Here is a 56,167-nt window from a genome sequence, read left to right as displayed (position 1 = left end):
GGTGGCGATGAACTGCAGGCCATCGACTTCGGTGCCCTGCCACCAATCCAGTTGACGCACTTTGCCGGGGTCGATGCCCCACTTGATCAGGGTGTCGCCTACGCCCAGGGGCGTCAGGAAGTAGTTGGCCTTGTCCGCCAGTTTGAGTACCGCCTGATAATCGAGGTGGTCGTAGTGATCGTGGGACAGGATCACCGCTTCAATCGGCGGCAATTCTTCCAGGCTGATCGGCGGCTGATGGAAACGCTTGGGGCCGGCCCATTGCACCGGTGAGGCGCGTTCGGCGAAGACCGGGTCGGTGATCCAGAATTTGTCGCGCAGCTTCAGCAGTACCGTGGAATGACCGAGGCGGTAGACGCTGTGATTGGGCGCGGCAATCAATGCGGCTTGCGTGAGGTTTTGTACCGGAACAGGTGCCGTCGGGCGGGTGTTGCTTGGTTTATGGAAGATTACGTTCCACAGGATGCGCAGGGTTTTACGAAAACCTTCGCGCTGCACCGGGGCATGGTTTCGGTACTGCCCTTGAGTCTGTCGAGACGCTTCAGGTGTGGAGGCGTTGTCCGCCGGGGGAATTGAAGTGGCCATGGCTGAGGACTCCAGGAAAACCGCCTGCTTCGCGGCTCTCTGCTTTGAAACGATAAATGGCCAAGCACGCACGCATTAGCCGAACAGTCTATTTTTACTGCACAGGATTAACAGAACATTACACTGCACAGTGTAGTTTCTAGGTTGCATCAATGCCGATCATAAGTAAACTGCTCAGTGTAATCTTTACTTCTACCTGACGAAGCGTTGCCATGACCGCCCCAGAGCGCCTTACCGATCGAAAACGTGCAGCCATCATTCAGGCGGCGATTGCCGAATTCCGTGCCAACGGCTTCGACATCACCAGCATGGACAAGATCGCCGCCACCGCCGGGGTGTCGAAGCGCACGGTGTACAACCACTTCCCCAGCAAGGAAGAGTTGTTCGCCGAAATCCTCAATCAGTTGTGGGCGCGGCTGACCGCAGAACCGGAAACGTCCTACCGCCCTGACCTGCCCCTACGCGACCAGATGCGCCGGATGCTGATGGCAAAATTGCAGATGATGAGCGATGACAATTTTCTTGACCTGGCCCGGGTCGCCATCGCCGCCACCATCCACTCTCCGGAGCGTGCGCAGAACATGGTCGCGCGAATGGGTGAACGCGAAGAAAGCCTGACCCTGTGGATCCGTGCCGCCCAGGCCGATGGCCGGTTAAAACCGGTCGAGCCGGAATTTGCCGCGCAGCAGATTCAGGGGATGCTCAAATCCTTTGCCTTCTGGCCGCAGATTTCCATGGGATTGCCAAGCTTGTCAGCCGAGCGGCAGAGCACGGTCGTGGAGTCGGCGCTGGATATGTTTCTGGCCTGCCATCAGGTCTAGATCAAGCTGTGGTTGCGCCCCGGCGCTATAGTGAGCCTCAGTCCCAGCGCCAGGCAGAGAGCCCCATGACCACCGAAACCAAAACCACCACTGCCGTCGATCACCTGCGTTTCCACCGGGCTCACGCTCACCTGGCGCCAACCTTCGGCACCGACAAGTTTGCCTTGCGCGCCGAGGCCTTTGCGCGATTCTTCGGCACGCCGACCTTTCTCGGTGCACAAACGCTGATCGTGGTGGTGTGGGTGTGCCTCAATCTGTTTGGCGTGGCCCACTTTGACCTGTACCCGTTCATCCTGCTCAATCTGGCGTTCAGCCTGCAATCGGCTTACGCCGCACCGCTGATTCTGCTGGCCCAGACCCGCCAGGCCGCCCGCGACAAAGCCCAGTCCGACGCCGATGCGCAACACCGCGAAGCCCTGGCCGTGGCCAACGCCGAACGTCAGGCACAGGCAGCGCAGAACACCGCGCAACTGTTGGAACTGCTGGAGCAGAATACTCGGCTGACCGAAATGACCAAGGCCCTGACCGAACGAATCGAAAGCCTGACCTCGGAAATGCATCAGCACTTTGTGTGCAAGGATCAGCCGAAGGGCTGACCTGGTTCACGGTAGTTTCAGTACACGTCCCAACTCATCGAACAACGTGACCACCGAGCGCAAGGTGCGACAGTCGGGGCGAGTCAGCAACCAGAGCGCCATGTCGTAACCGTGCAACGGCTCGCTCAACGATTGCAGCCCATCACCGATCAGGAGATCCGGCAATGCCGCGACACCAGCCCAGCCCGCACCAACTCGGTCACTGACAACATGCTGTTGCAGCGATAACTCGGAGTCACGCTAGGCAACTGTTGTCGGCGCCACGCAACGGTGGGATGATCGGGGAGGAAGTCGTCCGGGGCGATCCAGGTTAGCGAGGCCAGCTAGGCTAGGTCTTGGGTACCGGCCGATTTCAGATACGCCGCGCGGCACACACTTGATACGAGACTTGTGCCAGACGCCGTCCAACCAAATGTTCGGGTGGAGTGCGGTACTCAACTCGAGGGATCGCGCCAGCGCGGCGCGCCGCTTCAGGGCCTGTTCGGCTCGCTCCGCCTGCTCATTATTATCGGGCTGGTAACCAAGAACGCCATTCTGATCAGGGAGCTTGCCACATCGCTGCAAGCCGAGAGTGAAAGCTTGGTTCGGGCTGCCAAGTTCTTTCGCCCAATTGTCATAGCCTCGTTGGTGTTTATTATTGGGGCGAAGCCGTATGCATGACGCATGACGCATGACGCCATTCTCCTTGACGCACCTCCTTAACGATAGAAAGTCGCTGAAGAAATGGTTGAGCCTCGTGGTATACATCAGAACAGTCGGACGTCCCCTTAAACGAGTGTGTTATAGCACAGCTGTATATATTACTAAGTGGGTGGTTCCTAAAACGCTTCAAGCCCTTGACTGACCTGCCCCGCTCGAGAAATCGAGCGCCCAATCATATATTTAAATGATTATTTTGAGTTATTTCACGCAATGAAATGAATGTTTTTATTTTTCGAATGCTCGGTATGTCGCGCAATGTTTTGTCGATAAAAAAACTATAGTCATCAATGTTTTTGCAGATCAACTGAATGATAAAATCGCAATCCCCCGTCACATTGTGAAATGAAAAAACCCCAGAGTGCGACTTGATTTTTTCTTCGAGTTCGCGAGTGGCCTCCACTGTATGAGCGTCCACGGATAACTGCACGAAGGCCTTGATACCATATCCCAGCGCTTCCTTATTAAGAACCGCTTCGTATCGAGAGATGAAACCATTTTCTTCGAGTCGTTTCAGCCTTCTCCAACAAGGCGTCTCACTCATAGAGAGCAACCTAGCCAAGTCTGAGGTAGTGGTTTTTGCATCCGCCTGCATGGCTTTTAGTATGGCTATATCGACAGCATCGAGCATGTCGGAAGATTTTTTCAACTTCTACGCTTCCACAAGAAAATTCTTTCGAAAACCTATCAACGAAGCCCGCAGAAAGCAATAATTATTTTCACCTACTCATCTATAATTGATGGCGTCGCAGAAGAATGTTTCAAGTCAAGACAGATAGCTTGGAAAGCGACTGTGATTGGCGAGCCGAAATCTCCCTGGGACTAACCAGTTGATGTCGCAGATGTGAAATACACCCCCTGATCAGCACGGCAGTTTTTCTAACTAATAGGGATGCTATTTTGACAACGCACTCAATGCTTAAAGTCACCGACTGCACTTTACGCGACGGTGGCTACGTTAATAATCATGACTTCAGTAAGTCCCAGGTTACACATACGGTCTCCCGCCTGTTGGCTGCAGGGGTTGATCTTGTGGAACTCGGTTATTTTCGGCGCGATACTCAAGCCCTCGGGTTAACGGCCTATTGCCCACCTTCATTGCTTGAGTCGCTGCCTCGGACGGGAGCCAGTCGGTTGGCGCTGATGCTGCGGCCCGACCATGTACAACCTGGTCATCTGGCGGCGTTGCGAGGGTATGGCATCAGTCATGTGAGAATTCCTGCACGTCAGGATAACCTTACCGCCAGTATCGCCTTGGCTCGTGCGGCCCGCGAGGAAGGCTATGTGGTCTGCCTGAACATCATCCGCGCTAGTGAACTGTCGGCTGACCAGCTCACTGATATCGTGCGCCAGGTCAGTCTCCTGATACCGGATGTGCTCTATTTCGCCGACTCCAACGGTTCGATGTTTCCAGCTCAGGTCGAAGCCCTTATTCGCTTCGTCAACTGTCGCTGCGACTTCCCCCTGGGCTTTCATGCCCACGACAATCTGAATCTGGCCGTTGCGAATTCGATCGCGGCCATCTCCGGTGGAGCCTGTTGGATCGATTCGACATTGGGCGGGTTGGGCAAGGGAGGAGGTAACGCCGCCACGGAAGTCATGTTGACGCTTGTTGCACGTCTAACCGGGCGAAAAGTCAGTCTTGCATCATTGCTCGACATTATCGCGCAGCACCCTGGCGGGTTGTTTCCTCCTCGCATGAGAGATCGGCTCCAAAGCATAATTTATGGTTTGCAGGACTTTAATATTGACGCGATATCCACTCTCAAGGGAAATGCCCCGGCGTGCCATGAAGACATTGATGAATGGGTAAAAATGATTGCAGCTTATCCCAGCCGTCAGTTGGCTACGATGTTCTCCTCCACACCGTTCAAATAAACGCCGAGACAGATTCGGCATTGTAAAAACCTAGCATAAACTAATTGAATGAAAGGTAGTAAAAGATGAGCTTTATTGCAGAGCTGCACGCTATGATCGGTGCTCGCAAGAAAATGACCAGCCCACTTTATCAGGTGATACTGGCCGGTGATGCTTCTCAGCATCTGTTACGCAACTTTGTTATTCATCGTTACCCCATCAAAAACTTCTGGACTCGTAATATTATGGGGATTGCTTCCCGGGTAGAGGACTATGAGCTGCGCGCCTCCCTAGTGGAAAATATCTATGAGGAAGAAACTGGCGGCTTAACAAACTCACAGCGCCACCTAAACTCTTTTGCGGCGTTTGGCAAGTCGGTAGGCGTGCGGCCGCAAGAGTTTACCGACGCGCCGTTGTTGCCCGAGACCCGACAAGTCATTGAGCATAATGTTTCTGTATGTAATGGTAGCGAGCACTTCACCTACGGCGTCGCTTCGGTGCTGTTGTTAATGGAAGGGCAGCCACCGATTCTTTCAAGCCGCAAAGAGAGCATGCTCTCAGTGATGCAGGAGAAGTATAAGCTCCCGGAATACGGGTATGAGTACTTTGTTCATCATGCCAGTGCCCTGGCTGGTGATGAACATGTCAGTGAATTGGAAGATGAACACGCCAAAGTCGCCGAGGAACTGTTGGTTCGCTATTGCAATACCCACGAAATGCAAGAGCGTGCCAAGTTTTTTCTGACCCGTGCCATTGAGCATCGCCATGCACATTTCGATGCGATCTACCGAAACTTCTATAACCCCGAAGACAAGCCTTTTCGTTTCTGCCAATAAAGCGGTCCCAGGATAAGGAAGTTACCCCACTATGAGTCAGGTTCCCGTAACACCGACAGTCTTTCACTTGGGCGAGTATGTCCGCGCCGATCAAGCCATGGTCAATGTCAGCGCCTTGGCGATGCGGTATGGCTTGTCCGTGTTTGAAGGCGTGCGTGGCTACAAGCAGCAGGATGGACGTGTCCTGCCCTTCATGCTGGACGCACACTTGCTGCGCCTGCAGAGATCGCTGAAGTTGATGTGTTTGCCCGATCCCGGGGTGAGCCAGATCCCGGACATCATTCAGCAGTTGTTGGTGCGCAATGCCCTGACCGAAGACGTTTACGTGCGGCCCAGTGTCCACGCTGTCAATGCCGGTGACCTGCACGTCGTGCCGGTATGCGGCATGACCGTGAATATCGGGGCCATGGGGCGCAAAAAGTGGTTCAACAGCGCAAAGGGTATGCGTGCGACCGTGTCGTCCATTCGCAAGTTATCCCACGACGCGTTCCCCTCAAGCGCCAAATGTGTCGCGGCATACGCCAATACGTTTATCGCCAGCACGCTGGCCAAGGCCTCGGGTTTTGACGTGCCGCTGCTATTGAATCAGTCGGGTTACCTGACGGAAGCGCCGACGGCGGCGCTGTTTGTAGTCAAGGGCGGTCGCCTGTACACGCCCCTTCAGTCCGATGGGGTATTGCCCAGTGTCACGGCCCATGTCATCGCCCAACTGGCCAAGGGCTTGGGGCTCGATGTGCAGCAACGTCACCTGCGAGCCGAAGACCTAGTCAATGCGAGCGAAGCGTTCTTGTGTGGTACGGGCCTTGAGATCGCGGCCATAGAGTCACTTGAGCAACACCGTATTGGCGATTTTGCCCACCGACCGGTGACGGCGCAGTTGTCCGAGGCCTATTACACATTGGTGCGCGGCGAAACCACCTACCAAGGGGCTCCTTATGATATTTGACTTGCCACTCTATTATTCCCAACTGGGCGAAGAGCTCGACTGGCAGCAGCAAGACAAGTGTGCCCAGGCTGCACAGATGGAGGCACGGTCGCCGGTGTTTCGCAATATCGACTATCCCTTGGCATTGACGCCACTGGTGGTAAAACGCGAATGGGATCAGCAGCATCAAAAAAACGTCATGAAGTACCTTCAGGTGCTGGAGAAGACCATTGGCTTGTGTGTGCAACATCCGGCAATGTCTGCATATCTCGAGCATTCAGAGATGGACCGGGCGTTTATCCGCACGCCCTTGAAGCAGGAGCGCTACATCACAATCTGTCGGTTCGACGGCTATGTCGATCGGTGCAGCGGCGCGTTGAAACTGCTGGAGCACAACACCGACTCACCCGCTGGAATCCTCTTTACGCCTCGCTTGAATGCCCTGGTACGCAGTGCATGGAAAGCCTTGGGCAGCGGTGCGCTGGAGGAAAGAATCGCGTCCCGACAATTTGATCAGCCCAGCCAGACCCAGGCGTTGTTCGCGTCATTTGCCTCACGCGGTGCCGAGGCCGAAATGGTTATCTTGCAAGAGCAGGACAAGTCCAATGTCGAAAGCCGTGAAATGGCTCTGGCCTTCAGCGAAGCCGGCTTGCCTACCCGGGTCTTCGACCCTCGGCAGATCGACTTTGATGGGACCCACGTCAGAGCGGCGGGGAGGCGAATCGACGTGATATGGAACAAGATCAACACGGTCTATTGGCAAAATTACCTCAAGCACTTTCCCGAGCAGGCGCAAAAGTGGCAGCAGATTTTTGCCCAGGCCGATGTCTGTCACCTTAATCATTTCGGTGCTCGCCTGGTCACGGAGAACAAGCGCTGTTTGTCATTGCTTCAGGAGCGTCAGTTTGCCCACCTGTTCAGTGACGAGGAACACCAGCTCATTCGCCAGATGCTGCCTTGGGCGAGCAAGTTCGAGCCCGGTAAGACCGTGCAGTGGCAAGGGCGCGACCTGGATATCGGCACTTTGGCGCTTGAACAGCGGCACAATTTTGTCATCAAGGAGCCTTATGACGTCCGTGGCGAGGGCGTCACCGTAGGCCTCGATTGCACGGCTACGCAGTGGGCGCAAAAGGTCGAGGGAGCCCTGGGCAAGGGGTTCATTCTTCAAGAGTACATTGCTCCGCTGCAATTACCGGTGTTCAACGATCAGCACTGGAGTCTCGTGCGCCAATGTAACTTGAGCCTGGATACGTTTGTCTTCGACGGCCAAGTAGTGGGCTACGGCGCCAAGGCCAGCACCAAGCACCGCGTAAACCTGTTCAAAGGCGGACAAAAAATCTCGGTGTTGACGTCAGCCCTATGAACCAAGGGAAAGCGATGACCAGTCCGCTGGGTAAAAGCGTCAAGATCAGGTTGTTCCTGCATTTTGTAGAGAAGTTCATCGAGGGAGCCGTCGCGCCGTTTTTTATCATCTACCTGTCCCAGCGCCTGGGTGAGTTCACGGTGGGGGCGGCGCTGGTCGGCGTGATGGTGCTGGCCGGTGCAGCCAGCTTGGTGGGAGCCCACTTTGCCGACGTTCGCGGGCGTCGGAGGGTGTTATTGCCCATGGAACTGATAAAGGCCGGCGCCTTGCTCATGCTGGTCGGGCTATTGCTGCTGGATCGCGGACAGACTCCGGTGCTGGGTTACGCACTGCTGTTCCTGTACGCATGGGTGCTGGTATGCAACGGTATCAGCGTGCCAGTCAGCGAGGCCCTGGTGCTCGATGCGGTACCCCCGGGGGATTTACGCCGGGTGTATGCCTACCTCTACTGGATTACCAATATGGCGCGTGGCGTAGGCACGGTGGCCGGGGTGTTGCTGTACGAGCTCGACTTTGCCGCTGTCGTAGCAATGACCGCGTTGCTCGCGACCGCCGGCGCCTGGGTCGTCGCCTTTCACCTGGAAGAGACCGCACGGCTGGACACCCGACGCCCCGTTCGTTTTGTCGAAATGCTCAGTGAATATCGGGCGGTCCTGCAAGACCGGCTGATGCTGACCTACGTCATTGCCACGACCCTGAACTTCGGCATCGCGGTGCAGTTGGCCTACTACGTGGCAGTCCGCTTGAGTCGTGAGTTCGGTACGCAAACGCTGTGGAGCCTGGATGATTGGCAGCCCGTGATCACCGGCGTGGTGATGTTCGGCATCCTGCGGTTGGAAACCAACGTCATTGCCGTGTGCCTTACCCATCTGGCACAGAAGCTGACCAAGGACATTCCACCATTGCTGCTCTATGTGATCGGTCCCGTCATCGCCACGGCAGGGTTTGTGGTGCTCATGGTCAGCAACGATGCCTGGACATTGATCGCCGCCATGGCGCTCTACACCCTGGGCGAACTCCTTTATGCGCCGGCCAAGATGGCCTTGATTGCTCGTATTGCTCCGCCGCAGGCCCGCAGCCGTTATGCCGCTGTGCGCGCCTTCGATTTTCGCCTGGCACTGATTCTCGGTGCCGCCAGCGTAGCCCTCGCCCCCTTTGTTCCTTCCTGGGTGATGGCAGTGCTAGTGGCGGCCATGGGTCTGGGCGTCATCGTGCTGCTGATCACGGTCGAGCGCAGGCTGCGTGTACGAGAAAGCCGGATGTCGCGGGAGGTTTTTACCGCGACGGCACTAAAACCCCAGTAACCGAAATTATCGTGAGCAGGTGAGAGTGATGAATGTAGAAAACAAAAACCTCCTGGTGGTCGTGGCTCATCCCGGGGATTTCGTCTGGCGCTCGGCCGGGGCAATCGCCGCGCACTTGGCCGCAGGGTGGAATGTCGAGGTCGTGTGTTGTTCGCTCGGTTCCAAAGGTGAAGCCGGTGCGTTGTGGAAACAGCCCGGTGCCACGCTCGAGAGCGTGGCCGCCATCCGCTTGGAGGAAGCTCACCGCGCCGCCGATGTCCTTGGCGTGCAACTGCACATGCTCGGCCTGGCCGATTACCCGCTGGTCCTCGAGACAAAGGACACCCTGGCCCTGGCACAACGGATGCGCAGCTTTCGCCCAGCTATCGTATTGACCCATCCACCGGTCGACCCGGGCAATGCCGATCACGTCAACGTCAGCGCCTGCGTCATGCAGGCTCGGGTCCTGGCGACGGCGCCCGGTTACGGCGCTGACACCATCACCCCACCCAACGTCTACTATTTCGAGCCTCATCAACCGGAACAGAGCGACTTCAAGGCGGACCTGTTTCTCGATATCACCCCTGTGTGGTCGATTAAACGACGTACATTTGAAGCCATTGCCTCGCAAAAAGGGGTCTGGGATTACTACGAGCGTGTTGCCTTGCAGCGCGGCGCCCAGGCGGGCCGGCGATCGACGCGGCCGATTCAGTACGCGGAAGCCTATTCGCGGGCGTTCCCCAGCGTAACAGAACTGTTTAGCGAATGATCATGTACTGCATTCTAGCCCATGAGTCCGTCCAGGCTTTCGTCAATACCCGCCAAGTCGGCAACCGCTCCCATGTGGTGGCCGTTGGAGAGGAGGATCCCGGCCAGATGCGCCTTTACTGCGTAAAATCTCCGGCCCTGTTTACCGCCGGCCAGGAAATCAACTTCTGTGAGCACGGCACCCTGGCCGCTCTTGACTGGATGACCCTAGCAATGATTAAAAGGACCTCAATCGATGAATAATCCCGTGTTGATCCTTTGCCGTGAGTGGACGCGCGATGTGCGTTGCCTGCATGAAGATCTCCTGCGCCGTGAGCTAGAGGTTCTGGTGTTACGCCCCGCTCAGATACAAGTGAAGGCCGAAGGCCAGGAACTGCAGCTTTGGTACGAGGGCGCACCGCTCAAGCCCGCGCTAGTGGTGGGCTGGACGTCGGGGATGGAGGGCCACTACGGCAATTTTCTGCTCAAAATGTTCAAGCAACTAGGGTACACCGTGATAAACGATGGGCCGACCCTGGAAGCGATGCAATCAAAGGCCATGAACTCGGCCTTGCTGGTCAGGCACAACTTACCCCATGTCCCGGCGCTTATTTGTGGGCGCGATACCCCGGTGCGCTGCATTGTCGAAGCGCTGGGCTTGCCCCTGGTGTTCAAGCCCGATAACGGCTCTAAAGGTGAAGGGGTGCGACCGCTCTATAGCGAAGCCGAGGTGCTTGAAGTGTTGGCCAGTGCAACTGACTCACAGGCTCCCTTGTATTTTCAGCAGTTTGTCGACAAGCCCGGACGGGATATCCGAGTGCAGTGTGCGGACTTCAAACCGGTCTTTGGCTTCTACCGGTATGCCCAGCCGGGTGCATTCCTGAGCAATATCGCAGTGGGCGCCAAGATCGTCATGTCCGAGCCGTTGCCTGATGAGGCCTATCAACTGGCCGAACGCGCTGCCCGCGCCTTCAATGCCGCAATGGCGGGCGTCGATCTGATTGAAACCGCCGAGGGACTGAAGATTCTGGAAGTGAACTCCGTCCCCGGTTTCCAGACCGTTGCCCCCAAGGCTGGGGAGTTCTCCGCGCTGCTGATGCCGCTGTGTGACAAGGCAACGGTGGTTTTTGGCGACATGATCGAGTTGCGCCTCAATACCGCTGTCATATCGGCGGGTATGACGGCCCTGCCGGCCTGATATCCCGTGTCGACCACCCCTCGGTTGCAATGCCTCGTGCAAAAGGTGACGAGCAATGGCTGTCTATGAAATCTGCGAAACCGACCCCGGACGGCGTGGCGAAGCGTATGGCTTCGCTGCCCGGGACCTAATCCGACTCTTCCTCGATGATGGCTTGGCGCAGGTCAACCGCCTCAGGCGCGTACCGTTGGCGCAGGAAGAGGTAATGGGCATCAGTCGCCAGTTTCTGGCGGTGCTTCACGACCATCTGCCCGGCCTCGGCCAAGAGGTGCTGGGGCTGGCCAGAGGCGCTGATATCACCCCAGAGCAAGCCATGCTGCTGCAAATCCGCCGAGAGCTGACAGGCTGGGGCGAAGACTGCACCACTTTGGCGTTCATTGATCCAGAAGAGGGGGGCACGATCGCGCAGACGATCGATTTGTCCGGTGATCTGCGCGACTACCTCTGCGCCCTGCGTTATCGAGGGGCAACTGAGCACGCAGGGGACATCTTGATGTGGGCCTATACCGGTTTACTGGGGTATGCAGGCATCAACAGTCACGGTTTGGCGGTGGGTATCAATATGGTGATCGGTGGAGTATGGCGAGTGGGCGTACCGCCTTACCTGTTAGTGCGCCAACTGCTGGGCAAAACCTCGATTGAGGCTTGTCTTGAAGAAATAGTACGGATACCCCGTGCCTCCTCGCGCAGCTTGACGTTGGCGCAGGGGGGGCGCTTGCTTATCGTGGAGATGACGGTACTCGGGCATCGGGTGCTCGAAGGCTCGGTGCTGACCCACTGCAACCACTTCCTCCACCCGGACTTTACCGGCGAGGAGCAGGTGTCGTCGCAGTCCACCACCTATCTGCGGACTCAGGTGCTCGACAGCGCCTTGTCCCACGATCCGCGATTGGACATCGCTCGGGCCAGGATTTTATTAGCCGACCACACCAATAGCCCGGCTTCCATCTGCGCTCACGGGCGCGAATTCAAACAGGGGAAAACCGTCTCGGCACTCGTCATGAGCCCCGCCAAAGGTGACCTGCAGATCTGTTTCGGCAAGCCATGCTCAGCACCGTTCGAGCGTTTCTCCTTGTAAGCCCAGAGCTTTTATTTCAGCAGGACTGATCAATGACTGATAAAAATAAGACGCAAGAAACACCCTCGCGCTACCAGCGGCATATATTTTTCTGCGTGAACCAGCGTGACAACAACCGCGATTGCTGTGCGCAACGCCAGGGTAAAAGCGGCTATGAGCAGTGCAAGTCGCTCGTCGCCAGTTATGGGCTGAACGGTCAGGGAAAGGTGCGGGTCAACCAGGCCGGTTGCCTGAACCGTTGTGCAGAAGGGCCTGTGGTGGTGATTTATCCCGAAGGCATCTGGTATCGCTACGTCGAGCCCGGGGATATTGAGGAAATCGTTGATTCACATCTGAAAAACGGCGACATCGTCGAGCGCCTACGGCTGCTTTAAGCCATGGTTGTTCGTTTTGCCGCCCAGGGTAGTGGTCGTCTCCGTGGAAGCTTCATCCCGAGCACAGTGCAATTCATGAGCGTGGGCGCTCGATTTGGTATTCGGCGTGTCATATGCGAGTGTGCAGGGTTGAGCGGGGGTATGCGTTCAAACAGTAGATGATGTGCTGCTCTTCGGGCCGCATTCGCGAGCTGGCTCGCACACATCTATGGATTCCGATCGGTCTTGGATTTTGCGTACCCAGAAAATCCCCTGTGGGAGCGAGCCTGCTCGCGAATAGGCCATCACCATCACCGCAAAATTCAGCCATGCACAAGACTGCGCACCGCCGAAATCTCCGGCACTTCCCGCCGATTCATATACACCCGCAACGGCTCGGTTATGTTGATCTGGTCATTGATGTTCTGATCCAGCAACAACTGAATCAACTCGCGTTTAAGCGTCATGGCCTGCTCCGGACCGGGTGCCCAGACGAACTCGCTCACCGGAATAATGCCGTCATCCGCCACGTCCATGCCGAACGCGTCTTCACTGAAGCGAACGATGTACTGGCCGGTCTTGCGATTGAGGCCGACGAAGCCTTTGAGTTGGTCGGCAGCCTGGCAGATGAACTGGGAAGTGATGCGCATGATAAACCTCACAAAGGGTCGCGAAGGACCGGTGATCGATGGTTTACACGCAGGGCAAGTGAACGGTTTTCCCTCTGCCGGGGAATCTGTCGGGGTCAAGCGTACTGCAAGGAACCGCACAAAAGCGCGGAAAAATTGGACTTTACACAGGTTTATGTCGGTCTCGCGATAGCGCGGCCAGCCCTCAGTTGTTAAAAGGGAGTTCTTTGAAAAACTGCGAAAGGACCTCGACCCATGCCTGTCACCTTCACCCAAAGCGCCCTGCTGCTCAGTGTGCTGCTCGGCCTCGGCCCGGCGCAGGCCGCCAGCGAACCAAGCCCCACCGCACTGGCGACCCGCCTGGGCATCCCGCATCCGGCGGTGATCGCGCACCGCGGCGCGTCCTTCGATGCACCGGAATCCACTGCCCCGGCCTACAAACTGGCTCGCGATCTGGGCGCCGACTACCTGGAGCTGGACTTGCAGCGCAGCAAGGACGGCGTGCTGTTCGCCTTGCACGACGACAACCTGCAACGCACCACCGACGTCGCCATCAAGTTTCCGGAGCGCAAGGACAGCCCGGCCAACGCGTTCACCCTTGCGGAGCTGAAAACCCTCGATGCCGGCAGCTGGTTCAACAGCGCTTACCCGGATCGCGCCCGTCCTGCCTATGCGGGGCTGAAAATCCTGACCCTGGACGAGATCATCGACATCGCCCAGAGCAATCCGCTGCACAAGCCGGGCCTGTACATCGAAACCAAAGAACCGAAGCAGTTTCCCGGGCTCGAACGCGACCTCAAGGAGAAACTCCAGGATCGCGGCTGGTTGAGTCCGACAGGGTCGAAACTGGCGAAAAGCGAACTGGCGGTCGGCCAGGGTAAAGGCAAGGTGGTGTTGCAAACGTTTGAAAAGGGCAGCCTCGAATTGCTGGAAAAGGAAATGCCGCAAGTGCCGAAGATCCTGCTGTTGTGGGTCGGCGAAGGCAGTATCGAGCCAAAGTCCAAGGTGACCTTTGCCGAGTCCGGCGACAAGGACAAAGCGACGTTCTATGCCAAACAGCAACCGAAGGACAAGGCCGAATACCAGCGCTGGGTCGAATACGCCAAAGCCCAGGGCGCGATCGGCACCGGCCCTTCTGCCAGGCTGACCCAGGGGGGTGATCAGAGCTATTCGGACCTGGTGCAGCCGTGGATGAACCAGTTCACCCATGATCAGGGGTTGCTGGTGCATGTCTACACTGTCGACGATGCAGTGGATTATCAGAAAGTCATGGACGCCGGGGTTGATGGCATCTTCACTAATCGCGCCAGTGAACTGCTTAAGTTCTATAAGCGGCCGGCGGCGGCTAGTGTTGCGCAGTTGTTGCAGAACAATGGGTATTGATTTGGGACCGAGGTGTCTGCTTCGCGGGCAAGCCTCGCTCCTACGGGCGGTTTTAGGAATTAAGGGTGAATTAAGTTGCCACAGTTAATCTGATCCCACTTAAACAGATCATCCAAGGAAAGAATCCCATGAACACCCTGACTGCCTTGTTCACCGCTGCTGCCCTGACCCTCACCGCGGGCCTGGCCCAGGCCGATGTTCGCGTCGACCAAATCCCTGAGCTGGTCAAGAGCGGCAAGATCAAGCCATTGGAAGAACTGAACCAGGCCGCCCTGAAATTGCACCCGGGTGCGACCATCACTGACACTGACCTGGACAACCACTTCAACGGCTACGAGTACGAAGTCGAACTGCGCACAGTTGAAGGCGTTGAATGGGACGTGGATTTCGATGCCGCCACTGGCAAAGTACTGAGCAACAAACAAGACACCTGATGCACAGATCAAAAAGCCGCACGCCTTTCGGGTCGTGCGGCTTTTTTGCATCCTGCATCAGCTGATCCCGAACGCCATGAATCAAGTGACGCCAACCTCGCGCCAGCCCGCTAGAATTCCTCGACCCCCCTCGGCATCTTGCAGCGAGAACAACGTACATGGGTCAGACAGCGGCAGCAGACATTGCCACCATCGGCCGGATCAGCGCAGTGCCCGCCATGCTTCAGGTGATCCGCGAAATGACCGGCCTGCGCTTTGCCGCAGTGGCCCGGGTCACCGAAGATTCCTGGACCGCCTGTGCGGTGCTCGATCAACTGGGTTTCGGCCTGCAGGTCGGTGGCGAGCTGGAGGTGACGACTACCCTGTGCCACGAAATTCGTCAGGCCCACCACGCCGTGGTGATCGATAAGGCCAGTGACGACCCGCTGTACCGCGACCACCATACGCCGCGCCTGTATCAATTCGAAAGCTACATTGCCGTGCCGATTTTTCGCACCGACGGGCGTTTCTTCGGCACCATCTGCGCCCTCGATCCCAACCCGGCACCGCTCACCTCCAGCACGATCCAGAGCACCATGGAATCGTTTGCGCGGATGCTGGCGCTGCAGATCGAATCCGAAGAAAACCAGCAACAGACCGAAGCGGCCCTGATGCAGGAGCAGGAAACCGGCGAACTGCGCGAGCAGTTCATCGCCGTGCTCGGGCATGACTTGCGCAACCCCTTGTTTGCCATCAGCGTCGGCGCGGAAATGCTCCTGCGTAAATGTCCCGACCCGGCCAGCGACAAGCTGGTGCGCCACATCCTCACCAGCGCCCGTCGCGCGACCAAACTGGTCAATGACGTGCTGGACTTCACTCGAGGCTCCACGGGCAAGGGCATCCCGGTGAACATCGAGCCGTGCCCGGATCTGGAAGAGGCATTACGGCATGTGATTGCTGAAATCCAGAGCGTGTACCCCGATCGCAGTATTGTGTCGTCCATCGGCGACTTGCGCGGTGTGCATTGCGATCGCGAGCGTGTCACGCAATTGGCCTCCAACCTGGTGGCCAACGCTGTCAACCATGGCGATCCCGCAAGTTCGGTAGAGGTCAGCGCGCGGATCGCTCAAGGAACCTTTGTGCTAAGCGTAAAAAATCAGGGACAGATTGCCGAGCAGGTGTTGCCGCACCTGTTCAAACCCTATTCGCGACCAACCCGCGATACACCGCAGGCCGGCCTCGGGTTGGGCTTGTACATCGCCAGCGAGATCGCAAAGTCCCATGGGGGGAAACTGGACGTGGCCTCCAACGCTGAACAGGGCACGATCTTTACCTTCAGCCTGCCCACTCGCCGTTAAGAACCGTCACAAAACCGTCAAACAGCCTTGCGATGATGCGGCTCAAGTGAACCTGTGAAACCCGCGACAGGCGCCTCCGCACAGCGAGCCTCCATGAACCACAGCATCGACCAAAGTCATCGCGACCCGGACCTGTTCGGTCTGCTGTACGGTTTCAGTTTTCGCCCCGGCGAACGGGGTCGGGAAATCGATTCGGCCAGGGCTTTGCAGTGCCTGCAACAACCGGACGACAGCGATGAATTTCTCTGGCTGCACCTCAACCTCGCCCATGCCGCGTGCGAGCGCTGGATGAAAAATCATCTGGAATTGCCCGAAGAGTTTTTTGAAGCACTGCATGAAGGTTCGCGTTCGACCCGTATCGAGCACGTCGATTCGGCGTTGCTGGCGGTGGTCAACGATGTGGTATTCAACCTCAGCAGCATGGCTTCGTCCGATGTGTCGACGCTGTGGGTCTGCGCCCGCAGCCGGCTGCTCATCAGCGCGCGCCTGCAACCGCTGCACTTGGTGGATAAATTGCGCTCGTCGGTGAAGGCCGGCGAGTGCTTTCGCTCGCCGCTGGAATTGCTGGTGCATTTACTGCGCGATCAGGGCGAAGTACTGACGCAGATCGTGCGCAGGACCAGCCTCAGTGTCGACCAGATCGAGGATGAGTTGCTGTCGTCCCGGCTGTCGACCAACCGGGCTGAGCTGGGCGCCAATCGCCGGGTGCTGGTGCGCCTGCAACGTCTGCTGGCGCTGGAACCGGGCTCGTTGCTGCGGTTGCTGAATCGGCCGCCGCAGTGGTTGCAGAAAGAGGACGTGAAGGAGTTGCGCAAGTCCACCGAGGAGTTTGCGCTGATCATCAACGACCTCACGGCACTGGGGGAGCGGATCAAGCTGTTGCAGGAAGAAATCGCCGCCAACCTCAATGAACAGAGCAACTGCACCTTGTTCACCCTGACCGTGGTCACGGTGCTGGCGCTGCCGATCAACATCATTGCCGGGTTCTTTGGCATGAACGTCGGTGGAGTACCGCTGTCCGGTGACCCTGAGGGGTTCTGGATCCTGGTGGCATTGGTCGCGACCTTTACCGTGATCGCCGGGCGTTGGGCATTTCGCAAGCGGCAGGATTATTAAGATCAAAAGATCGCCGCCTCGTTTCACTCGACAGCTCCTACAAGGAATCGGGTATATCCGCCATTGTGGTTGTTCCCGGTCGGTGTAGGCGCTGCCGCAGGTTCGGGCCGCGTTCGGACGATCTTTGCTTTTAGCCTTCGTAAGACGTGCGCATTACCAGCCGCTCACGCACCACGTCATAGGCCCAGTGATAAAGGTAGGTATACGGCAGGAAAAACAGCAATACACCAATGTCCAGCAGGAACGCCTGCCACAGGCTGATATTCAGCCACCAGGCAATCAGCGGCACGCCGACGGCGACCAGGCCACCTTCAAACAGCAGCGCATGCACGACGCGCACCCAGGCGTTACGCACAAGGGCAAAACGTTTGAGCGCGCGATCGAACAAGCCGTTGAAGACCACGTTCCAGGCGAGGGCCAGCCCTGCGATCGCCATGGTCGCCACGCCCATTTCCAGCATCGGTTTGTCCATGACCCAGGCGAGCAACGGGGTGCAGATCAGCACCGCCAGCAGTTCAAAACCAATGGCCTGGAAAATACGTTCAGTGATGGATTTATTGGCGTTCATGGCCAGACTCCCTGGGTGACTGTGGTTGCCATGGTCCGTCATCGCATCGATACTTCATAACCAATAACCATCGATCAGGGCGATAGTTCATGGCTTCTCACGAAGTGTTGCTGGCCTTCGTCCAAGCGGCGACGCAAGGCTCGTTCTCTGCGGCGGCGCGCAAGCTTGGCCGCAGTCAGTCGACCATCAGCGCGGCAGTGGCCAGCCTGGAAATCGACCTGAACCTGACCTTGTTCGATCGCAGCAGTCGCAAGCCCGGCCTGACGCCGGCCGGGCACGTGGTATTACAGCGGGCCGAGGCGATACTGGCGGCCACCAGCCGCCTGGAAATGACCGCCAGCCAATTGTCCCAAGGGGTCGAGGCGAAACTGACGGTGGCGCTGTCCGACACCTACCAGTCCGACCGATTCGAAGCGGCACTGAGTAGCTTCGAACAGCGTTATCCGGACCTGGAGCTCGAATGCCTGATTGCCGAATGCGATGACCTGGTGGCGCTGGTGCAAAGCGGTCGAGCCCATGTCGCCTTCGCCGAGCAGCAAGCCAGCTACCCACCGGACCTGGCCAGTTCGACGGTGGACGAACGCACGGCAATCGCGCTGTTTGTAGCCCCCGGACATCCGTTGGCGGCTTTGGCAAAGGTGGATCAGGACGTGCTGCGCCAGCATCGCGAACTGCGCCTGGCGACCATCGTCAATCCCTATGAAAGCCGGGCAATGGGGCGCGTCTGGTCGGCGCCGAGCTACCTGATGCTGCTGGAAATGGCCCAGGGCGGCTTCGGCTGGGCGCCGCTGCCCCGGTGGTTGGTGGAACGCTTTGGCGCGGGGTCGTTGCAGGAGCTTCAGGTGCGTGGTTGGCCGAAGACCGTGTCGGTGGATGCGCTGTGGTCGCGGTTGAATCCGCCGGGGCCGGCGGGGAGCTGGTTGATCGACAAGATGCTGGAATAGCGGCGTGGCCATTCGCGGGCAAGCCTCGCTCCTACAGGTTCGAGTCGATCATATAATCCCGATTCGACTCGAACCTGTAGGAGCGAGGCTTGCCCGCGAAGAGGCCCTCCAGATCACATCCCCCCACATTGGACCCCACTCTCCAGGCAAAACCCGGTCAAATAATGTGGGAGCGAGCTTGCTCGCGAAGAGGCCCTCAAGATCACTTCACACCCAACGCCTTGAGCCGCCCCTCGATAAACCGCCGCTCCGGCACTTGCTGCGTCAACTCCAACGCCCGCCGATAAGCCGCCCGCGCCTCATCCACCCGCCCCAACTGCCGACAAAATTCCGCCCGCGCCGAATGCGCCAAGTGGTAATCCAGCAGCTCGCCGCGCTGCAAAATCCCTTCAATCAAGGTCAATCCCGCCAACGGTCCATCCCGCTTGGCCAGTGCCGCGGCCCGGTTCAGCTCGATCACCGGTGACGGCATGGCCTGCAACAGCACGTCATACAGACCGACAATCTGTGGCCAATCCGTCTCCCCCGCCGTCGGCGCTTCGGCATGCACCGCCGCGATCGCCGCCTGCAGGCAATAAGGCCCGAAACGCCGGGTGGTCAATGCCCGCTCCACCAGCGCGCAACCTTCGGCGATCAGCTCGGCATCCCACAGCGAACGATCCTGCTCATCCAGCACAATCAGCTCGCCACTCGCCGAGGTCCTGGCCAGGCGCCGCGACTCGTGCAACAGCATCAACGCCAGCAGGCCCATCACCTCCGGTTCCGGCAGCAACTCGGCCAGCAACCGGCCGAGCCGTATCGCTTCACGGGTCAAATCCTCGCGGGTCAATTCGGCGCCGACGGACGCCGAGTAACCTTCGTTGAACACCAGGTAAATCACCCGCAGCACGCTGTCGAGGCGTTCGGGCAATTCGGTCAGGGTCGGCACTTGATAGGGAATGTTCGCGTCACGGATTTTCGCTTTGGCGCGCACGATGCGTTGGGCAATGGTGGCCGGCGCCGAAAGGAAGGCCCGGGCGATTTCTTCGGTGGTCAGGTCGCAGACTTCCCGCAGGGTCAACGGCACTTGGGCGTCCGCCGCCAGTGCCGGGTGGCAGCAGGTAAAGATCAGGCGCAGGCGATCGTCTTCCACGTCTTCGTCACTCCAGTCGGCCTGCTCCAGCGCCTCCAGTTGCGCGATCAACAGCGGCCGGGACGCGTTGAAACGCGCGCGCCGACGCAACCCGTCAATGGCCTTGAAGCGCCCGGTGGACACCAGCCAGGCCCGCGGATTGCCCGGCACACCGTCACGCTGCCAGCGCTCGACCGCGACGAAAAACGCCTCGTGCAAGGCCTCTTCGGCCAGATCGAAATCGCCAAGCAAGCGGATCAGGGTCGCCAGGATCCGCCGTGAGTCTTCACGGTAGACCTGCTCGACCCGCGCCGTAACCGCGACGTCAGGCATCAGTCCGACAGGCCTTCGGTCATCGCTGACTCGAATTCGGCAGGTTGCTTGCTACAAGGTTGCGGGCTCATGCAGATCTCCTGTTTTCGATGGTGGTTCAGGGATTCAACTGGCGAACGGGGCGCACCTCGACACAGCCCACCCGGGCCGCCGGGATGTTGCCGGCGACCTGCAGGGCTTCATTGAGGTCCTTGGCTTCGATCAGGTAAAAGCCGGCCAACTGCTCCTTGGTTTCGGCGAACGGGCCGTCGGTGATCGACATTTTCCCGTTGCGCATGCGCACGGTGGTCGCGGTCTGCACCGACTCCAGCGCTTCGGCCGCGAGCATCCGGCCACTGCCCTGGATCGACTCGGCGTAGGCCATACATTCGGCGTCTTTCGGACTGTCGGGAAGCGAATGCAACTCGAGTTCGCTGCTGTAGACCAGGCATAGATATTTCATGGACGCTCTCCATTTCTTGAGGCTCTACCCTAATCGAACGGATCAACTATGGCTGCCGATTGGCGTTTGGGCGCTGTTTGCCGATCAACCGCCCGCCGATCAGGGCTCCAGATTGAACAGTGCAGTGCCGCTCATCATGTCGAACGGGGCTGACCAGTGTTCGTGGACGATGCGCCATTGTCCGGCCTCGCGCCGGTAACAGGCGGTCACGCGCATCCAGCAGGCCTGGGTTTCACCCTTGTCATTGGTGCCACCGCAATGGGCCAGCCAATGGGCGAAGGCGATGTGCTCGTCCGCCACGATGTTCATCTGGTCGAAGTCAAACGTGTGCGCGCCCTGGCACATCTCCATGCACTCCAGCCAATGCGCGCGATAGGCCGCCTTGCCCCGGAATTGCAGGGCCTTGACCGCGTCGTAGGAGACGATGTCGTCGGCATACAGGGCCATGATTTTCTCGACATCCTTGGCGATGACCGCCTGACGGTAGGTGTCGATCAGGGTCTGGATCTCGTGGGTAGCGTTCATGGTGGTTCTCCGTGGTTTTTGTGGTGAAGACACCCTTTGTCGTCTGGCAAAACGCCAAATCGACAACCGAAATAAAAATAATCGATCAGCGCAAACTCGTTAGAATCCGAAACCTATCGGTGATGGAAAAAGGATACTCCAGTGACAGCCAGACTCGTGCCTTACGAAAGCCTCAACGCGCTCCAGCGCCGGCAGGTCGAGGCCATTGAAGTTCACAAAGAACAGATCAGGTTCTGCGGCGACATCTACGGTGCGCTGCACACCTTGCTGTCCAGGCCCGGCCCCGGCGTCAAGGGATTTGCCCTGCTGGCCGAGGATATTCCCGTCGCCTTTCTGCTGCTCAAACGCCCGCCGGTGCTGCCGGCATGGGCCGACGAACACAGCGCGACCCTGCATGCCTTGCAAGTGGATCGCCGCGCTCAGGGCAAAGGCTATGGCAAGGCCTGCCTGCACGCCCTGCCCGAGGTGGCGCGCCAGGCCTGGCCGGAAATAAAGGGACTGGAGTTGTCAGTGGATGCCGACAACGAAGCGGCCATCGCGCTATACGCCACATTCGGCTGGGTCGACAGCGGCGAAGCCTACAAGGGCCGGATCGGTTACGAACGGCGAATGGGCCTGATATTCTGATCCTTGCCGCACGTGCGCTGGATCCAGGCAACAGCAAGAGCACTGAGGCCAATCAGCGCAATGCCGATCACGCCGAAGCCAGACTCACTTAAACACTCGATACAAAATCCCTACAAAATACAGGGCTCGCCAGCTGTCAACCGCAAGCGCCTGCGTATATAAAAGCATCCCGTTGCGACAACGCGAGCAAAGAACCGAGCTTCAGCCCTGTCGAGCCTTGTCAGAACCGGATGCATTTATTCATTTTGTTTTATTTGCACAGGCTTGGGCTCAAGCGCAGCATGTCCAAACCTGTATCGACCCAACGCTCGGCTTCGGCGTGCAGTTCAAAACTGTCGGGTGCCAACAGCCACTGGTACAGGATGCCATCGATGTACGCATGCAGGCTGACGGCGGCGCGGGAGGTGTCGAGATTTTCCGGCAACTGTCCCCGATTCACTGCATTACTCAGGGCCAGGGCGATGCGCACATTGCAATCGAGACTGGCCACGCGGCGCTGCTGACGCAGGTCGCACATTTCATCGGTGAATTCGCACTTATGAAACAGAATCTCATTGAGGCGCCGGGTTTTCGGGTCCAGAGCAACTTGATGAAACAAATGAATCAGCAGCTTGCGCATGCAGCCCAGCGGGTCGGGTTCATCTGCATTTTCACTGGCCTTGGCCATTTCATCCAGCGGCTCATGCAAGGTGTCGAGCATGGCCTGCACCACGGCCGCCTTGTTGCTGAAATGCCAATAGATGGCCCCGCGCGTGACGCCGGCCAGGGTCGCGATTTCCGCCAGTGTCGTGCGCGCCACGCCCCGCTCGAAAAAGGCTTTTTCGGCCGCTTCGAGTATCTGGCTACGGGTTTCTTGAGCTTCCTCTTTGGTACGACGGACCATGGCAGTACAACCTCGATCAGGGCTTCAGCGATGTCTGAATATCAGCTGAATAAAAGGGGGGCGAACGCTCTCAGGCGTCGTCCCCGGCCTACAATTCGAACCTTCGAATAATTTTTGTAACGTCAAGGTGACACGGTTCAGCTATTTACAAACAACCATGAACGTAAGTATATTACTTAGCAAGCTACTTATCCACCCAGCGCAGAATTTTTACCCTTCCACCTTTCTAGTGCGCACTGTGCGCGCCTGACCCGAGGATTTTCATGCAATTCAAGCCAGCTGTTACCGCTCTGGTCACCGCCGTCGCCTTGGCAACACTGCTTAGCGGATGCAAAAAGGAAGAGGCCGCGCCTGTCGCACCGCCCCCTCAGGTCGGCGTCGTAACCCTGCAATCCCAAGCCTTCACCCTGACGTCCGAGCTTCCGGGCCGCACCAGCGCGTTCCGCATCGCCGAGGTTCGCCCTCAGGTCAACGGCATCATTCTCAAGCGCCTGTTCAAGGAAGGCGGCGACGTCAAGGTCGGCCAGCAGCTGTATCAGATCGATCCAGCCCTTTATGAAGCCACCCTGAAAAGTGCCCAGGCCAACCTGCAACAGACCAAGTCGATCTCGGATCGCTACCAGCAACTGGTCAAAGAGCAGGCTGTCAGCCGCCAGGAATACGACACGGCCCTGGCCAACCGGCTGCAGGCGGAAGCGACCCTGCAAAGCGCCCAGATCAATGTGCGCTACACCAAGGTGTACGCACCGATCTCTGGCCGTATCGGCCGTTCTACGGTGACCGAAGGCGCGCTGGTGACCAGCGGCCAGGTCGACGCCATGGCCGTGATTCACCAGCTCGACCCGATCTACGTCGACGTGACCCAGTCTTCCGTGGAGCTGCTTGAACTGCGCCGCGAACTGGAAAGCGGTCGCCTGCAAAAGGCTGGCGACACCGCCGCAGCGGTCAAGCTGACCCTCGAAGACGGCAGCGAGTACAAACAACCGGGCAAGCTCGAGTTCTCCGAAGTCTCGGTTGACCAGACCACCGGTTCCGTGACCTTGCGTGCGGTGTTCCCGAACCCTGATCACACCCTGTTGCCAGGCATGTTCGTTCACGCCCAACTGCAATCCGGCGTGAACAGCGCGGCGATCCTCGCGCCGCAACAAGGTGTGACCCGCGACCTCAAAGGCAGCCCGACCGCGTTGGTCGTCGGTCCGGACAACAAGGTCGAACTGCGTCAGCTCAAGGCCAGCCGCACTGTGGGCAGCCAATGGCTGATCGAAGACGGTCTGAAAGCCGGCGATCGACTGATCACCGAAGGGTTGCAATACGTCAAACCTGGCGTTGAAGTCAAAGTGAGTGAAGCGACTAACGTTGGCGCAAAGAACCCGGCTCCCGCAAAAGCAGCTGACCAGGCTTCCAGCGGCAAAGGGGAGTAAACCATGTCCAGATTTTTTATCGATCGTCCGATTTTTGCCTGGGTAATTGCCCTGGTGATCATGCTGGTCGGGGCACTCTCGATCCTCAAACTTCCGATCAACCAATACCCGAGCATTGCGCCTCCGGCCATTGCGATCCAGGTGACCTACCCGGGCGCGTCCGCACAAACCGTGCAGGACACCGTGGTGCAGGTGATCGAACAACAGCTCAACGGTATCGATAACCTGCGTTATGTCTCCTCGGAAAGTAACTCCGACGGCAGCATGACCATTACCGCGACCTTCGAGCAGGGCACCAACTCCGATACCGCGCAGGTTCAGGTGCAGAACAAACTGAACCTGGCCACCCCGCTGCTGCCGCAAGAAGTGCAGCAACAGGGGATCCGCGTGACCAAGGCAGTGAAAAACTTCCTGCTGGTGATCGGCGTGGTGTCGCGTGACGGCAGCATGACCAAGGACGACCTGTCCAACTACATCGTGTCGAACATGCAGGATCCGATCTCGCGGACCGCCGGTGTCGGTGACTTCCAGGTCTTCGGTGCCCAGTACGCGATGCGGATCTGGCTCGACCCGGCCAAGCTCAACAACTACAACCTGACCCCGGTGGACGTGAAAACCGCGATCGCGGCGCAGAACGTCCAGGTGTCGTCCGGTCAACTCGGCGGCTTGCCTGCCGTGCAAGGCCAGCAACTGAACGCGACGATCATCGGCAAGACCCGCCTGCAGACGGCCGAGCAGTTCAAGGCGATCCTGCTCAAGGTCAACAAGGACGGCTCGCAAGTGCGCGTCGGCGACGTGGCGGATGTTGGTCTGGGCGGTGAAAACTACTCGATCAGCGCCCAGTTCAACGGCAGCCCGGCCTCCGGTCTGGCGGTGAAACTGGCCAACGGTGCCAACGCCCTCGACACCGCAAAAGCCCTGCGCAAGACCATCGACACCCTCAAGCCGTTCTTCCCTGAAGGGATGGAAGTGGTGTTCCCGTACGACACCACGCCGGTGGTGACCGAATCGATCAAGGGCGTGGTTGAAACCCTGGTCGAAGCGGTCGTGCTGGTGTTCCTGGTGATGTTCCTGTTCCTGCAAAACTTCCGCGCCACCGTCATCACCACGATGACTGTCCCGGTGGTTTTGCTGGGTACCTTCGGCATCCTCGCGGCATTTGGTTTCAGCATCAACACCCTGACCATGTTCGGCATGGTGCTGGCCATCGGCTTGCTGGTGGACGACGCCATTGTCGTGGTGGAAAACGTCGAACGGGTCATGAGCGAAGAAGGCCTGTCACCCAAGGAGGCCACCAAGAAATCCATGGGGCAGATCCAGGGTGCACTGGTCGGCATCGCCCTGGTGCTGTCGGCGGTACTGCTGCCAATGGCGTTCTTCAGCGGCTCCACCGGTGTGATCTACAAGCAGTTCTCGATCACCATCGTCTCGGCCATGGCCCTGTCGGTACTGGTCGCGCTGATCTTCACCCCGGCACTGTGCGCCACCATGCTCAAGCCGATCCCGAAAGGCGAGCACGGCACGCCCAAACGCGGCTTCTTCGGCTGGTTCAACCGCAGCTTCGACCGTGGCGTGCGCAGCTACGAGCGTGGCGTGGGCAATATGCTCTCGAACAAGGCTCCGTACCTGCTGGCGTACATCATTATCGTGGTCGGCATGATCTGGCTGTTCACCCGCATTCCAACGGCGTTCCTGCCGGAAGAAGACCAGGGCGTGCTGTTTGCCCAGGTGCAGACTCCGGCCGGCTCCAGTGCCCAGCGCACGCAGGTGGTGGTGGATGAGATGCGTGAGTTCCTGCTGCGTCCGAGCAAGGACGGCGGTGAAGGCGATGCGGTGGCATCGGTGTTTACCGTGAACGGCTTCAACTTCGCCGGTCGTGGCCAGAGCTCGGGTATGGCGTTCATCATGCTTAAACCCTGGGACGAACGTAACGCCGACAACAGCGTGTTCAAGGTTGCGGCGCGGGCCCAGCAGCATTTCTTCACCTTCCGTGATGCCATGGTGTTTGCTTTCGCGCCTCCGGCGGTACTGGAACTGGGTAACGCCACCGGTTTCGACGTGTTCCTCCAGGACCGCGCCGGTATCGGTCACGACAAGCTGATGGAAGCGCGCAACCAGTTCCTCGGCCTGGCGGCGCAAAGCAAGATCCTCTCGCAAGTGCGTCCCAACGGCCTGAACGACGAGCCGCAATATCAGCTGGAAATCGACGACGAGAAGGCCAGCGCCCTGGGCGTGACCCTCACCGACATCAACAACACCCTGTCGATTGCCCTGGGCAGTAGCTATGTGAACGACTTCATCGACCGCGGTCGGGTGAAGAAGGTGTACGTGCAAGGCCAGCCAGGTGCACGCATGAGCCCTGAAGACGTGAAGAAATGGTATGTGCGCAACAGCGCCGGGACCATGGTGCCGTTCTCGGCCTTCGCCAAGGGTGAATGGATCTACGGCGCGCCGAAGCTGTCGCGTTACAACGGCGTGGAAGCGATGGAAATCCTCGGTGCTCCGGCGCCCGGTTATTCCACCGGTGAAGCCATGGCCGAAGTCGAAGCCCTGGCCAGGAAACTGCCGGCCGGTGTCGGTATTTCCTGGACCGGCCTGTCGTATGAGGAACGTCTGTCCGGCTCGCAAGCGCCAGCGCTGTATGCGTTGTCGCTGCTGATGGTGTTCCTGTGTCTGGCGGCGTTGTATGAAAGCTGGTCGATCCCGATCGCAGTGATGCTGGTGGTGCCGTTGGGCATCATCGGGGCGCTGATGGCGACCAGCCTGCGCGGCCTGTCCAACGACGTGTACTTCCAGGTGGGCCTGTTGACGACCATCGGTCTGGCGGCGAAAAACGCCATCCTGATCGTCGAATTCGCCAAGGAACTGCATGAACAAGGGCGTAGCCTGCGCGATGCGGCGATCGAAGCCTGCCGGATGCGTTTGCGACCGATTATCATGACCTCGCTCGCCTTCGTCCTCGGTGTGGTACCGCTGGCCATTTCCACGGGGGCAGGTTCGGGTAGCCAGCATGCGATCGGTACCGGGGTCATCGGCGGTATGATCACCGCCACCGTCCTGGCGATCTTCTGGGTCCCACTGTTTTTCGTTACTGTGTCGGCCATGGGGCAGCGCAAAACCGCTGACCAGGATGACGCTCTTGAACCTTCTAAAGAGGCTGGCTAATGAGCAAGTCGCTACTGTCCATCGCAATCGCGGCCCTGGTGCTGAGCGGTTGCTCACTGATACCGGATTATCAGCGGCCGCAAGCGCCGGTGGCAGGCCAGTATCCGCAGGGCCCGGCGTACTCGCCGGCCCAGGCGCCGGCCCAGGCCGCCGCCGAACAGGGCTGGAAGCAGTTTTTCCATGACCCGGCACTGCAGCAGCTGATCCAGGTCGCCCTGGAAAACAACCGCGACCTGCGGGTTGCGGCGCTGAACATCGATGCCTTCGCGGCGCAGTACCGCATCCAGCGTGCGGATCTGTTCCCGGCGGTCTCGGCCAATGGCACCGGCAGCCGGCAACGGGTCCCGGCACGGGCCTCGCAGACCGGCGAAGCGGGCATTACCAGCTCCTACTCGGCCACGGTTGGCATCAGTGCTTATGAACTCGACCTGTTCGGTCGGGTTCGCAGCCTGAGCGAAGAAGCCCTGCAGCAATACTTCGCCACTGAAGAAGGCCGCCGCAGCACGCAGATCAGCCTGGTGGCCAACGTGGCCAATGCCTACCTGACCTGGCAGGCCGACAAAGAGCTGCGCAAACTGACCCAGGACACCCTCGGAGCGTTCGAGGAGAGCCTGAAGCTCACCGCGCGCAGCAACGAAGTCGGTGTGGCCTCGGCCCTGGACCTGGCCCAGTCGCGCACCTCGGTGGAAAACGCCCGGGCGCAACTGGCCCGGTACACCCGCCAGGTCGCGCAGGATGAAAACGGCCTGGTGCTGCTGCTCGGCACCGGTATCCCGGCCAACCTGCAAACCGCCAAGCCGCTGTCCGACGACCTGTTGAGCCAGGTTCCGCCTGGCCTGCCGTCGGACTTGCTGCAACGTCGTCCGGACATCCTCCAGGCCGAATACAACCTCAAGGCGGCCAACGCCAACATCGGCGCGGCCCGGGCTGCGTTCTTCCCGAGCATCAGCCTGACGGCCAATGCCGGCTCCCTGAGCCCGGACCTGTCCGGCCTGTTCAAGGGCGGTTCGGGCACCTGGCTGTTCCAGCCGCAGATCAACTTGCCGATCTTCAACGCCGGCAGTCTGCGCGCAAGCCTGGATTACTCGAAAATCCAGAAAGACATCGGCGTGGCGAACTACGAGAAGTCCATTCAAACGGCCTTCCAGGAAGTCGCCGATGGCCTGGCCGCGCGCCAGACCTACACCGAGCAGTTGCAGGCCCAGCGTGATTTCGTCACCGCCAACCAGGACTACTACCGTCTGGCCGAGCGTCGTTATCGCATCGGTGTCGACAGCAACCTGACCTTCCTCGATGCCCAGCGCCAGCTGTTCAGTGCCCAACAGGCGCTGATCACCGACCGTTTGGCACAGTTGACCAGTGCGGTCAATCTGTACAAGGCATTGGGGGGTGGCTGGAACGAGCAGACTGCGAAAGTCGAGCCGCAGAAAGAAGAAGCGCCGAAGATGAAGTTGTTCTGATTGCGCCGTGAAAACTTGAAGCCCACCTTTTGGTGGGCTTTTTGTTGTCTGCGGGAAAAGTTGTGTTGGTCAACCTGGCCACTTCGCGGGCAAGCCTCGCTCCTACAGATTCGGTGGGCTTCACAAAGTTTGTGTGCGACACGGTCCCTGTAGGAGCGAGGCTTGCCCGCGAAGAGGCCAGCACAAACACCATATAACCCTGCCCTATCTTCCGTTCGATAATCGCCCAAAATCCGTTTTCACCAATTGAACCATCTAGTACATTCACCGCACCATTTGCCACACAAGACCAATAACAACAGGTTCGACACCATGTCCCAGCGCCCTGCCCTCTCTGGCTGATCCCGCATCGTTTGCGTATCCGAATCTTTTGTCTGCAACCCAAAGGTTGTGGCATCGCCACGCTTCATCCCCAAGAATTAGAGACCCGAGCCCATGACGCCTTCCACCGCGCAGTATTTTTTCCCCAGCCTGATCGCCATCGCGCTGACCGGTGCGGCTCTGCCCGCCGCGGCCGAGGAGTCTGGCTTCGTCGAAGGGGCCAAGGTCAACCTGAACCTGCGCAACTTCTACATCAACCGCAACTTCACCAACCCGACCCGTGCCCAGGGCAAGGCTGAAGAGTGGACGCAAAGCTTCATCCTCGACGCGAAGTCCGGGTTTACCCAGGGCACGGTCGGGTTCGGTATGGATGTGCTGGGGTTGTACTCGGTAAAACTCGACGGCGGCAAAGGCACCGGTGGCACGCAGTTGCTACCGCTGGACCATGACGGTCGTCCTGCGGACCATTTCGGTCGCACCAACGTGGCGTTCAAGGCCAAACTGTCGCAGACCGAAGTGAAGGTCGGCGAATGGATGCCGGTGCTGCCGATCCTGCGATCGGACGACGGGCGCTCCCTGCCGCAAACCTTCCGTGGCGGCCAGATCACTTCAAAAGAAATCGCGGGCCTGACCCTCTACGGCGGCCAGTTCCGCGCCAACAGCCCACGGGACGACAGCAGCATGAACGACCTGTCGATGACCGGTCAGGCTGCATTCACCTCCGACCGTTTCAACTTCCAGGGCGGCGAATACCTGTTCAACGACAAGCGCACCCAGGTCGGCCTGTGGAACGCCGAACTCAAGGACATCTACAGCCAGCAATACCTGAATTTGACCCATAGCCAGCCCATCGGCGACTGGACCCTGGGCGCCAACCTCGGCTTCTTCTACGGCAAGGATGACGGCAGTGCCCGGGCCGGCGAGCTGGACAACAAGACCTGGTCAGGCCTGTTCTCCGCCAAGTACGGCGGCCACACCTTCTACGTCGGCCTGCAAAAGTTGACCGGCGACAATGCCTGGATGCGGGTCAACGGTACCAGCGGCGGCACCCTGGCCAACGACAGCTATAACGCCAGCTATGACAACGCCAAGGAGAAATCCTGGCAGCTGCGCCACGACTACAACTTCGTCGCGCTTGGCGTGCCAGGCCTGACCCTGATGAACCGCTACATCAGTGGTGACAACGTGCATACCGGCACTATTACCGATGGCAAGGAATGGGGTCGCGAATCGGAACTGGCCTACACCGTACAAAGCGGTACGTTCAAGGACCTGAACGTCAAATGGCGCAACTCGACCATTCGCAGGGACTTCAGCAATAACGAGTTCGACGAGAATCGATTGATCGTCAGCTATCCGATCAATCTTTTGTAACAACAAGCCTTGATAAAAAAACACCGACGGGTGTAATGGCTGTTCAATTAACTGTAGGAGCGAGCTTGCTCGCGATGGTCGTTAACGATAACGCGGGTTTGCTGGTTCATCGCGGCGCTCTTGAATCCATCGCGAGCAAGCTCGCTCCTACAAGGGGCGGCGCTCTTGAGTCAATTGCGAGCTGGGTTGCTCCTACAGAATATTATTCCGGGCTATTTAACCGCGACTGTTTTTACACACACTTCCGTCCCCCTGCCTGCCCCTTGTCCATTTTTCGCATCGCGCATATAGCCGGGGAGATAATAAGATTTGTGCAGCGTGGTGGTGTACTTGCCTTCGGCATCCTGGTCATGGGTAATGGAGGCCTGGCCGATTCCGCGATCGGTCGGTGAGGCCGCGCTGTCATTGGCAAAGTACATGCCCAACTGGTTGCCCTGTGCCGCCGCCATACCGGTGTACGTAGCGCCTACGCCACCTTGGAGGTCCACCCGAAGGGTGAATGTATAGGCACCAAACCCATGGTCGAAGTGACTGGCTTCCTTGTCGAGCTTGACGTTCAAGTCACCTTTGAAATGACCATCATAGCTGTCGTAACCGGTGCATTTATAATCACCGGCTATGTGCAAGGGATCCGCCGCAGGGGTGGCTGCATGGCCGGTCAATGAAACAGACGCCAGAAAAACAAACAGACATCCTTTCTTCAGCATTCTCAATTTTCCTTCCGCCAAACCATAAAGTTAATGCAGAGGAAAGCTTTTCAAAAAAAAACGGCACCGACAACCCCTAATACCTGACAACTAGTTACAACCAATTTCATGAGTATCAAGTAGGACAGAATTGGAAATAAATAAACATCTGATTTTACACTTTCGCGCCTATTTCCTGTTTAAATCAAAGCGCGAAAGTGTAAGTTCCAGTCATGCAAATTTCCGGGTTAATCCCGCGACTCAACCCCCAACTCGTCCCACACCGATTCCGCCAGGTGGAAGGTGGCGTTGGCCGCCGGGATACCGCAGTAAATCGCACTCTGCATGATCACTTCCTTGATTTCGCCGCGGGTTACACCGTTGTTCGCGGCGGCGCGCAGGTGCAGTTTGAGTTCACCCTCGCGGTTCATGCCGATCAGCATGGCGATGGTGATCAGGCTGCGGGTGTGGCGCGGCAGGCCCGGCCGGGTCCAGATATCGCCCCAGGCATGGCGGGTAATCATCTCCTGGAACTCCGAGTTGAACTCGGTCAGGGTGGTCAAGCTACGGTCGACGTGTGCGTCGCCGAGTACCGCGCGACGGACGTTCATGCCCTCGTCGTAACGTTGTTTTTCGTCCACAACCATCCCCTCAATCAGCTGACAAGAACGCCAGTACCCGCTCGCTGAACGCAGCGCCAGCCTGGACGTTGGACAAATGCGCGGCGTAGAACTCGGCGTACTCGGCGCCCGGCACATGCTCCTGAATGAAATGCCCGCCCGACGGCGGCGTGACCGCATCTTCGGTGCCGGCTATCACCAGCAACGGCACCTTGATCGAAGACAGCTGATCACGGAAATCGGCATCGCGCACGGCGGCGCAATTGGCTGCATAACCTTCAGGCGAGGTGGCCGCGAGCATGTCCGTGATCTTCTTCGCCGCTTCGGGATTGGCTTCGGAGAAATCCGCGGTGAACCAGCGTGCAATCGACGCATCGCGCAGCGCGACCATCGCCGCCGCACCGTCACGCAGCACGGTTTCGATCCGTGGGTTCCACACCGACGGGTCGCCGATTTTCGCCGCGGTATTGCACACCACCAATTTGTGCAGGCGCTGGCCGGCGTTGATCCCCAACCACTGGCCGATCAAGCCGCCCATGGACAGGCCGCAAAAATGCGCGCGCTCGATGTGCAAGGCGTCCAGCAGTGCCAGCACGTCATGACCCAGTTGCTCGATGCTGTAGGGCCCTGGCGTGACCAGCGACTGGCCGTGCCCACGGGTATCGAAACGCAGCACCCGGAACTGTTCGGTGAACGCCGCAATCTGCGCGTCCCACATATGCAGGTCGGTGCCCAACGAGTTGGACAGCACCAGCACCGGCGCATCGGCCGGGCCATCGAGTTGGTAATTCAGTTCGCCCTCGGCGAGTTGTACGAATGCCACGGCAGTCTCCTTCAGGCAGTCAATGCAGAATGTTCAGCCACCGCTCGCTCGACCCAGATATGGGCCTGACCGAGGTAATGGGCGGGGTCCAGCAGACGATCGAGTTCAGCAGCAGACAGCTCGGCGGTCACTTGCGGTTCGTCGCCAAGTACCGCGCGCAGATGACGTTGTTCCGCCACGGCACGCTTGCAGCATTGCTCGAGCAGATGATGGGCGGTGTCGCGGCCAACCCGTTGGGCGAGGACGATGCTCACCGCTTCGGCCAGCACCAGGCCCTGGGTCAGGTCGAGGTTGCGGGCCATGCGATCGGCATCCACTTCCAGCCCATCGGCCAGCAACAGCGCCTGCTGCAACGCACCGGATACCAGGCAGCAAATCTCCGGCAGGGTTTCCCACTCGGCATGCCACAGACCCAGGCTGCGCTCGTGTTCCTGAGGCATGGCGCTGAACAGTGTCGACAGCAGACCCGGCACCCGGGTCGCGGCACCGATCAGCACCGCTGCGCCCACCGGGTTGCGTTTGTGCGGCATGGTCGAGGAACCGCCCTTGCCCGGCGCCGACGGTTCGAAGACTTCGGCGGCTTCGGTCTGCATCAACAGGCTGATGTCGCGCCCGAATTTGCCGAGGCTGCCGGCGATCAAACCCAGCACCGAGGCGAATTCCACCAGGCGATCGCGCTGGGTGTGCCAGGGTTGTTCGGGCAAGGTCAGTTGCAGTTCTGCTGCCAGCGCTTCGGCAATCGGCATCGCCTGTTCGCCGAGCGCCGCAAGCGTCCCCGAGGCGCCGCCGAATTGCAGCACCAGCAGTCGAGGCTTGAGTTGTTGCAGGCGCTGGCGGCTGCGGGTCACGGCGCCGAGCCAACCGGCGATCTTCATGCCGAGGGTGACCGGCGTGGCATGTTGCAACCAGGTGCGCCCGGCCAGCGGCGTTGCAACGTAACGCACGGCCTGGGTCGCGAGGGTTTCCCCCAATTGCGCCAGATCGCCTTCAATCAAGGTCAGCGCGCGGCGCAGTTGCAGCACCAGGCCGCAGTCCATCACGTCCTGACTGGTCGCGCCCAGATGCACATAGCGCTCGGCATCGGCATCGGTCTTCGCGATCTGCTTGCCCAGCGCCTTGACCAGCGGTATCGCCGAATTGCCCGCCGTGGCAATCGCCTCACCGAGGGCGATGAAATCGTAATGCTCCGCCCGACACGCCGCTTCGATCGGCGCGACGGCGCTCGGCGGAATCAACCCGACCCGCGCCTCGGCCCGGGCCAGTGCCGCCTCGAAATCGAGCATGGCCTGGACCCGGCCCTGATCGCAGAACACTTCACGCATATCGCGGGCAGTGAAATAGGCATCGAACAATTGATTGCCCGGTCGCTGGTTCATAAACAGTCCCTGAAGGAGTGGGCCGGTCAGGCCCACGGGTAAAGATCAAAGATCGTGTTCCAAATATTTCGGCTGCTTGGGCAGGCGCAGGCTGAACAGGAATGCAATCGCCATCATCACCGTCACGTACCAGTAAAAGGAGTTTTCCATGCCCACGGCCTTGAGGCTCAAGGCCACATACTCCGCCGAACCGCCAAAAATCGCATTCGCCACCGCATACGCCAGGCCGACACCCAATGCCCGCACTTGCGGCGGGAACATCTCGGCTTTCACCAGGCCGCTGATGGAGGTATAGAAACTGACGATCGCCAGCGCCAGGGTAATCAGCACAAAGGCCAGGAACGGACTGGTGTTGCTTTTCAGGCTCAGCAGGATCGGCACGGTGCACAAGGTACCGAGGGCGCCGAACCAGAGCATCGACTTACGACGACCGATCTTGTCCGCGAGCATGCCGAAAAACGGCTGCATGCACATATACAGGAACAGCGCGCCGGTCATGATGTAACTGGCCGTCTTGGCGTGCATACCGGCGGTATTCACCAGATATTTCTGCATATAGGTGGTGAAGGTGTAGAAAATCAGCGAGCCGCCGGCGGTGTAACCCAGCACGGTAATGAACGCGGCCTTGTGGTCGCGGAACAGTGCACGGATGCTGCCGGCGTCCTTGTTGTCGCGCATTTCCTTGCTGGTGGTTTCCTTGAGCGAGCGACGCAGGAACAGCGAAATCACTGCCGCCGCCGCACCGACCACAAACGGGATCCGCCAGCCGTAGGCGCGCAGGTCGTCTTCGGTGAGAAACTGTTGCAGGACCACCACCAGCGACACGGCCAGCAACTGCCCGCCGATCAGCGTTACGTACTGGAACGAGGCGAAAAAACCGCGCTGGCCCCTGAGGGCGACTTCGCTCATGTAGGTCGCGGTGGTGCCGTACTCGCCGCCCACGGACAAGCCCTGCAGCAAGCGGGCGAACAGCAGCATGATCGGCGCCCAGACACCGATGTCCTCATAGGTCGGCAGGCAAGCGATGAGCAACGAACCGAAGCACATCATCAGAATCGAGATCAACATCGAATTCTTGCGCCCGTGCTTGTCCGCGACCCGTCCGAAAATCCAGCCACCAATAGGCCGCATCAAGAACCCGGCGGCGAATACGCCAGCCGTGTTGACCAGCTGTACCGTGGGGTTGTCGGAAGGAAAGAACGCTGGCGCGAAATAGATTGCACAAAAGGCATAGACGTAGAAGTCGAACCATTCGACCAGATTGCCCGACGAGGCGCCGACAATCGCAAAGATCCGTTTGCTGCGCTCTTCACCGGTGTAGTGCGCTGGAATAGCGGTGGGGGTAGTCATGGGTATTCACTCTTTGGGGACTGTGAGAGTCTAGACACAATTTGCAACAGTCCCGTTCCACAGAGGCATTGGCAACCCCCTGTGGGAGCGGGCTTGCTCGCGAAGGCGGCGTGTCAGGCAACTTTGATGTCGACTGACACGCCGCTTTCGCGAGCAAGCCCGCTCCCACAGGTGTGCGGTGGTGTTTTCTCAATAATCGAAGAACACCGTCTCCGCATCAGTCCCCTGCAAAATCACATTCCACTGATAAACACCCGCAGCATCCTGCTTCGCCAGCAAGGTCTCGCGGCGCTCGGCAGGCACGCATTCCAGCAGCGGATCAGCCACATTGGCCGGCTCGCCATCAAAGTAAATCCGCGTCAGCAAGTGCTTGACCAGACCACGGGCGAACACCAGTACCACCAGGTGCGGTGCCTGGGTCGTGCCTTTGAGGCCTTGCACCGTCCCCGGCTTGATCGTGGTGAAGCGGAACCGCCCTTGCGCATCCACCGGCACCCGGCCGAAGCCTTCGAAGTTCGGGTCCAGGGGCTTGTCCTGATCGTCTTCGGGATGGTCGTACTTGCCGGCGGCGTTGGCTTGCCAGACTTCCAGCATGGCGTCGTTGACGACATCGCCGTTGCCATCGATGACCTGCCCGGTGATCGCCACGCGCTCGCCGAGGGTCTGTTCGACGGTGAGGTCTTCGCGGTTCAGCCAGGTCAGGCCAATATGGTAGTAGGGTCCGACGGTGTGGGACGTGGTCGCGTTCAGCGTCATCTTATTTCTCCATCGGCGTGGCTTCGCGGCCGCGCAGGACGATGTCCCAGCGATAACCGAGGGCGTAGGAAGGGATGGTTTTTTCCAGGTCGAAACTGGCGATCAGGCGCTCTTTGGCGCTCGTATCCGGTACGCAGTTGTAGATCGGGTCATAGGCCAGCAACGGGTCACCGGGAAAATACATCTGGGTGACCAGCCGCGTCAGGATGCTCGGCCCGAACAGCGAAAAGTGGATGTGCGCCGGACGCCAGGCATTGTGGTGGTTGCCCCACGGATAGGCGCCGGGCTTGATGGTCTGGAACTGGTACCAGCCATCGGCGTCGGTCACGGTGCGGCCGGTACCGGTGAAGTTCGGGTCCAGCGGTGCATCGTGCAGGTCGCGATCATGGTTGTAGCGACCGGCGGCGTTGGCCTGCCAGATCTCCACCAGAATCCCCGGCACCGGCAAGCCGTCTTCATCCAGCACCCGGCCGTGGATGATGATCCGCTCGCCCAGCGGTTCGCCCTGGTGCTGAGCGGTCAGGTCGTTGTCCTTCTCGTTGATGCGCTCGGCGCCCACCGTCGGACCGGTAATTTCCGACAGCGAGTGAGGCAAAAACACCAACGGCTTGGACGGCGAGCGACGGTTGGTGGATTGATAGGCCGGGTGCAGGTAGTCCGGCTGAGTGCCCGCCTGCGGGCGACGGTAACCAGGCTTGTCAGTCATGGAGCATTCCTCAGTTCTTATTAGTCCAGGCGACGTGTCAGACGCGTTCGATGGCCAACGCCAGACCCTGGCCGACGCCGACGCACATGGTTGCCAGACCTTTCTTGCCGCCGGTCTTTTCCAGCTGATGCAGCGCGGTCAGCACCAGGCGCGCACCGCTCATGCCCAATGGATGGCCCAGGGCAATGGCGCCACCGTTCGGGTTGACCTGGGCGGCGTCGTCCGCCAGCCCCAGTTCACGCAAGACGGCCAGACCCTGGCTGGCGAAGGCCTCGTTGAGTTCGATCACGTCGAAATCGCTGACAGCCAGGCCCAGGCGTTCGGTCAGTTTGCGCACCGCCGGGACCGGGCCGATGCCCATGACCCGAGGCGCGACACCGGCACTGGACATGCCCAATACCTTGGCGCGCGCCGTCAGGCCGTGTTTCTTCACCGCGTCGCCGGACGCCAGGATCAGCGCGGCCGCACCGTCGTTCACACCCGAGGCATTGCCTGCAGTAACGGTTTTGTCGGGACCGTTGACCGGTTTCAGCCTGGCCAGGGTTTCCAGGGTGGTGTCGGCGCGCGGATGCTCGTCCTGGCTGACGACTGTTTCACCCTTCTTGTGGGCAATGCGTACTTCGACGATTTCTTCGGCGAAAAACCCTACAGCTTGCGCGGCGGCGGTCTTTTGCTGACTGCGCAGTGCGAAAGCGTCCTGATCCTCGCGGGAAATTTCGTAGTCGTCGGCGACGTTGTCGGCGGTCTGCGGCATCGCATCCACGCCGTATTGGGCCTTCATCAACGGGTTGATGAAGCGCCAGCCGATGGTGGTGTCTTCCAGCTTCATGTTGCGCGAGAACGCCGCATCGGCCTTGCCCATCACGAACGGCGCACGGGACATCGACTCGACGCCACCGGCAATCGCCAGCTCCATCTCGCCACTGGCAATGGCCCGGAACGCGGTGCCAATGGCGTCCATGCCCGAGGCGCAGAGGCGGTTGAGGGTCACGCCCGGAATGCTTTCCGGCAGGCCCGCCAGCAGCAACGCCATGCGTGCCACGTTGCGGTTGTCTTCACCGGCCTGGTTGGCGCAACCGAGGAATACCTCGTCCACTGCATTCCAGTCCACCGACGGGTTGCGTTCCATCAGCGCCTTGATCGGCACGGCAGCGAGATCGTCGGCGCGAACCGCCGACAGGCCACCACCGAAACGGCCGATGGGGGTACGAATCGCGTCGCAGATATAAACGTCACGCATCACGCTTCTCCAGGTGCTTGGCCGTGGGCCGCGGCAGTGCGGGCTTCCAGATCGCGCAGTGCTTTAAGCTCGACCTCGGTCGGCTCGGCGGTGTTTTCAACCTGTTCGGCAAAACGAATCGCCCAACCCGTGGCAGCGGTCACTTGCTCGCGGGTCACGCCCGGGTGCAGTGCGGTGACCACGAACTCATGGGTACCGGCTTCCGGTTCCATGATGCACAGGTCGGTAATGATGCCGACCGGCCCGGCGCCCGGCAGACCGAGACGCTTGCGTGAATCACCGCCTTCGCCATGACCGACCGAGGTGATGAAGTCGAGCTTGTCGACAAAGGAACGCGCCGACTGCTTGAGGATGATCAACACGCTCTTGGCGGAACCGGCGATCTCCGGCGCGCCACCGGCACCCGGCAGGCGGACTTTCGGCTGATGGTAATCACCGACCACCGTAGTGTTGATGTTACCGAAGCGGTCGACTTGCGCGGCGCCGAGGAAGCCGACGTCGATGCGCCCGCCCTGCAGCCAGTAGCGAAAAATCTCACCGGTCGGGACCACGGTGTCGGCGGTTTCCGCCAGCTCACCGTCACCGATCGACAGGGGCAGTACGCTCGGCTTGGCACCGATCGGACCCGATTCGTAGATAAGGACTACATCTGGCGAGGAAGTCAGACGCGCGAGGTTGGCGGCTTTCGACGGCAGGCCGATGCCGACGAAACACACCGAACCGTTCTTCAAACGGCGGGCGGCGGCGACGGTCATCATTTCATTGGTGGTGTAAGTCATTACTTCGCCTCCGAACTAGCGGCCAGCTTGGCCTGGAACTCGCTGAAGTCAGCGCAGCCATGGATGTACTCGTTGATCCACGCGGTGAAGGTTTCACGGTCGCGGGCAATCGGGTCCCAAGCCTGGTAGAAACGGTTGTCGCGCTCGTTGTAACCGTGAGCGTAGGACGGATGCGCGCCGCCGGGGACGTGGCAGACCGCGCTCAGGGCCCAGGTCGGCAGTACACAAGAGTTCATCGGTGCATTGAGGTCGTCGACGATTTCTTCGACGGTAACGATGCAACGCTTGGCCGCCAGCGCGGCTTCTTTTTGCACGCCGAGGATGCCCCACAGCAGCACGTTGCCTTTGCGGTCGGCTTTTTGTGCGTGAATCACGGTGATGTCCGGACGTACCGACGGCACCGCCGCCAGCACTTCGCCAGTGAATGGGCAGGTGACGGTCTTGATCAGCGGGTTGACCTTCGGCAGGTCGGAGCCGGCGTAGGCACGCAGCACAGCAAAAGGTAGTCCCGAAGCGCCAGCGACGTAGGCATTGGCCAGGTCGGCGTGGCTGTGTTCTTCGATTTCCAGCGCATGGGGCCACTGTTTCTCGACGGCATCGCGCAGACGGTGCAGAGAACCGACACCCGGGTTACCGCCCCAGGAGAAGATCAGCTTGCGAGCACAACCGGCACCGATCAACTGATCGTAGATCAAGTCAGGGGTCATCCGCACCAGGGTCAGGTCTTTCTTGCCCTGGCGAATGATTTCGTGACCCGCCGCGGTAGGGATCAGGTGGGTGAAGCCTTCGAGTGCGACCGTATCGCCGTCGTTAACGAATTGCTTCACCGCGTCGTGCAGCGAAAGGATTTCAGCCATGGGGCAGGCTCCCGTTTTGTTATGAACCGACAGTGGTAGAAAAAGGCGCGATGCGCAGCGCCGGAGTGACTGAAGAGTAAGCCCGCGCAAAACGCCAAACAATCCGATAATCGACTGAGTGTTCGTTTATCGCACAGATTGTTGTCTGCCTACCTATCCCCAAAAGCTTCGTTGGAACGCCGCCCGGAGCCGGCTCGCTGCGATCAACTGTGGGAGCGAGACCGGCTTGCTCGCGAAGGCGGACTGGCATCCGGCATTGATGTCGACTGACACGCCGTCGCCGCCACTGCGGTGGAATCACCAGCACCGTCAGCCCCCGCTCGAGGTGGCTGACGCTGCCGCGACATTAGTGATCCAGGGGAAGGAGCGTCAATTCGACAAATGCACCTGTGTGCGGTTATCGAACAACTTAGGCGAAGAGCTGTGCACTGAGGTCTCGGCTGGCGCTCAGCAGACCCGGCAGGAAACGTTGTTCCAGCTCGTTGCGGCTGACCCGGCCGGCGTGAGTACTCACATTCAAGGCCGCCACGACTTGTCCGGAAGCGTCGTACACCGGAACGGCGATCGAGCGCAGGCCCTGCTCGAGTTCCTGATCGACGATGCACCAACCTTGCTGCCGCACTTCCTGCAGGCATTCGAGCAAGGCCTCCGGGGTGTGCAAGGTACGACTGGTCTTGGCTTGCAGCTCCGCATGATCGAGGTACTCGCGCAACGAAGTATCGTCCAGCGCGGCGAGCAGAATTCTGCCCATGGACGTGCAATAGGCCGGCAGGCGTCCGCCCACCGACAAATCAACGGAAATCAGCCGTTGGGTGGTGGCGGAGCGGGCGATATACAGGATGTCATCGCCCTCCAGCGTGGCCATGTTGCAAGCCTCGTGAAGTTGCTCGCTCATGCGGTCCAGGTAGGGCTGGGCGGACACCGCCAACGGTGTCGAGGACACATAAGCATGGCCGAGGGTCAACACTTTGGGCAGCAGCGAATAGGTGCGACCGTCAGTGGTGGCGTAGCCGAGCTTGATCAGGGTGTGCAGGCAACGTCGCACAGCGGCGCGAGGTATTTCCGTACGATGGCTGATCTGAGCGATGGTCAGGTGCCGTTTGCGCTCCTGGAACGCTTGCACCACGGCCAGGCCACGGGCCAGGGACGTCATGAAATCAGGGTCTCCGGTCATGGCCTGAATCCGCTTGGCCGGCGACGCAACGATCGGCGGCGCCACTGAGGCGAAGGAATTGCGCATTTGATCGTTCATATCAGGTCCTTTTCCCACACGGATCAGCGAGCATTACAAGCGGCACCCGACATTCTGCACAAGCCATGGGCGCCAACATTGGGCGATTATCGAACGCTCAACCGATAATCGCAATCCATGCTATCCAACACCCGATGTTTTTTTGCGGATTTACGCCGTCCCGCAGCAGTTCACACTTGCAGGGCACAGGCAGAAGAGAGTAAATGTAATTGTCGTTACTTGACCGACTTGATGGCGCCGCAAAGACACCGCTGTAACCTGACATAGAGGGGCGTCCTAGTTGGCCCTGAAGTTGCGAACAACAAAACAATCACACAGGGAGAACCACTTTTAACTCGTTGACGATAGTGTTCTTCGAATCGACCGCTATAATACAGTTCAGTGGTGCTCGGTTTTTTACCGAGTTCGCCATCCGGTAGCGCGATGTCCCATCGTCGCTGCTCGCAGCAAGCGCCAGATGCTCACTTCACAGGCTTCGACCAGGCGCTCGCTGAAACAGGAGTCTGATGCTACGTCAGCTATTTGTCTCTGGTGCCGTGGCCGCCTGCAACATGGAAGTATTGATTGTAAATGCCCAGAAAACGATGCCTTCGCGGGTGTTGTCCTTTCGACGAGTGTGATCAATAGGTTTGATGCAGCGCGTTTCACCAGAATTAATCTCATTTCAATCAGGTACCACTGTGACAAAAGACGAACTGCGCGCGGAACTTGAGCGTCAGGAACAACGCTACAAGGACGTTTACGGCGGAGAAGTCACCACCTACGCCGCCCAGCCCGAACCGGAACGCAAGCCTTGGCGCAAACGCGCCACCGTTCAGGATCAGGCATTCACTCAAGAACTGCAGAAAATGGAAAAGGAACTCAAAGCCGAAGAGCGGTGACCGTCTCGGCCTGAATCCTTTCGGGGCCTGGTGTCTGCACCCCTTACAAGCGGGGTGTATAGATGTTGCCTTTTCGCGCCCGTTATCCGCGGGCAGCGCCTGCCTCACCCACCGGATGAGGTAAATGGCATATGTCTGGCCCTCTTTTCAGATATTTCACACAAGCGTTGAAGTCTCTCGGTCCTACGAGAGAAACCCTTGTGCCTGGGGCTTTCCAAAGAAATTCAATGACTTGTAAAACCCGGTAAAACCCGGGGGACCAAGGTATTTTTACAAATTAATTCGTTGAAGAATGTTACCGATGAGCAGCAAGTGCATCGATTAGCGGTCTTTTCTGGCATAATCGCGCCCCCTTACGACCGGGTCAGAAAACCTTCATGATCGATTTATTCAGCGGACTGGATGCTTGGGTGCTTGTGAGCCTCTTGCTCGCCCTGGCCTTTGTCCTCGCCTTCGAGTTCATCAACGGCTTTCATGACACCGCTAACGCGGTGGCCACCGTTATCTACACCAAAGCCATGCCGCCTCATCTGGCGGTGTTCTTTTCCGGTGTGTTCAACTTTCTCGGCGTGCTGCTGGGCGGGGTTGGCGTGGCCTATGCCATCGTCCACCTGTTGCCGGTGGAGCTGTTGATCAATGTGAACACCGGTCACGGGCTGGCCATGGTGTTCTCGTTGCTTGCCGCCGCCATTACCTGGAACCTGGGTACCTGGTATTTCGGCATCCCGGCTTCCAGCTCCCACACGCTGATCGGTTCGATTCTCGGTGTCGGCCTGGCCAATGCCTTGATCAACGATATTCCGTTGGCCGACGGCGTGAACTGGCAGAAAGCGATCGACATCGGCGCCTCCCTGGTGTTCTCGCCGATGGCCGGCTTCCTGGTTGCCGCGCTGATATTGATCGGCCTTAAATGGTGGCGTCCGCTGTCGAAGATGCACAAGACGCCGGAACAGCGCCGCAAGATCGACGACAAGAAGCACCCGCCGTTCTGGAACCGCCTGGTGCTGGTGATTTCGGCGATGGCCGTCAGCTTTGTGCACGGCTCCAACGATGGCCAGAAAGGTATCGGCCTGATCATGCTGGTGCTGATCGGTATCGTCCCGGCGCAGTTTGTGCTCGACCTGGGCAGCACGACTTACCAGATCGAACGGACTCGCGACGCAACCTTGCACCTGAGCCAGTTCTACAAGCGCAATGCCGATACGCTGGGTGAATACCTGGCCCTGGGCAAAAGCGTGGAAGGCGATCTGCCAGAGAAATTCCGTTGCAACCCGCAACAGACCGAACCGACGATCACGGCCTTGCTTGATACCCTCAAGGGTGTAGCCGACTACCACTCGCTGTCGGCGGAAAGCCGCATCGAAGTGCGTCGCTACCTGCTGTGCCTTGACGACACCGCGAAGAAAGTCGGCAAGTTGCCTAGCCTCGCTGCCCGTGAAAAGGCTGACCTGGACAAGTTGCGCAAAGATCTGACCACCACCACCGAATACGCGCCGTTCTGGGTGATTCTGGCGGTCGCCCTGGCCCTCGGCCTCGGCACCATGGTTGGCTGGAAACGCGTGGTACTGACCATCGGCGAGAAGATCGGCAAGCAAGGCATGACCTACTCCCAAGGCATGTCGGCACAGATCACTACCGCGAGCCTGATCGGCCTGGCCAACATCTTCAGCCTGCCGGTATCCACCACCCACGTCCTGTCCTCGGGCGTGGCCGGCACCATGATCGCCAATAAAAGTGGCCTGCAAAGCGGTACCGTCAGAACCATCCTGCTGGCCTGGGTCCTGACCCTGCCGGCGACCGTGGCACTGTCGGCCGGCTTGTTCTGGCTGGCTTCCAAGGCACTCGGCAGCTGATACACAGCGGCACGAAAAAGGCGCGTTCCGTGAGGTTCGCGCCTTTTTTATTCCTGCTCTTCCTGACACCGCAGCACAAATGTGGGAGCGGGCTTGCTCGCGAAGAGGCCGTAACATTCAACATCTATGTTGGCTGTCATGCCGTCTTCGCGAGCAAGCCCGCTCCCACAGGGTATCTATGTACCTCGATATATTTTCGCAGACAAAAAAAAGGCGACCGAAGTCGCCCAAAATGCCTTGCGTGCTCATTACATCCACAAAAACCTATGGCTTGCGCTTATGCGAGTCCTTCCAGATAAAAAATCCAAACCCTGCAAAAAACAGAAGCATGAGGCCGACTGTCAGCACTCCGGCGATCACCACGTTGTCGAGAAACATGCTGGCTCTCCCTGCAGTTGCCTTGTTGCGATGAGGCTAAGGTAACCAATCAGGCAGAAGAGAATATTGACCGGGATCAATGTCGCCCGAGACTGGGCGTAAAGGAGGGAGAAAATTGACCTGCATCAACCGATGCAGGGGACATCAACGCTTTTTCGGTTTGTTTTTCGGCTTTTTCTTCGCTTTACCCAATGGCATGGCCTGTTCAAATGCCTGGCGCACTTCGTTCAGGCGTTTTTCGTTGAGGTCATGAACCCGCTTGGCGCGTTCGGTGTTGAGGTCGATCAGCTTGTCGTCTTGACTCATGGCGTTCAGTACATCGCTTGGCAGGTTTTCATAATAATGCAGTCTGACGGCAACCCTGAACAGCCATCGCCTCAAATCTTGATATCGACCCACAAACCCTGACGCGGCTCGCCTTCAATCAGCGGCACGACCGGCACGGTGTTGTCGGCGTTGAGCTCGGTACCGGGAATCGCCAGGTGTACTTCAACGCTGTCATCAGTTTCTCGACGACGCTTTTCCCGCTCCTGCTTGCGACGTTGTTCCTCGCGCAATTGAAAGGCCGCTTCTTCCGGATCGCGTTGCTGCAGGTCGATCGTGCTTTCGCTGGAGCTTTCCTGCACCGGCACCACAGGCGGGATATCCGGACGCGGGCGGACCGGGTCAAGTTGTGAGGTGATCGGAACCGCACTCAAGGGGAGCATCGGTGGCAGCATAATGATGGGTCTCCTGTCAGCAGGCTGTCGGCTGCGCAGATGGCGACTTGAGCCATCGGTTGCAAACTGTGACCCGGTTGGCACGAATAGATGCCCCGGCCTGCACCCCTCGCATGGGTAGTCTAAGGTAATACCGTGAGTTTTATGAGAGTCCTTTGGCCCTGAAGCCCTCATTCCGTTAAGATAGCCCGCTTTTTCAAGGTGGGAGACAGGCAGCATGGCGCAGCAGTATCAACCGGGGCAACGCTGGATCAGTGACAGCGAAGCCGAGCTGGGTTTGGGCACCGTTCTGGCACAGGACGGTCGCTTGTTGACCGTGCTCTATCCGGCCACTGGCGACACTCGCCAGTACGCGCTACGGAATGCGCCCCTCACTCGTGTGCGGTTTTCGCCGGGCGACTCGATCACTCACTTCGAAGGCTGGAAACTGACCGTACAGGAAGTCGACGACGTCGACGGCCTGCTGGTCTACCACGGCCTCAATGCACAGAACGAAGTGGTCACGCTGCCGGAAACCCAACTGTCGAACTTCATCCAGTTCCGTCTGGCCAGTGACCGCCTGTTTGCCGGCCAGATCGATCCCCTGCCCTGGTTCTCCCTGCGTTATCACACCCTGGAACACACCAGCCGCCAATTGCAGTCCGCGCTGTGGGGCCTGGGCGGCGTGCGTGCGCAACCGATCGCGCACCAGCTGCACATCGCCCGCGAAGTCGCCGACCGGATTGCGCCGCGGGTGCTGCTGGCGGATGAAGTAGGCCTGGGCAAGACCATCGAAGCCGGCCTGGTGATCCATCGCCAACTGCTCTCGGGTCGCGCCAACCGCGTGCTGATCCTGGTGCCGGAAAACCTGCAGCACCAGTGGCTGGTGGAGATGCGCCGTCGCTTCAACCTGCAAGTCGCGCTGTTCGACGAAGAACGCTTCATCGAAAGCGATGCCTCCAACCCGTTCGAAGACACCCAGCTCGCGCTGGTCGCACTCGAGTGGCTGGTGGAAGACGAAAAGGCCCAGGACGCACTGTTCGCCGCCGGCTGGGACCTGATGGTGGTCGACGAAGCCCACCACCTGGTATGGCACGAAGACAAGGCCAGCCCCGAGTACACCCTGGTCGAGCAGCTTGCTGAAACGATCCCGGGCGTCTTGCTGCTGACCGCAACCCCGGAACAACTGGGCCAGGACAGCCACTTTGCCCGTCTGCGCCTGCTCGACCCGAACCGTTTCCATGACCTGCAGGCCTTCCGCGCCGAGAGCGAAAACTATCGCCCGGTCGCAGAAGCCGTTCAGGAACTGCTGGACAAAGGGCGCCTGTCGCCTGAAGCGCACAAGACCATCCACGGCTTCCTCGGCAATGAAGGCGAAGCGCTATTGACCGCAGTCAACGATGGCGACACCGAAGCCGGCGCCCGTCTGGTTCGCGAACTGCTGGACCGCCACGGCACCGGCCGCGTGCTGTTTCGCAACACCCGCGCCGCGGTGCAGGGTTTCCCGGAACGCAATCTGCACCCGTACCCGCTGCCGTGCCCGGACGAATACCTCGAACTGCCGCTGGGCGATCACGCCGAGCTGTACCCGGAAGTCAGCTTCCAGGCCCTGCCGGACGCCAACGAAGAAGAGCGCTGGTGGAAATTCGACCCGCGCGTCGAATGGCTGATCGACACCCTGAAAATGCTCAAGCGCACCAAAGTACTGGTGATCTGCGCCCACGCCGAAACCGCCATGGACCTGGAAGACGCCCTGCGCGTGCGCTCCGGCATTCCGGCCACGGTGTTCCATGAAGGCATGAACATCCTCGAGCGTGACCGCGCCGCCGCCTACTTCGCCGACGAAGAGTTTGGCGCGCAAGTGCTGATCTGCTCGGAAATCGGCAGTGAAGGTCGCAACTTCCAGTTCTCGCACCATTTGGTGCTGTTCGACCTGCCATCGCACCCGGACTTGCTGGAACAGCGTATCGGTCGTCTGGACCGGATCGGCCAGAAGCACATCATCGAAGTGCACGTGCCGTACTTGGAAACCAGCCCGCAAGAGCGGCTGTTCCAGTGGTATCACGAAGCACTGAACGCCTTTCTGAACACCTGCCCGACCGGCAACGCCTTGCAGCACCAGTTCGGCCCGCGCCTGCTGCCGCTGCTGGAAAACGCCGACGACGGTGAGTGGCAAGCCCTGATCGACGAAGCCCGCGCCGAGCGCGAACGCCTGGAAGCCGAGTTGCACACCGGCCGTGACCGCTTGCTGGAGCTCAACTCCGGCGGCGCCGGCGAAGGTGACGCGCTGGTCGAGGACATCCTCGAGCAAGACGACCAGTTCACGCTGCCGATCTATATGGAAACCCTGTTCGACGCCTTCGGTATCGACAGCGAAGACCATTCGGAAAACGCCCTGATCCTCAAGCCGAGCGAAAAAATGCTCGACGCCAGCTTCCCGCTGGGCGACGACGAAGGCGTGACCATCACCTACGACCGCAACCAGGCGCTGTCTCGCGAAGACATGCAGTTCATCACCTGGGAACACCCGATGGTTCAGGGCGGCATGGACCTGGTGCTGTCCGGCTCCATGGGCAACACCGCCGTGGCGTTGATCAAGAACAAGGCGCTCAAACCCGGCACCGTGTTGCTGGAACTGCTCTATGTCAGCGAAGTGGTTGCCCCGCGCTCGCTGCAACTGGGCCGTTACCTGCCGCCGGCCGCCCTGCGCTGCCTGCTCGACGCCAATGGCAACGACCTGTCGGCCCGGGTCTCGTTCGAGACCCTGAACGACCAACTGGAAAGCGTGCCTCGCGCCAGCGCCAACAAGTTCATCCAGGCCCAGCGCGACCAGCTGACGCCACGGATCAACGCCGGCGAAGAGAAGATCTTCCCGCGCCACGCCGAGCGCGTTGCCGAGGCACAGCGTCGCCTGGCCGCCGATACCGACGAAGAACTGGCGCGCCTGACCGCGCTGCAAGCGGTCAACCCGACCGTGCGCGACAGCGAACTGATTGCCCTGCGCAAACAGCGCGAGCAAGGTTTGGCCATGCTGGACAAGGCGGCGCTGCGACTGGAAGCGATTCGGGTGTTGGTGGCGGGTTGATCCCGGCCCTGCCCCGTTAAAACAAAAGGCCCGCAGCGATGCGGGCCTTTTTTGTCTACTTGATAGCTGCGGTGTTGCTGATGGCCTCTTCGCGGGCAAGCCCGCTCCCACAGTGTCCGTGTCGAGCACAAAATCCATGAACGCTACTGAACCCTGTGGGAGCGGGCTTGCCCGCGAAGGCGATCAGGCAGTCGCCGCAGTAACCCCAGGCTCAACCCCCCCTACCAACCCCTCTTTCATCCGCTTGGCATCGCGCACAAAACACCGCGAAGCCAGGACCAGAAACACCATGGTGAAGAACAGCGCCACCGGAATCAGGTACATCGCGTCATGCAGGCCGACCGCCTTGAACGCCTCGGTCATCTGTTCAGCACCGGCCGACAGCATGGCGGCATGGGCAAAGTGATCGGACAGAGCGCCCACCACCACCGGACCGAGACCTCCGCCCAGCAGATACAACCCGGCAAAAAACAGTGCCATGGCCGTCGCCCGCAGGCGCGGTTCGACCACGTCCTGAATGGCGGTGTAGACGCAGGTGTAGAAGTTATAGGCAAACAACCAGCCCACACTGAATACCGCCACAAATACCCCGATCTCGATCCGCCCCGAATGCAGGGCCCAGGCCGTGCACAAGGTCGAGATGATCAGGCTGAAGGCCGCAAACAGCAGGCGACCATTGGCGATGCGCTGGTGAATCTTGTCGGCGACCCAGCCTCCCAGCGTCAGGCCGAACAACCCGGTGACGCCGACGATCACCCCGGTCGCCACTGCCGCTTCCTGCAGCGGCATCAGGAAATAGCGCTGCAGCATCGGCACCAGGAACGAGTTGCAGGCATAGGTCGCGAAGTTGAAGCACAGCCCCGCCATCACCAGCCACAGGAAGGTCGGCACTGCCAGCACGCGACGGATTGGCCGGTCCACGCGTTCCTGCGAGACCTGCACGCTTTCCGCTGCGCCGCGTTGCGGCTCCTTGATGAAGAACATGAAGACCGCCAGGATCAGCCCCGGCACCGCCGCGATGAAGAACGGCGCACGCCAGCTGTCGAACGCCTTGACCATCCAGCCAATGGTGAAGAAAGCGAGCAATAACCCCAACGGCAAGCCGAGCATGAAAATGCCCATCGCCCGCGCGCGGCGGTGGGCCGGAAACAGGTCGCCAATCAGCGAATTGGCCGCCGGCGCATAACTGGCTTCGCCGATGCCGATGCCCATGCGCACGATCAGGAAACTCCAGAAGCTGCCCACCAACCCGTTGACTGCGGTCAGCCCGCTCCATGCCGCCAGGCCCCAGCCCATCAATTTGCTGCGCGAGCCGGTATCGGCCAGTCGCCCCAATGGCAGGCCGGCGATGGCGTAGACGAGGGTAAATGCAGTGCCGATGATCCCCAGCTGAAAGTCGCTGAGGTGCCATTCCATGCGGATCGGCTCGATGATGATGGCCGGAATGGTGCGGTCGAAAAAGTTGAACAGGTTGGCCAGGAACAGCAGGAACAGAATGCGCCAGGCATTCGCCGCTTGGGTCGAGTTCTGCATGGGTCCGTCTCTTTTATTGTTATTGGGACATCACTGTCCCGGAGCCTGCAATCTAGTCAGGCCCGCTAAAGCTGTCTGTAATTATTCGTAAAGCTGATACCTGCCCATGGCAGCAGCCGTGGCCCATGCAACAATTTATTTCTCAAGGCACTCAATCAACCTGCGCAAGCACGCCCGCGCGGTCAGCCCTCCGAGTCTGGCTGGCGGTAGAGCTGCACCAACGTTGACGGGTCCTTTTCCAAAAAGCCCTGGCCCCCATGCAGGCGCATCAGTTGGGCGGCCAATCCGCTGATGGGCGTGGCCGAGCCCTGTTCACGGGAAAACTGCACCGCGGTGTCGAGGTCCTTGAGCAGCGTCCGTACGTGCCATTTCACCGGTTCGAAACGGCTCTCGGCCATTTGCGGCGCGAGTATCTGCAAGGGCCTGGAGTCGGCGAAACCACCGGCCAGGGCTTCGGCGATCAGGCGGGCATCGACACCGGAACGCTCGGCCAACGCCACCACTTCGGCGATCACCAGCGCATTGCAGGCGACAATCATCTGATTACAAGCCTTGGTCACCTGCCCTGCCCCGACGGCGCCCATGTGGGTCACGCGCTGACCGAGGCTCAGCAATACCGGCCTGACTCGTTGCAGATCCATGGCTTCGCCGCCGACCATGATCGCCAGGCTGCCGGCCTCGGCGCCGACCACCCCGCCGGACACTGGTGCGTCCAGCCAGCTCATGCCGGTCTGGCTGAATAGTGCTGTGGCCATTTCCCGCGTCGCGGCAGGTTCCAGGCTGGAAAAATCCACCAGCAGTTGGCCGCTTTTCGCACCTTGCGCCACCCCCGCCGCGCCAAAAACCACCTCGCGGACCACTGAAGTTTCCGCCAGGCATAACATCACTACCTGCGCGTGCTGGCACAGTTCAGCGGCCGTGGCGACCTGTCGCGCGCCAGCCTCGACCAGCGGCGCACATTTGGCCGGATTGCGATTCCACACGGTCAGCGGATAACCCGCGGCCAGCAGGCGTCGGCACATGGGCAAGCCCATCAGGCCGATCCCGGCAAATCCAAGCGACGGTAGCGTTGCCATCCTTTAGCCTCCTCTTGATTGCAGATCGTCAAATACCGGCCGCAAAACCCGGCGCCTTGCTCACAATCAGAAACAATTAAGCAGCCCCAAGGCAGCGCGATAAACTGTTCCCGTTACGCGCACGTCACCCTCGCCAAGACCCTTCTGTGGCCTTTCTTCACGGCAACATGCCATCACGCTACTCACCTACACACTTTTATCCGCCGAAACGACGCACCAATAATGTGCAAGCTCTCAGCTCGTCGCCCTTTCCTGGATCAGAATCCACGGCGAAACGACCACTGCCCACAACTCGGGATCACGCTCGAAAAGATCCAGCGCCCGCGTTTCAGACAGCTTGCCGAGCTGCTCGGCGGCCAGCCAGGCAGCCACTTTCTCGCCTTCATCCGTCGCCAAAGCCTCGGCTGCGGCAATCAAATCCAGGCCAGGAGCGACCCATAACAGGGCACCTTTGGCGAAGAAGGGTTCCAGCTCCTTCCAGGTGATCGATGCGGTTTCACCAAGCAGCTTGGCATAGAGGGTGCTAGGTTCTTGAGTCATGGGTCCTGTCCGGAAAAGAAATCGTCGTCATCATAACGTCGGTGGTCTGGCAGAAAAACCCGGATGCAATTGAGTGACCGATCGAAAAGAGCAGGAAAGCCAAGGATTGCTGATATTTCAGCTATAACCCCCGCCGCGATTCTGTCTTTTTCTTTCAATTAAGCGACACCCTCAGGTTTTGCCCCCTGGCGCCAGCTTCACAGGCTGACAATCGCCGCTCTACACTGTACCGGTACAGTTGCCGGGGGCATTTTCCGGAAGGTATCGAAGATATCTGACCCGGTTCTGCTGCTACGGCGCCAGGACTATAAAAACTACAACAGTAAGAGTGGAGCACTATGACTAAGGCTACTAAGCAGATTTCCAAACTGTTTGCCGCTATGGTTCTGGCCGGGGTGGCCAGCCATTCGTTCGCAGCCGACACCATCAAAATCGGCATCGCCGGCCCTAAAACCGGCCCTGTAGCCCAGTATGGCGACATGCAGTTCAGTGGCGCCAAAATGGCCATCGAACAAATCAACGCCAAAGGCGGCGTAGACGGCAAGAAACTCCAGGCCGTTGAATACGATGACGCCTGCGATCCGAAACAAGCCGTGGCTGTGGCGAACAAAGTCGTCAACGACGGCGTCAAGTTCGTCGTCGGTCACCTGTGCTCCAGCTCCACCCAACCGGCTTCGGACATTTACGAAGACGAAGGCGTGATCATGATCACCCCGGCTGCCACCAGCCCGGACATCACTTCCCGTGGTTACAAAATGGTGTTCCGCACCATCGGTCTGGACAGCGCCCAGGGCCCTGCCGCCGGTAATTACATCGCCGACTTCGTCAAACCGAAGATCGTTGCAGTTCTGCACGACAAACAGCAATACGGTGAAGGCATCGCCTCCGCCGTGAAGAAAACCCTGGAAGGCAAAAACGTCAAGGTTGCCGTGTTCGAAGGCATCAACGCCGGCGACAAGGACTTTTCGTCGATGGTCTCCAAGCTCAAGCAAGCCAATGTCGACTTCGTCTACTACGGCGGCTACCACCCGGAGCTGGGGCTGCTCCTGCGTCAAGCCCAGGAAAAAGGCCTGAAAGCCAAGTTCATGGGGCCGGAAGGCGTGGGTAACGACTCGATTTCGCAGATCGCCAAGGAAGCTTCCGAAGGCCTGCTGGTGACCCTGCCGAAATCCTTCGACCAGGATCCGGCCAACGTCGCCCTGGCTGATGCGTTCAAAGCCAAGAAAGAAGACCCGAGCGGTCCGTTCGTGTTCCCGTCCTACTCGGCTGTGACCGTGATTGCCGACGCCATCAAGACTGCCAAGTCCGAAGACACTGCCAAAGTGGCTGAAGCCATCCACAAAGGCACCTTCAAGACGCCGACCGGCGACCTGAGCTTCGATGACAAAGGCGACCTGAAAGACTTCAAATTCGTGGTCTACGAGTGGCACTTCGGCAAACCAAAAACTGAAGCCAAGCCTCAGTAAGGCGTTGCCTGACTGACTGCCAATAAAGCCCACGGCGTGCCGTGGGCTTTGTTTTACGAACGTATTGGGCCGCGCTGGCGTGATCCGCCAGTCTCCCCACCTGAAAATCTCAAAACCGTCATCAGCGGTTCGCTGGCCAATCTCGAATTCCAAGTGGGTGCAGATCCATGGGGCTCGAGAGGGAAAATGACTCCACCAGTGAAATGCGTATCAGGTTTTTAGGAGCGCTGTAATGCCTGACATCTATCACTTTTTCCAACAGCTGGTTAATGGTCTGACCATTGGCAGCACGTATGCCCTGATCGCCATCGGCTATACGATGGTTTACGGCATCATTGGAATGATCAACTTCGCCCACGGCGAGGTGTACATGATCGGCTCCTACGTGGCGTTCATCGCCATCGCCGGGCTGGCCATGCTGGGACTCGACAGCGTTCCGCTGTTGATGACCGCTGCTTTCCTGGCAACCATCGTCGTGACCAGTGCCTACGGCTACAGCATCGAACGGATCGCCTACCGCCCCTTGCGCGGCAGCAACCGTCTGATCCCACTGATTTCCGCCATCGGCATGTCGATCTTCCTGCAGAACACGGTTCTGCTGGCGCAAGACTCCAAGGACAAGTCCATCCCCAACCTGATCCCGGGAAACTTCTCCATCGGGCCAGGTGGCGCACAAGAAGTGCTGGTTTCCTACATGCAAATCGTGGTGTTCGTGGTGACTTTTGTCGCCATGCTCGGCCTGACGTTGTTCATCTCCCGCTCTCGCCTGGGTCGCGCCTGCCGCGCCTGTGCCGAAGACATCAAGATGGCCAACCTCTTGGGCATCAACACCAACAACATCATCGCCCTGACCTTCGTCATCGGTGCCGCGCTGGCGGCCATCGCGGCCGTGCTGCTGAGCATGCAATACGGCGTGATCAACCCGAATGCCGGTTTCCTGGTCGGCCTCAAGGCCTTCACCGCCGCAGTACTGGGCGGTATCGGCAGCATCCCCGGCGCCATGCTCGGCGGGATCGTGCTTGGGGTGGCGGAAGCCTTTGGTGCCGATATCTTCGGCGACCAGTACAAGGACGTTGTGGCGTTCGGTCTACTGGTTCTGGTGTTGTTGTTCCGGCCAACCGGCCTGCTGGGCCGCCCGGAGGTTGAAAAAGTATGACTAGGAATCTTAAACAGGCGTTGTTCAGCGCCTTGCTGGTGTGGGCCGTCGCCTACCCGGTACTCGGTTTGAAACTGACCATTGTCGGCATCAACCTCGAAGTCCATGGCACCAGTGACGCCACACTGATCACCATCGCCGTGTGCTCGGTGCTGATGTTCCTGCGGGTGCTGTTCGACCAGCAGATCGGCGCAGCCTGGAAATCCTCGCCCAGCATGCCGATGATGCCGGCCAAGGCCAGTACCTTCCTGACCCTGCCGACCACCCAGCGCTGGATCATCATCGCGTTGATCATCGGCGCCCTGGTCTGGCCGTTCTTCGGCTCCCGCGGTGCGGTGGATATCGCCACCCTGGTGCTGATCTACGTGATGCTCGGCCTGGGCCTGAACATCGTGGTCGGCCTGGCCGGTCTGCTCGACCTCGGTTACGTCGGCTTCTATGCCGTCGGCGCCTACAGCTACGCGCTGCTGTCGCACTACTACGGTCTGAGCTTCTGGATCTGCCTGCCGATCGCCGGTCTGATGGCGGCCACCTTCGGCTTCCTGCTCGGCTTCCCGGTGCTGCGTCTGCGCGGTGACTACCTGGCGATCGTGACGCTGGGCTTCGGTGAAATCATCCGTCTGTTCCTGCGTAACCTGACCGGCCTCACGGGCGGTCCGAACGGTATCAGCAACATCGAGAAACCGACGTTCTTCGGCCTGACCTTCGAACGTAAAGCCGCTGAAGGCCTGCAGACCTTCCACGAGTACTTCGGCCTGGCATACAACTCGATCAACAAGGTGATCTTCCTTTACCTGGTTGCGCTGTTGCTGGCGCTGTTCGCCCTGTTCGTCATCAACCGCTTGCTGCGCATGCCTCTGGGTCGTGCCTGGGAAGCGCTGCGTGAAGACGAAATCGCCTGCCGTGCGCTGGGTCTGAACCCGACCGTCATCAAACTCTCGGCCTTTACCCTCGGTGCGTGCTTCGCCGGTTTCGCCGGCAGCTTCTTCGCCGCGCGTCAGGGCCTGGTGACACCGGAGTCCTTCACCTTCATCGAGTCGGCGACCATCCTTGCCATCGTGGTGCTGGGTGGCATGGGCTCGCAACTGGGCGTCGTACTCGCCGCCACGGTGATGATCCTGTTGCCGGAAATGATGCGTGAGTTCAGTGAGTACCGCATGTTGATGTTCGGTGCCTTGATGGTGCTGATGATGATCTGGCGGCCTCAAGGCCTGCTGCCCATGCAACGTCCTCACATGGAGCTGCGCAAATGAGCCGCGAGATCCTTAAAGTCGAAAATCTGAGCATGCGCTTCGGCGGCTTGCTGGCGGTCAACGGCGTGGCCCTGACCGTGAAAGAAAAACAGGTGGTGGCGCTGATCGGCCCTAACGGCGCCGGCAAAACCACCGTGTTCAACTGCCTGACCGGTTTCTACAAGCCCAGTGGCGGCAGCATCCTGCTTGACGGGCAAGCGATCGAAGGCCTGCCCGGCCACAAGATCGCCCTCAAAGGCGTGGTGCGCACCTTCCAGAACGTACGGCTGTTCAAGGACATGACTGCGGTCGAGAACCTGTTGATCGCCCAGCACCGTCACCTGAACACCAACTTCCTGGCCGGTCTGTTCAAGACCCCGGGGTTTCGCAAGAGCGAGCGCGAGGCGATGGAGTTCGCCGAGTACTGGCTGGACAAGGTCAACCTCAAGGCGTTCGCCAACCGTCCGGCCGGCACCCTGGCCTACGGTCAGCAACGTCGCCTGGAAATCGCCCGCTGCATGATGACCCGTCCGCGGATCCTCATGCTCGACGAACCGGCCGCCGGCCTGAACCCGAAGGAAACCGAGGACCTGAAGGCGCTGATCAGCATGCTGCGTGAAGAGCACAACGTCACCGTGCTGCTGATCGAACACGACATGAAACTGGTCATGAGCATTTCCGACCACATCGTCGTGATCAACCAGGGCACGCCCCTGGCCGATGGCACGCCGGAACAGATCCGCGACAATCCTGAAGTGATCAAAGCCTACCTGGGGGAAGCGTAAATGCTGCAATTCGAAAACGTTTCCACCTTCTACGGCAAGATCCAGGCCCTGCACAGCGTCAACGTGGAAATCCGTCAGGGCGAAATCGTTACGTTGATCGGCGCCAACGGCGCCGGCAAGTCGACCCTGCTGATGACCCTCTGCGGCTCGCCGCAGGCCCACAGCGGCAGCATCCGCTACATGGGCGAAGAGCTCGTGGGGCAGACCTCGGCGCAGATCATGCGCAAGAGCATCGCGGTAGTGCCGGAAGGTCGTCGGGTGTTTGCCCGCCTGACCGTGGAAGAAAACCTCGCCATGGGCGGCTTCTTCACCGATAAGGGTGATTATCAGGAGCAGATGGACAAGGTTCTCGGACTTTTCCCACGCCTGAAAGAACGCTTCGCCCAGCGCGGCGGCACCATGTCCGGCGGCGAACAGCAAATGCTCGCCATCGGCCGGGCGCTGATGAGCAAGCCCAAGCTGCTGTTGCTCGACGAGCCTTCACTGGGTCTGGCGCCGATCATCATCCAGCAGATCTTCGACATCATCGAACAGCTGCGCAAGGATGGCGTGACGGTGTTCCTGGTGGAGCAGAACGCCAACCAGGCGCTGAAAATCGCTGACCGGGCGTATGTTCTGGAGAACG

General features: G+C 59.4%; 56 protein-coding genes and 2 pseudogenes (2 of these 58 running past the window's edge). 32 read left to right on the top strand and 26 right to left on the bottom strand.

The window, feature by feature from the left end:
* Window positions 1-585 carry the 5' portion of an MBL fold metallo-hydrolase gene (locus tag F8N80_RS14065; RefSeq protein WP_150746155.1) on the bottom strand. 468 nt of this gene lie to the left of the window's left edge, so only the first 585 of its 1,053 coding nucleotides appear in the window; its start codon is at window positions 583-585; its stop codon lies beyond the left edge, outside the window.
* A gap of 212 nt (window positions 586-797) precedes the next feature.
* Between F8N80_RS14065 and F8N80_RS14060 the strand changes: the two genes are divergently transcribed.
* Window positions 798-1,406 (top strand): TetR/AcrR family transcriptional regulator, encoded by a 609-nt coding sequence (locus tag F8N80_RS14060; protein ID WP_150746154.1) that lies wholly within the window; start codon window positions 798-800, stop codon window positions 1,404-1,406.
* Between the two features lie 65 nt (window positions 1,407-1,471).
* Window positions 1,472-2,002, top strand: a complete 531-nt coding sequence (locus F8N80_RS14055) for a DUF1003 domain-containing protein (RefSeq protein ID WP_150746153.1) — start codon at window positions 1,472-1,474, stop codon at window positions 2,000-2,002.
* Window positions 2,003-2,008: 6 nt separating this feature from the next.
* Here the strand turns inward: F8N80_RS14055 and F8N80_RS14050 are convergent.
* A pseudogene (locus tag F8N80_RS14050) lies at window positions 2,009-2,432 on the bottom strand (LysR substrate-binding domain-containing protein); the annotation flags it as partial.
* Here F8N80_RS14050 and F8N80_RS31180 point away from each other — a divergent pair.
* Window positions 2,393-2,662, top strand: coding sequence for a hypothetical protein (locus tag F8N80_RS31180; RefSeq protein WP_150746152.1), 270 nt, complete (start codon window positions 2,393-2,395; stop codon window positions 2,660-2,662). The pseudogene F8N80_RS14050 and the gene F8N80_RS31180 sit on opposite strands and share 40 nt — an antisense overlap.
* 214 nt (window positions 2,663-2,876) lie before the next feature.
* Here F8N80_RS31180 and F8N80_RS14045 read toward each other — a convergent pair whose 3' ends face one another.
* Entirely contained in the window at window positions 2,877-3,350 is a 474-nt protein-coding gene (locus tag F8N80_RS14045) for an Lrp/AsnC family transcriptional regulator (protein ID WP_224790678.1), read from the bottom strand.
* Window positions 3,351-3,616: 266 nt separating this feature from the next.
* Here F8N80_RS14045 and F8N80_RS14040 point away from each other — a divergent pair, with 266 nt between their 5' ends.
* The 11 genes and pseudogenes from F8N80_RS14040 to F8N80_RS31560 form a co-directional block, all read left to right on the top strand.
* Window positions 3,617-4,579 (top strand): pyruvate carboxyltransferase, encoded by a 963-nt coding sequence (locus F8N80_RS14040; RefSeq protein WP_150746151.1) that lies wholly within the window; start codon window positions 3,617-3,619, stop codon window positions 4,577-4,579.
* Between the two features lie 65 nt (window positions 4,580-4,644).
* Window positions 4,645-5,394, top strand: coding sequence for a TenA family transcriptional regulator (locus tag F8N80_RS14035; protein WP_150784048.1), 750 nt, complete (start codon window positions 4,645-4,647; stop codon window positions 5,392-5,394).
* 31 nt (window positions 5,395-5,425) lie between these two features.
* A complete protein-coding gene (locus F8N80_RS14030; protein WP_150784047.1) occupies window positions 5,426-6,340 on the top strand; it encodes an aminotransferase class IV in 915 nt (304 codons plus the stop codon).
* 124 nt (window positions 6,341-6,464) lie between these two features.
* A complete protein-coding gene (locus F8N80_RS14025; RefSeq protein ID WP_191632922.1) occupies window positions 6,465-7,682 on the top strand; it encodes a glutathionylspermidine synthase family protein in 1,218 nt (405 codons plus the stop codon).
* 14 nt (window positions 7,683-7,696) lie between these two features.
* Complete coding sequence (locus F8N80_RS14020) at window positions 7,697-8,986, top strand: MFS transporter (RefSeq protein ID WP_191632921.1); 1,290 nt, start codon at window positions 7,697-7,699, stop codon at window positions 8,984-8,986.
* A 28-nt stretch (window positions 8,987-9,014) separates the two neighbouring features.
* Window positions 9,015-9,734 (top strand): PIG-L deacetylase family protein, encoded by a 720-nt coding sequence (locus F8N80_RS14015; RefSeq protein WP_150746146.1) that lies wholly within the window; start codon window positions 9,015-9,017, stop codon window positions 9,732-9,734.
* Complete coding sequence (locus F8N80_RS14010; protein ID WP_150784044.1) at window positions 9,731-9,976, top strand: hypothetical protein; 246 nt, start codon at window positions 9,731-9,733, stop codon at window positions 9,974-9,976. Before F8N80_RS14015 ends, F8N80_RS14010 begins: the two co-directional genes overlap by 4 nt.
* Entirely contained in the window at window positions 9,969-10,910 is a 942-nt protein-coding gene (locus F8N80_RS14005; protein ID WP_150784043.1) for an ATP-grasp domain-containing protein, read from the top strand. The genes F8N80_RS14010 and F8N80_RS14005 overlap by 8 nt, the downstream gene beginning before the upstream one ends.
* Before the next feature lie 55 nt (window positions 10,911-10,965).
* On the top strand, window positions 10,966-11,988 hold the full coding sequence (locus F8N80_RS14000; RefSeq protein WP_150746143.1) for a C45 family autoproteolytic acyltransferase/hydolase: 1,023 nt from the start codon (window positions 10,966-10,968) through the stop codon (window positions 11,986-11,988).
* A 32-nt stretch (window positions 11,989-12,020) separates the two neighbouring features.
* A complete protein-coding gene (locus tag F8N80_RS13995; RefSeq protein WP_150746142.1) occupies window positions 12,021-12,362 on the top strand; it encodes a (2Fe-2S) ferredoxin domain-containing protein in 342 nt (113 codons plus the stop codon).
* Between the two features lie 44 nt (window positions 12,363-12,406).
* A pseudogene (locus F8N80_RS31560) lies at window positions 12,407-12,520 on the top strand (antibiotic biosynthesis monooxygenase); the annotation flags it as partial.
* A gap of 144 nt (window positions 12,521-12,664) precedes the next feature.
* Here the strand turns inward: F8N80_RS31560 and F8N80_RS13985 are convergent.
* Window positions 12,665-12,991, bottom strand: coding sequence for a DUF2025 family protein (locus F8N80_RS13985; RefSeq protein WP_150746141.1), 327 nt, complete (start codon window positions 12,989-12,991; stop codon window positions 12,665-12,667).
* A 234-nt stretch (window positions 12,992-13,225) separates the two neighbouring features.
* Here F8N80_RS13985 and F8N80_RS13980 point away from each other — a divergent pair, with 234 nt between their 5' ends.
* The 4 genes from F8N80_RS13980 (at window position 13,226) to F8N80_RS13965 (ending at window position 17,240) form a co-directional block, all read left to right on the top strand.
* Complete coding sequence (locus F8N80_RS13980; RefSeq protein WP_150784042.1) at window positions 13,226-14,353, top strand: glycerophosphodiester phosphodiesterase; 1,128 nt, start codon at window positions 13,226-13,228, stop codon at window positions 14,351-14,353.
* Between the two features lie 128 nt (window positions 14,354-14,481).
* Window positions 14,482-14,787 (top strand): PepSY domain-containing protein, encoded by a 306-nt coding sequence (locus tag F8N80_RS13975; protein ID WP_150784041.1) that lies wholly within the window; start codon window positions 14,482-14,484, stop codon window positions 14,785-14,787.
* A 158-nt stretch (window positions 14,788-14,945) separates the two neighbouring features.
* Complete coding sequence (locus F8N80_RS13970; RefSeq protein ID WP_150746138.1) at window positions 14,946-16,124, top strand: GAF domain-containing sensor histidine kinase; 1,179 nt, start codon at window positions 14,946-14,948, stop codon at window positions 16,122-16,124.
* A 93-nt stretch (window positions 16,125-16,217) separates the two neighbouring features.
* Complete coding sequence (locus F8N80_RS13965; RefSeq protein ID WP_150784040.1) at window positions 16,218-17,240, top strand: transporter; 1,023 nt, start codon at window positions 16,218-16,220, stop codon at window positions 17,238-17,240.
* A 130-nt stretch (window positions 17,241-17,370) separates the two neighbouring features.
* On the opposite strand, the gene F8N80_RS13960 is transcribed toward F8N80_RS13965, so the two are convergent.
* Window positions 17,371-17,808: a multidrug/biocide efflux PACE transporter gene (locus F8N80_RS13960; protein WP_150746136.1), complete on the bottom strand. Its 438-nt coding sequence runs from the start codon at window positions 17,806-17,808 to the stop codon at window positions 17,371-17,373.
* Window positions 17,809-17,897: 89 nt separating this feature from the next.
* Between F8N80_RS13960 and F8N80_RS13955 the strand changes: the two genes are divergently transcribed.
* Window positions 17,898-18,752: a LysR family transcriptional regulator gene (locus F8N80_RS13955; protein WP_150746135.1), complete on the top strand. Its 855-nt coding sequence runs from the start codon at window positions 17,898-17,900 to the stop codon at window positions 18,750-18,752.
* Between the two features lie 202 nt (window positions 18,753-18,954).
* On the opposite strand, the gene F8N80_RS13950 is transcribed toward F8N80_RS13955, so the two are convergent.
* The 3 genes from F8N80_RS13950 to F8N80_RS13940 all read right to left on the bottom strand — a co-directional run bounded on the left by F8N80_RS13950 (window position 18,955) and on the right by F8N80_RS13940 (window position 21,163).
* A complete protein-coding gene (locus tag F8N80_RS13950) occupies window positions 18,955-20,196 on the bottom strand; it encodes an RNA polymerase sigma factor (RefSeq protein ID WP_150746134.1) in 1,242 nt (413 codons plus the stop codon).
* Between the two features lie 97 nt (window positions 20,197-20,293).
* On the bottom strand, window positions 20,294-20,638 hold the full coding sequence (locus F8N80_RS13945; protein WP_150746133.1) for a YciI family protein: 345 nt from the start codon (window positions 20,636-20,638) through the stop codon (window positions 20,294-20,296).
* 99 nt (window positions 20,639-20,737) lie between these two features.
* Window positions 20,738-21,163 carry a YybH family protein gene (locus F8N80_RS13940; RefSeq protein WP_150746132.1) on the bottom strand — a complete coding sequence of 142 codons (426 nt, stop codon included), beginning with the start codon at window positions 21,161-21,163 and terminating at the stop codon, window positions 20,738-20,740.
* 141 nt (window positions 21,164-21,304) lie between these two features.
* Between F8N80_RS13940 and F8N80_RS13935 the strand changes: the two genes are divergently transcribed.
* A complete protein-coding gene (locus F8N80_RS13935; RefSeq protein WP_150746131.1) occupies window positions 21,305-21,790 on the top strand; it encodes a GNAT family N-acetyltransferase in 486 nt (161 codons plus the stop codon).
* A gap of 250 nt (window positions 21,791-22,040) precedes the next feature.
* Here F8N80_RS13935 and emhR read toward each other — a convergent pair whose 3' ends face one another.
* The gene (gene emhR, locus F8N80_RS13930; protein WP_150746130.1) at window positions 22,041-22,673 is read right to left on the bottom strand and encodes an efflux system transcriptional repressor EmhR; all 633 of its coding nucleotides are present in this window, start codon (window positions 22,671-22,673) and stop codon (window positions 22,041-22,043) included.
* A 263-nt stretch (window positions 22,674-22,936) separates the two neighbouring features.
* Here emhR and F8N80_RS13925 point away from each other — a divergent pair, with 263 nt between their 5' ends.
* The 4 genes from F8N80_RS13925 (at window position 22,937) to F8N80_RS13910 (ending at window position 30,414) form a co-directional block, all read left to right on the top strand.
* Window positions 22,937-24,094 (top strand): efflux RND transporter periplasmic adaptor subunit, encoded by a 1,158-nt coding sequence (locus tag F8N80_RS13925; RefSeq protein ID WP_150746129.1) that lies wholly within the window; start codon window positions 22,937-22,939, stop codon window positions 24,092-24,094.
* Between the two features lie 3 nt (window positions 24,095-24,097).
* Window positions 24,098-27,259: an efflux RND transporter permease subunit EmhB gene (emhB, locus tag F8N80_RS13920; protein WP_150784039.1), complete on the top strand. Its 3,162-nt coding sequence runs from the start codon at window positions 24,098-24,100 to the stop codon at window positions 27,257-27,259.
* A complete protein-coding gene (emhC, locus tag F8N80_RS13915) occupies window positions 27,259-28,719 on the top strand; it encodes an efflux RND transporter outer membrane subunit EmhC (RefSeq protein ID WP_150746127.1) in 1,461 nt (486 codons plus the stop codon). Before emhB ends, emhC begins: the two co-directional genes overlap by 1 nt.
* 435 nt (window positions 28,720-29,154) lie before the next feature.
* On the top strand, window positions 29,155-30,414 hold the full coding sequence (locus F8N80_RS13910; RefSeq protein WP_150746126.1) for an OprD family porin: 1,260 nt from the start codon (window positions 29,155-29,157) through the stop codon (window positions 30,412-30,414).
* 212 nt (window positions 30,415-30,626) lie between these two features.
* Here the strand turns inward: F8N80_RS13910 and F8N80_RS31175 are convergent, their stop codons facing one another.
* From F8N80_RS31175 to pcaR, 11 genes are all read right to left on the bottom strand, one after another.
* A complete protein-coding gene (locus tag F8N80_RS31175; RefSeq protein WP_191632920.1) occupies window positions 30,627-31,121 on the bottom strand; it encodes a hypothetical protein in 495 nt (164 codons plus the stop codon).
* Between the two features lie 227 nt (window positions 31,122-31,348).
* Entirely contained in the window at window positions 31,349-31,741 is a 393-nt protein-coding gene (pcaC, locus tag F8N80_RS13900) for a 4-carboxymuconolactone decarboxylase (protein ID WP_150746124.1), read from the bottom strand.
* Between the two features lie 10 nt (window positions 31,742-31,751).
* Complete coding sequence (gene pcaD / locus F8N80_RS13895; protein WP_150746123.1) at window positions 31,752-32,543, bottom strand: 3-oxoadipate enol-lactonase; 792 nt, start codon at window positions 32,541-32,543, stop codon at window positions 31,752-31,754.
* 11 nt (window positions 32,544-32,554) lie between these two features.
* A complete protein-coding gene (locus F8N80_RS13890; protein WP_150746122.1) occupies window positions 32,555-33,919 on the bottom strand; it encodes a 3-carboxy-cis,cis-muconate cycloisomerase in 1,365 nt (454 codons plus the stop codon).
* 45 nt (window positions 33,920-33,964) lie between these two features.
* Complete coding sequence (locus F8N80_RS13885; RefSeq protein WP_150784038.1) at window positions 33,965-35,269, bottom strand: MFS family transporter; 1,305 nt, start codon at window positions 35,267-35,269, stop codon at window positions 33,965-33,967.
* A 189-nt stretch (window positions 35,270-35,458) separates the two neighbouring features.
* Window positions 35,459-36,025: a protocatechuate 3,4-dioxygenase subunit alpha gene (gene pcaG / locus F8N80_RS13875; protein ID WP_150784037.1), complete on the bottom strand. Its 567-nt coding sequence runs from the start codon at window positions 36,023-36,025 to the stop codon at window positions 35,459-35,461.
* A 1-nt stretch (window position 36,026) separates the two neighbouring features.
* A complete protein-coding gene (gene pcaH, locus F8N80_RS13870; RefSeq protein ID WP_150746121.1) occupies window positions 36,027-36,731 on the bottom strand; it encodes a protocatechuate 3,4-dioxygenase subunit beta in 705 nt (234 codons plus the stop codon).
* A 37-nt stretch (window positions 36,732-36,768) separates the two neighbouring features.
* Window positions 36,769-37,974, bottom strand: a complete 1,206-nt coding sequence (gene pcaF, locus F8N80_RS13865; RefSeq protein ID WP_191632919.1) for a 3-oxoadipyl-CoA thiolase — start codon at window positions 37,972-37,974, stop codon at window positions 36,769-36,771.
* Window positions 37,971-38,750 (bottom strand): CoA-transferase subunit beta, encoded by a 780-nt coding sequence (locus F8N80_RS13860; RefSeq protein WP_150746119.1) that lies wholly within the window; start codon window positions 38,748-38,750, stop codon window positions 37,971-37,973. The genes pcaF and F8N80_RS13860 overlap by 4 nt, the downstream gene beginning before the upstream one ends.
* Window positions 38,750-39,607, bottom strand: a complete 858-nt coding sequence (locus F8N80_RS13855) for a CoA transferase subunit A (protein ID WP_150746118.1) — start codon at window positions 39,605-39,607, stop codon at window positions 38,750-38,752. The genes F8N80_RS13860 and F8N80_RS13855 overlap by 1 nt, the downstream gene beginning before the upstream one ends.
* 409 nt (window positions 39,608-40,016) lie before the next feature.
* Window positions 40,017-40,859 (bottom strand): pca regulon transcriptional regulator PcaR, encoded by an 843-nt coding sequence (gene pcaR / locus F8N80_RS13850; RefSeq protein WP_150746117.1) that lies wholly within the window; start codon window positions 40,857-40,859, stop codon window positions 40,017-40,019.
* 680 nt (window positions 40,860-41,539) lie between these two features.
* On the opposite strand from pcaR, the gene F8N80_RS13840 reads away from it, so the two are divergent.
* Both F8N80_RS13840 and F8N80_RS13835 read left to right on the top strand, forming a co-directional pair.
* Window positions 41,540-41,740, top strand: coding sequence for a hypothetical protein (locus F8N80_RS13840; protein WP_150746116.1), 201 nt, complete (start codon window positions 41,540-41,542; stop codon window positions 41,738-41,740).
* Between the two features lie 377 nt (window positions 41,741-42,117).
* A complete protein-coding gene (locus F8N80_RS13835; protein WP_150746115.1) occupies window positions 42,118-43,593 on the top strand; it encodes an inorganic phosphate transporter in 1,476 nt (491 codons plus the stop codon).
* A 264-nt stretch (window positions 43,594-43,857) separates the two neighbouring features.
* Here F8N80_RS13835 and ccoM read toward each other — a convergent pair whose 3' ends face one another.
* The 3 genes from ccoM to F8N80_RS13830 form a co-directional block, all read right to left on the bottom strand.
* Window positions 43,858-43,971, bottom strand: coding sequence for a cytochrome c oxidase subunit CcoM (ccoM, locus tag F8N80_RS31995; protein ID WP_318185859.1), 114 nt, complete (start codon window positions 43,969-43,971; stop codon window positions 43,858-43,860).
* Window positions 43,972-44,115: 144 nt separating this feature from the next.
* Entirely contained in the window at window positions 44,116-44,277 is a 162-nt protein-coding gene (locus F8N80_RS31170; RefSeq protein ID WP_007906621.1) for a hypothetical protein, read from the bottom strand.
* A 71-nt stretch (window positions 44,278-44,348) separates the two neighbouring features.
* Window positions 44,349-44,690: an aspartate-semialdehyde dehydrogenase gene (locus F8N80_RS13830; RefSeq protein ID WP_150784036.1), complete on the bottom strand. Its 342-nt coding sequence runs from the start codon at window positions 44,688-44,690 to the stop codon at window positions 44,349-44,351.
* A 217-nt stretch (window positions 44,691-44,907) separates the two neighbouring features.
* On the opposite strand from F8N80_RS13830, the gene rapA reads away from it, so the two are divergent.
* Window positions 44,908-47,754, top strand: coding sequence for an RNA polymerase-associated protein RapA (gene rapA / locus F8N80_RS13825; RefSeq protein WP_150784035.1), 2,847 nt, complete (start codon window positions 44,908-44,910; stop codon window positions 47,752-47,754).
* 183 nt (window positions 47,755-47,937) lie between these two features.
* On the opposite strand, the gene F8N80_RS13820 is transcribed toward rapA, so the two are convergent.
* The 3 genes from F8N80_RS13820 to F8N80_RS13810 form a co-directional block, all read right to left on the bottom strand.
* On the bottom strand, window positions 47,938-49,287 hold the full coding sequence (locus F8N80_RS13820; protein WP_150784034.1) for a spinster family MFS transporter: 1,350 nt from the start codon (window positions 49,285-49,287) through the stop codon (window positions 47,938-47,940).
* Window positions 49,288-49,469: 182 nt separating this feature from the next.
* A complete protein-coding gene (locus F8N80_RS13815) occupies window positions 49,470-50,363 on the bottom strand; it encodes an NAD(P)-dependent oxidoreductase (protein WP_150746111.1) in 894 nt (297 codons plus the stop codon).
* Window positions 50,364-50,597: 234 nt separating this feature from the next.
* Window positions 50,598-50,903 carry a DUF2288 domain-containing protein gene (locus tag F8N80_RS13810; RefSeq protein ID WP_150746166.1) on the bottom strand — a complete coding sequence of 102 codons (306 nt, stop codon included), beginning with the start codon at window positions 50,901-50,903 and terminating at the stop codon, window positions 50,598-50,600.
* 338 nt (window positions 50,904-51,241) lie between these two features.
* On the opposite strand from F8N80_RS13810, the gene F8N80_RS13805 reads away from it, so the two are divergent.
* The 5 genes from F8N80_RS13805 to F8N80_RS13785 all read left to right on the top strand — a co-directional run.
* Window positions 51,242-52,369: a branched-chain amino acid ABC transporter substrate-binding protein gene (locus F8N80_RS13805; protein WP_150746110.1), complete on the top strand. Its 1,128-nt coding sequence runs from the start codon at window positions 51,242-51,244 to the stop codon at window positions 52,367-52,369.
* Between the two features lie 232 nt (window positions 52,370-52,601).
* The gene (livH, locus tag F8N80_RS13800; protein WP_150746109.1) at window positions 52,602-53,525 is read left to right on the top strand and encodes a high-affinity branched-chain amino acid ABC transporter permease LivH; all 924 of its coding nucleotides are present in this window, start codon (window positions 52,602-52,604) and stop codon (window positions 53,523-53,525) included.
* Window positions 53,522-54,778: a high-affinity branched-chain amino acid ABC transporter permease LivM gene (locus tag F8N80_RS13795; RefSeq protein WP_150784033.1), complete on the top strand. Its 1,257-nt coding sequence runs from the start codon at window positions 53,522-53,524 to the stop codon at window positions 54,776-54,778. The genes livH and F8N80_RS13795 overlap by 4 nt, the downstream gene beginning before the upstream one ends.
* Window positions 54,775-55,542: a high-affinity branched-chain amino acid ABC transporter ATP-binding protein LivG gene (livG, locus tag F8N80_RS13790; RefSeq protein WP_150746107.1), complete on the top strand. Its 768-nt coding sequence runs from the start codon at window positions 54,775-54,777 to the stop codon at window positions 55,540-55,542. The genes F8N80_RS13795 and livG overlap by 4 nt, the downstream gene beginning before the upstream one ends.
* Window positions 55,543-56,167 carry the 5' portion of an ABC transporter ATP-binding protein gene (locus F8N80_RS13785; protein WP_064676186.1) on the top strand. Its footprint extends 77 nt past the window's final position, so 625 of the gene's 702 nt are visible here — the first part of the coding sequence; its start codon is at window positions 55,543-55,545; its stop codon lies off the right edge, out of view.

This window comes from Pseudomonas fluorescens (assembly GCF_902497995.1).
GTDB lineage: Bacteria > Pseudomonadota > Gammaproteobacteria > Pseudomonadales > Pseudomonadaceae > Aquipseudomonas > Aquipseudomonas fluorescens_BK.
Note: the sequence above shows the minus strand (reverse complement) of the source record. Positions and strands in the feature narration are given on the sequence as shown.

Excerpts from the sequence above, each read along its gene's own strand:
- F8N80_RS14060 (WP_150746154.1), top strand. The coding sequence starts at position 798 with ATGACCGCCCCAGAGCGCCTTACCGATCGAAAACGTGCAGCCATCATT.
- F8N80_RS14055 (WP_150746153.1), top strand. The coding sequence starts at position 1,472 with ATGACCACCGAAACCAAAACCACCACTGCCGTCGATCACCTGCGTTTC.
- F8N80_RS14040 (WP_150746151.1), top strand. The coding sequence starts at position 3,617 with ATGCTTAAAGTCACCGACTGCACTTTACGCGACGGTGGCTACGTTAAT.
- F8N80_RS14035 (WP_150784048.1), top strand. The coding sequence starts at position 4,645 with ATGAGCTTTATTGCAGAGCTGCACGCTATGATCGGTGCTCGCAAGAAA.
- F8N80_RS14030 (WP_150784047.1), top strand. The coding sequence starts at position 5,426 with ATGAGTCAGGTTCCCGTAACACCGACAGTCTTTCACTTGGGCGAGTAT.
- F8N80_RS14020 (WP_191632921.1), top strand. The coding sequence starts at position 7,697 with ATGACCAGTCCGCTGGGTAAAAGCGTCAAGATCAGGTTGTTCCTGCAT.
- F8N80_RS14015 (WP_150746146.1), top strand. The coding sequence starts at position 9,015 with ATGAATGTAGAAAACAAAAACCTCCTGGTGGTCGTGGCTCATCCCGGG.
- F8N80_RS14010 (WP_150784044.1), top strand. The coding sequence starts at position 9,731 with ATGATCATGTACTGCATTCTAGCCCATGAGTCCGTCCAGGCTTTCGTC.
- F8N80_RS14005 (WP_150784043.1), top strand. The coding sequence starts at position 9,969 with ATGAATAATCCCGTGTTGATCCTTTGCCGTGAGTGGACGCGCGATGTG.
- F8N80_RS14000 (WP_150746143.1), top strand. The coding sequence starts at position 10,966 with ATGGCTGTCTATGAAATCTGCGAAACCGACCCCGGACGGCGTGGCGAA.
- F8N80_RS13995 (WP_150746142.1), top strand. The coding sequence starts at position 12,021 with ATGACTGATAAAAATAAGACGCAAGAAACACCCTCGCGCTACCAGCGG.
- F8N80_RS13985 (WP_150746141.1), bottom strand. The coding sequence starts at position 12,991 with ATGCGCATCACTTCCCAGTTCATCTGCCAGGCTGCCGACCAACTCAAA.
- F8N80_RS13980 (WP_150784042.1), top strand. The coding sequence starts at position 13,226 with ATGCCTGTCACCTTCACCCAAAGCGCCCTGCTGCTCAGTGTGCTGCTC.
- F8N80_RS13975 (WP_150784041.1), top strand. The coding sequence starts at position 14,482 with ATGAACACCCTGACTGCCTTGTTCACCGCTGCTGCCCTGACCCTCACC.
- F8N80_RS13970 (WP_150746138.1), top strand. The coding sequence starts at position 14,946 with ATGGGTCAGACAGCGGCAGCAGACATTGCCACCATCGGCCGGATCAGC.
- F8N80_RS13965 (WP_150784040.1), top strand. The coding sequence starts at position 16,218 with ATGAACCACAGCATCGACCAAAGTCATCGCGACCCGGACCTGTTCGGT.
- F8N80_RS13960 (WP_150746136.1), bottom strand. The coding sequence starts at position 17,808 with ATGAACGCCAATAAATCCATCACTGAACGTATTTTCCAGGCCATTGGT.
- F8N80_RS13955 (WP_150746135.1), top strand. The coding sequence starts at position 17,898 with ATGGCTTCTCACGAAGTGTTGCTGGCCTTCGTCCAAGCGGCGACGCAA.
- F8N80_RS13950 (WP_150746134.1), bottom strand. The coding sequence starts at position 20,196 with ATGCCTGACGTCGCGGTTACGGCGCGGGTCGAGCAGGTCTACCGTGAA.
- F8N80_RS13945 (WP_150746133.1), bottom strand. The coding sequence starts at position 20,638 with ATGAAATATCTATGCCTGGTCTACAGCAGCGAACTCGAGTTGCATTCG.
- F8N80_RS13940 (WP_150746132.1), bottom strand. The coding sequence starts at position 21,163 with ATGAACGCTACCCACGAGATCCAGACCCTGATCGACACCTACCGTCAG.
- emhR (WP_150746130.1), bottom strand. The coding sequence starts at position 22,673 with ATGGTCCGTCGTACCAAAGAGGAAGCTCAAGAAACCCGTAGCCAGATA.
- F8N80_RS13925 (WP_150746129.1), top strand. The coding sequence starts at position 22,937 with ATGCAATTCAAGCCAGCTGTTACCGCTCTGGTCACCGCCGTCGCCTTG.
- emhB (WP_150784039.1), top strand. The coding sequence starts at position 24,098 with ATGTCCAGATTTTTTATCGATCGTCCGATTTTTGCCTGGGTAATTGCC.
- emhC (WP_150746127.1), top strand. The coding sequence starts at position 27,259 with ATGAGCAAGTCGCTACTGTCCATCGCAATCGCGGCCCTGGTGCTGAGC.
- F8N80_RS13910 (WP_150746126.1), top strand. The coding sequence starts at position 29,155 with ATGACGCCTTCCACCGCGCAGTATTTTTTCCCCAGCCTGATCGCCATC.
- F8N80_RS31175 (WP_191632920.1), bottom strand. The coding sequence starts at position 31,121 with ATGCTGAAGAAAGGATGTCTGTTTGTTTTTCTGGCGTCTGTTTCATTG.
- F8N80_RS13890 (WP_150746122.1), bottom strand. The coding sequence starts at position 33,919 with ATGAACCAGCGACCGGGCAATCAATTGTTCGATGCCTATTTCACTGCC.
- F8N80_RS13885 (WP_150784038.1), bottom strand. The coding sequence starts at position 35,269 with ATGACTACCCCCACCGCTATTCCAGCGCACTACACCGGTGAAGAGCGC.
- pcaG (WP_150784037.1), bottom strand. The coding sequence starts at position 36,025 with ATGACGCTGAACGCGACCACGTCCCACACCGTCGGACCCTACTACCAT.
- pcaH (WP_150746121.1), bottom strand. The coding sequence starts at position 36,731 with ATGACTGACAAGCCTGGTTACCGTCGCCCGCAGGCGGGCACTCAGCCG.
- F8N80_RS13860 (WP_150746119.1), bottom strand. The coding sequence starts at position 38,750 with ATGACTTACACCACCAATGAAATGATGACCGTCGCCGCCGCCCGCCGT.
- F8N80_RS13855 (WP_150746118.1), bottom strand. The coding sequence starts at position 39,607 with ATGGCTGAAATCCTTTCGCTGCACGACGCGGTGAAGCAATTCGTTAAC.
- pcaR (WP_150746117.1), bottom strand. The coding sequence starts at position 40,859 with ATGAACGATCAAATGCGCAATTCCTTCGCCTCAGTGGCGCCGCCGATC.
- F8N80_RS13835 (WP_150746115.1), top strand. The coding sequence starts at position 42,118 with ATGATCGATTTATTCAGCGGACTGGATGCTTGGGTGCTTGTGAGCCTC.
- ccoM (WP_318185859.1), bottom strand. The coding sequence starts at position 43,971 with ATGTTTCTCGACAACGTGGTGATCGCCGGAGTGCTGACAGTCGGCCTC.
- F8N80_RS31170 (WP_007906621.1), bottom strand. The coding sequence starts at position 44,277 with ATGAGTCAAGACGACAAGCTGATCGACCTCAACACCGAACGCGCCAAG.
- F8N80_RS13830 (WP_150784036.1), bottom strand. The coding sequence starts at position 44,690 with ATGCTGCCACCGATGCTCCCCTTGAGTGCGGTTCCGATCACCTCACAA.
- rapA (WP_150784035.1), top strand. The coding sequence starts at position 44,908 with ATGGCGCAGCAGTATCAACCGGGGCAACGCTGGATCAGTGACAGCGAA.
- F8N80_RS13820 (WP_150784034.1), bottom strand. The coding sequence starts at position 49,287 with ATGCAGAACTCGACCCAAGCGGCGAATGCCTGGCGCATTCTGTTCCTG.
- F8N80_RS13815 (WP_150746111.1), bottom strand. The coding sequence starts at position 50,363 with ATGGCAACGCTACCGTCGCTTGGATTTGCCGGGATCGGCCTGATGGGC.
- F8N80_RS13810 (WP_150746166.1), bottom strand. The coding sequence starts at position 50,903 with ATGACTCAAGAACCTAGCACCCTCTATGCCAAGCTGCTTGGTGAAACC.
- F8N80_RS13805 (WP_150746110.1), top strand. The coding sequence starts at position 51,242 with ATGACTAAGGCTACTAAGCAGATTTCCAAACTGTTTGCCGCTATGGTT.
- livH (WP_150746109.1), top strand. The coding sequence starts at position 52,602 with ATGCCTGACATCTATCACTTTTTCCAACAGCTGGTTAATGGTCTGACC.
- F8N80_RS13795 (WP_150784033.1), top strand. The coding sequence starts at position 53,522 with ATGACTAGGAATCTTAAACAGGCGTTGTTCAGCGCCTTGCTGGTGTGG.
- livG (WP_150746107.1), top strand. The coding sequence starts at position 54,775 with ATGAGCCGCGAGATCCTTAAAGTCGAAAATCTGAGCATGCGCTTCGGC.